Consider the following 57671-nt stretch of genomic DNA (forward strand, 5'->3'; position numbering starts at 1 on the left):
ATGCCGGGCTGGGGTCGGCGCTGCACCTGCTGGCCACCCTGACCGAGCAGGGGGCCGGCGTCCCGCGCGATCCGGTCGCGGCCACGCGCCTGTATGGGCAGGCGGCGGAACGCGGCGTCCGTGCCGCCCAGGCCCGGTATGGGCTGGCGCTGCTGGAAGGGCGCGGCGGCCCGCGCGACGCCGTGCGCGGCGAGACCTGGCTGCGGAAGGCCGCACTGGCCGGCGACCGCGAGGCCGCGGCCCTGCTGGGCGATGTCCATGCGCGCGGCGGCGACCTGCCGCCGAATTACCTCGAGGCCGCGCTGTGGTACCGCCGCGCGGCGCAGGCCGGGCATGGGGGGGCGTGCCGGGCGATGGGGCTGCTGTGCCTGACCGGGGCGGGCCTGCCCCGCGACGTGACCGAAGCCGCGCGCTGGTTCCGGCAGGCGGCGGCGCTGGGCGATGCGCGGGCCGGGGCCGACCTGGGCAACCTGCTGCTGGCCGGCACGGTGTCGGACGACGACCGCCGCGAACTGGGGCGGTATTTCGCCCGGGCGGCCGAGGGCGGCGACCCGCTGGCGGCCTATAATTTCGGCGTCTGCCTGGCCGAAGGGCTGGGCATGGAACGCGACGAGCGCGCGGCGGTGGCGTGGATGCTGAAGGCGGCCGACGGCGTGGTCAACGCGCAGTACTGGTACGGGCGCATGCTGCTGGACGGGCGGGGCTGCGCGCCCGACCCGGTCGCCGGGCGGGCCTGGATCGCCCGCGCCGCCACCGCCGGCATGGCCGACGCGCAGGTGGCGCTGGCGCAATTGCGGCTGACCGGGCGAGGGGGCGCGCGCGACCACGCCGGGGCGGCGGCGCTCTATCGCCAGGCGGCGGCGCAGGGGCAGGTGGACGCCATGTTCTCGCTCGGCGCGCTGCATGGCGGCGGGCACGACATCCCGCCGGACCGGCTCCAGGCCCAACACTGGTTCCGCATGGCGGCGGAACGCGGCAACGCGCTGGGGCAGTTGATGCTGGGGCGCTATCTGCTGCGGGGGCTGGCCGGCACGACCGATGCGCCGCAGGCGCGGCTGTGGCTGGAACGGGCGCGCGCCCAGGGCGTGCCCGACGCGGCGGCGGAACTGGCGCGGATGGGGCCTGCGCCGGGCGTGGGCGATGCGGCCGCCGCCGGGCCGGGCTGACGCATGGCGGGTGGCGTGACGGCGGCCGACCGCGCGGCATGGCAGGCGTGGGCCGACGCGCGGGCGCAGGCGGCCTTCCGCCATGCCCGGAAACGAGAGGCGGACGACCCGGACGACGCGCTGCGCTGTTACGAACGCGCGCACCGCCTGGCCCCCGACAGCCCCAACGTCATGTTCCCGCTGGCGATGGCGCGGCTGCGCGGGGGCGACGCGGCGGGCGCGGTCCGGCTGCTGCATGTGCTGACGCGCCGGTTCGATTTCCGCGAGGGCTGGCTGGCGCTGTCCGGCGCGCTGCTGGCGGCGGGCGAGGGGGCGCAGGCCGCCGCGACGGCGCAGCGCGCCCTGTCCCGCCACGCCCCGCCCGACGACATGGACGCCCTGTTCGGCCGGCTGGCCGCCCTGGCGGGGCGTCCGGGCTGGTGCGGCCTGTCGGCGGCCGGCGGCCTGCGCGTGCGCGGACCGGCGGACGCGCGGCCCGAGGTCGCGTGCGACGGCCGGGCGGTGGCCGGGCGATGGCGCGACGGCGGGTTGCTGCTGCCCGCCGGTTGGCGCGATGCGGCGCGGATCGACGTGACAATGGCGGGCGCGCCCCTGCTGGGCAGTCCGCTGGACCCCGCCGCCCTGCTGCGGGTGGAAGGCGTGGTGGACTGCGACGCGGGCGGGCTGGCGGGCTGGGCCTGGCACCCGGCGGATCCCGACCACGCGCCCCGCCTGCGTGTCCTGTCGCGGGACGGGCGGGTCGTGCTGCGGGTCACGGCCTCGGCGCGCGCCACCGATGTCGACAGCACCGTCCCGCTGGCGCGGCCGCGTCGCTTCGCCGTGGCGGGGGCGCGCCTGCCGACGGGGCCGGTGCGGGTCGTCGGGCCGGACGGGCGCGACCTGACCGGCAGCCCGGCCGATCCGGCCGTCCTCGCCCTGCCGCCCGTCCTGCCCGCGCCCGATACCGGCCCGCTGGTGTCGGGCCGGCGCGCGCCGGTCGCCATCGTGGTGCCGGTCCATGGTGCGCGCGCGGCCACCCTGGCCTGCCTGGCCTCGGTCCGCGACAGCGTGGGGCCGGAGGTGCCAGTCTGGGTGGTCGATGACGCGACGCCGGATGGCGCGCTGGCGGCGGCGCTGGACGGGCTGGCGGCGGCGGGGAGCATCCGCCTGATCCGCCACGCGCGCACCCTGGGCTTTCCGGTTTCGGCCAACGACGGGATGCGCGCGGCGGCGGGGCACGACGTCGTGCTGCTGAACAGCGACACGCTGGTGGCCGGCGGATGGCTGGCCGAGCTGGCCGGGGTCGCCTATGGCGCGCCCGATATCGGCACGGTCACGCCGCTGTCGAACGACGCCACCATCTTTTCCTGGCCCGGCCCGGACCGGCCGGCCCCGGTGCCCGACCTGGCGCGGGTGCGCCACCTGATGGCGGCGGCGCGGGCAGCCAATGGCGGGCAGGCGGTGCCGGTGCCCACCGGCCACGGGTTCTGCCTGTTCCTCCGGCACGACTGCCTGGCGCAGGCCGGGCCGTTCCGCGCCGACCTGTTCGCCCAGGGCTATGGCGAGGAGAACGAGTTCTGCCGGCGCGCGGCGGCGCTGGGCTGGCGGCATGTCGCGGCGGCCGGGGCCTTTGTCGGCCATGTCGGCTCGGCGTCGTTCGGGGCGGCGCGGCCGGCGCTGCTGCGGCGGAACCTGGCGATCGTGAACCGGCTGCACCCCGGCTACGACGCGCTGGTGGCGGCCCATGTCGCCGCCGACCCGCTGTTCGCGGCGCGGCGGCGGCTGGACCTGCTGTGCTGGCGGCGGGCCGGGGCGCGGTGGGCGCGCGCCGTGCTGCTGGTCACCCACGCGCAGGGCGGCGGGGTCGAACAGGTGGTGCAGGCCCGCGCCCGCGCCTGGCGGCGGTCGGGGGTGCGCGCCATCGTGCTGCGCCCCGACGGCGCGGGCTGCCGGCTGGAAGACGGCGGGGCACGAGATGACGCCGGGGATGACGCCGGGCCTGCCCCGCGCTTCCGCCTGCCGGCCGAATACGACATGCTGCTGGCGGTGCTGCGCGCCTCGGGGGTGGAGGCGGTGGAATGGCACCACCGCCTCGGCCACCGCGTCGCGGTCGATGCGCTGGCCGCCGACCTGGCGGTGCCGTACGACGTGCATGTCCATGACTACATCTGGTTCTGCCCGCGCATCGCCCTGGTGGGGCCGGGCGGGCGCTATTGCGGCGAACCCGGCCCCGAAGGCTGCGCGGCCTGCGTCGCGCGGATGGGCAGCCTGCTGGACGACGGGGCCGCCATCCCCGCCCTGCTGGCGCGGTCGCGGGCGGCGCTGTCGGGCGCGCGGGCGGTGGTGGCGCCGTCGGACGATGCGGCACGGCGGATGCAACGGCATTTCCCCGGCCTGACGGTCCATGTGACGCCGCTGGAGGACGACCGGCCGGACCTGTCGCTGGCCGCCTTCGCCCGGCTGGAGGGCGCGCCGGAGCCGCGTCCCGCGCCCGGCGGCCGGGTGCGCGTCGCCGTCATCGGCGCCATCGGGGTGGAAAAGGGCTACGACATCCTGCTGGCCGCCGCCCGCGACGCCGCCGCGCGCCGGCTGGATCTGGAATTCGTCGTCGTCGGGCACACGCCCGACGACGACGCGCTGATGCAGACGGGCCGGGTGTTCGTCACCGGCGCGTATCGCGCGGCCGAGTCGGTCTCCCTGCTGCGCGCCCAGCATGCCGACATCGCGCTGCTGCCTTCGGTCTGGCCCGAGACCTGGTGCTTCACCCTGGGACTGGCCTGGCGGGCCGGGCTGCGGGTGGTGGCCTACGATTTCGGGGCGGTGGCCGAACGCATCCGGCGGACCGGGCGCGGACGCGTCGTGCCGCCCGGCCTGTCGATTCACCAATTGAACATGATTTTGCTGTCTGCTGGGCGTCCGGGGGCGACCACGGCGCGCGCCGTCGCGACAAAAAGGAGATCTGGGCCTTGATTCCAATGCAGGACCGTCTTTTTTCGCCCATGGGGACCCGCGTCTGATGCCGGACACCGGCCGGGTGACCGACCTGAAGGTCGCGGGACACCTGATGACCCTCGATGCGGGTCTGTACTGTATCTTCCACACCGGGCAGGACATGCCCGCCGGGGGCCTGCCGGGGGTGCGGATTTCCCCGCCGCCCGGCCCGGCCGGCGGGGCGGCCAGCATCGTCACCTTCGACGCCGACGGGTGGCTGGGTGGCGAGCGCAACGCGGCGCTGGTCCGTGTCCCCGCCGGCCCGGCGCAGGTGCTGATTACCATCTACCAGGATCCGGCGGCCGTGCAGGGCGCGCCCAAATTGCAGGTGGTGCGCCTGGCCGAGGACGCGCGCCCGGCCGCCCCCGCCCCGAAACCCGCCGCCGGGGTCGCGCCCGGCCCGGCGCCCCAGCCGGCGCCCCAGCCGCCCGCCGGGCCGGGGGCGGCGGAAATGACCGCCCACATCCAGCGCCGGGGCGACGTCGCGGCGGCGCTGGGCGAGTGGATGGGCAAGCCGGGCAGCCAGGCGTGGATCGAGGGATTCGCGCTCTCGCCCGCCGGGCAGGTCGCCGCCGAGGACATCGAATACCAGGCCGTGCTGGGCCGGGGCTGGCTGTCCCCCTGGTCGTCCGGCGGGCAGTTCTGCGGCAGCCGGGGCATGGCGCTGCCGGTGCTGGGCCTGCGCGTGCGGCTGAAGGGGCCGGCGGCGCGGCACTTCGCCTGCACCGTCACCGCCACCTTCACCGACGGGTCGGCGGTCGGGCCGGTCGGCGCCGGCGGGGTGGCCGAGGCCGAGAGCCTGGCCCCGCTGGAAGCGTTCCGCATCGACATCGCGCCAGTCGAGCAGGCGGACACCCCCGACGCGCTGGAGGCCGAACTGCTGGCGGCGGTGTCCGATACCGCGCCCGCCGCCAAAACGCCCCCCAAAGCCAGGGCGGAGAAAGCCGGCAGGAAGGCCGGCAAGAAGGCCACGCCGCCGCCGGTCGATCCCGTCCGCCCCGGCCGCGGCCGCAAGGCCCCCGGATCGCGGCTGGACCTTCTGAAGGCGCGCCGGCGCCTGGCGTCCCGCCGCCCCTGACCCGCCGTCCCCGCCTTCCGTCCCTGGCCCGCGATGCAGGGAGATCCCTTGAAGTATCTCGTTATTCACCAGAACTTCCCAGGGCAGTTCCTGCATCTGCTGCACCATCTGCGGGCCGAGGACGGCAACGAGGTCGTGTTCATCAGCGAACCGAACGACAACCATCTGCCGGGCGTCCGGCGGGCGGTCTATCGCCTGCCGCGCGGCGCGACCGAGGGTATCCATCCGGCGGCGCGGGAGTTCGAACTGGCGATGCTGCGGGCCGGGGCGGTCGCCCGCGCCGCCGTCACCCTGCGCGACCTGGGCTACCGGCCTGACATCATCATCGGCCACCATGGCTGGGGCGAACTGCTGGAACTGGGCGACGTGTTCCCCGGCGTGCCCGTGCTGGGCTATTACGAGTTCTTCTATCATCTCGACGGGCTGGATGTCGGGTTCGATCCGGAATTTCCGTCGCCCGCCTGCTTCCGCCCGGTCATCCGCGCCAAGAACGCGGTGAACCTGCAGGCGCTGGCCGGCGGCGGCTGGGGCCAGACGCCCACCCTGTTCCAGTGGAACACCTACCCCGCCTGGGCGCGCGAGCGGATCACGCTGGTGCGCGAGGGCGTGGACCTGGCGGCCTGCGCGCCCGACCCCACGGCCTTCCGCCGCCGGCTGCGGATCGGCGATGCCGTCATCGCGCCGGGCGACAGGCTGGTGACCTACATCGCCCGCGACCTGGAGCCCTATCGCGGCTTTCACGTCTTCATGCGCGCCCTGCCGCGCATCCTGCGGGCCAGGCCCGACGCGCGGGTGGTGCTGGTGGGCGGCGACGGCGTCAGCTACGGCGCGCGCCTGCCCTCGGGCACGTGGCGCGACAGGCTGCTGGCCGAACTGGCCGGGCGGATCGACCCCGACCGCGTTCATTTCGTGGGCAAAGTGAAGTACGATACGTTCCGCGCCCTGTTGCGCCGGTCCGACGCGCATGTCTACCTGACCTATCCCTTCGTCGCCTCCTGGTCGCTGCGCGAGGCCATGGCCACGGGCTGCGCCATCGTCGGCAGCGACACCGCGCCGGTGCGCGAATTCCTGTCCGACGGGCGGACGGGGCGCCTGGTGCCGTTCCTCGACCCCGCGCGCATCGCCGACGGGGTGCTGGAGCTGCTGGACGACCGGGGGTTGGCCACGCGCCTGCGCCGCGCCGTCCGGCGCGAGGCCGAGCGGACATTGGATATGGAGGACTGCATGACACGGTACCGAACCCTGATCGACAGCCTGGTGCGGCAGGACGCCGCGCCCGGCCCTGCACGCCCGTCGGCCTGAGCGTGCGGGCAGGGCTGGCGCCGTTCGCGGTCTATGTCGCGGCGGCGGTCTGCGAAATCGGGGGGTGCTACGCCTGGTGGTGCTGGCGGCGCGAGGGCGGCGGGGCGTGGCTGCTGCTGCCCGGCATGGCCAGCCTGGCGCTGTTCGGCTGGCTGCTGACCCTGGTGGACAGCCAGACGGCGGGCCGCACCTTCGCGGCCTATGGCGGCATCTATATCGTCGGCGCCATCGCCTGGCTGCGCGTGGTCGAAGGGCGGCCGGTCACCCCGCGCGACCTGGCCGGCGTGGCGCTGTGCCTGGCCGGCGCCGCCGTCATCCTGTCGGCGGGGCGCGGCCGGTAGCGGGGGAAGGCAAGGGCAAGGCCCTTGCCTTCCTCCGCAGACGTCACTTCTGCGCGGCGGCCAGCGATTCGCGGATGACTTCGCCCGCTTCCTCGCGCCCGGCCCAGCCGGCCACCTTCACCCACTTGCCCTTTTCCAGGTCCTTGTAGCGGGTGAAGAAATGCTCGATCTGCTGGATCAGGATCTCGGGCAGGTCCGTAATCTTCTCGACCTTGGAATAGTACGGATTCACCTTGTCGTGCGGCACGCAGACGATCTTCTCGTCCTGGCCGCTCTCGTCCTCCATCCGCAGCATGCCGATCGGCCGGGCGCGGATCACGGCGCCGGGCACCACGGGGGCGGGGATCAGCACCAGCGCGTCGGCCGGGTCGCCGTCGGCGGCCAGCGTGCCGGGGATGAAGCCGTAGGCGGCCGGATAGGCCATCGGCGTGAACAGCACGCGATCGACGACGACCGCGCCGCTGTCCTTGTCGATTTCGTACTTCACCGACGACCCCTGCGGGATCTCGATGACGACGTTGATATCGAACGGCACGTCGTTGCCGGGCGAGAGCTTCGAGACATCCATGGTGGGGCTCCACACTTCACGGAAGATGAAAGATGCTGCGAACCTATCGACGCGCGCCCGCCTTGCCAAGCACCCGCCGCCCGCCCGCGCCGGGCGCAGAAATGCCGGCGGGCCCGCGCGCGGGACCTTGCCAAATCGTCGCACATGCGCGAAGTCAGGGGCGGCCTGCGCGCCCGTAGCTCAATTGGTCAGAGCGGGCCGCTCATAACGGCTTGGTTGCGGGTTCAAGTCCTGCCGGGCGCAGGCCACAGCACCGGCCCGCGCGCGCCCTTGGGGGAACGCGGGCAGGCGACATTCTTCTTTCTTACCTCTGATCCGGGAGCCTTCGTCATGGCCGCCACGCAATATGTCTATGTGATGAAGGACCTGACCAAGGCGTATCCGGGCGGGCGCGAGGTCTTCAAGGGCATCACCCTGTCCTTCCTGCCGGGGGTCAAGATCGGCGTGCTGGGCGTCAACGGCGCCGGCAAGTCCACCCTGCTGAAGATCATGGCGGGGATCGAGAAGGAATATGGCGGCGAGGCCTGGGCCGCCGAGGGCGCGCGCATCGGCTACCTGGAGCAGGAGCCCAAGCTGGACGAGTCGCTGACGGTGGGCGAGAACGTGGCGCTGGGCTTCGGCGACCTGAAGACCGCCGTCGATCGCTTCAACGAGATCTCGATGAAGTTCGCCGAGCCGATGTCGGACGACGAGATGAACGCCCTGCTGGCCGAGCAGGCCGAACTGCAGGAAAAGATCGAGGCCGGCGACGGCTGGGAGCTGGACCGCAAGATCGACATCGCGCTGGACGCCCTGCGCTGCCCGCCCGCCGAAAGCCCCGTGACCCGCCTGTCGGGCGGCGAGCGCCGGCGCGTGGCGCTGTGCCGCCTGCTGCTGGAAAAGCCCGACCTGCTGCTGCTGGACGAACCGACCAACCATCTGGACGCCGAAAGCGTGGCCTGGCTGGAGCGGACCCTGCGCGACTACGAGGGCACGGTGATGGTCATCACCCATGACCGCTACTTCCTCGACAACGTCACCAACTGGATCCTGGAGCTGGAGCGCGGCCGGGGCTTTCCGTTCCAGGGCAATTATTCCTCGTGGCTGGTGCAGAAGCGCAAGCGCCTGGCCCAGGAGGAAAAGGAGGAAAGTGCGCGCCAGCGCGCCCTGGCCGCCGAACAGGAATGGATCGGCTCCAGCCCCAAGGCCCGGCAGGCCAAGAGCAAGTCGCGCATCGCCCGCTACGAGGAGATGCTGGCCCAGAACGCCGAGCGCGCCACCGGCGTCGCCGACATCGTCATTCCGCCCGGCCCCCGCCTGGGCGGCACGGTCATCGAGGCCGAGGACCTGCGGAAGGCTTTCGGCAACCGGCTGCTGATCGACGACCTCAGCTTCCGGCTGCCGCCGGGCGGCATCGTGGGCGTCATCGGGCCGAACGGCGCCGGCAAATCCACCCTGTTCCGCATGATCGTGGGGCAGGAGCAGCCCGATTCCGGCACGCTGAAGGTCGGCGAGACCGTGAAGCTGGGCTATGTGGACCAGTCCCGCGACAGCCTGGACGACGACAAATCGGTCTGGGAGGAAATCTCGGGCGGGACCGACGTGATCTATCTGGGCAAGCGCGCGGTGCCGTCGCGCGCCTATGTCGGCGCCTTCAACTTCAAGGGCGCGGACCAGCAGAAGAAGGTCGGCATCCTGTCGGGCGGCGAGCGCAACCGCGTGCACCTGGCCAAGATGCTGCGCCAGGAAAGCAACGTCATCCTGCTCGACGAACCGACGAACGACCTGGATGTCGATACGCTGCGCGCGCTGGAAGACGCGCTGGCCGAATTCGCGGGCTGCGCCGTCATCATCAGCCATGACCGCTGGTTCCTGGACCGCCTGGCCACGCACATCCTGGCCTTCGAGGGCGACAGCCATGTCGAATGGTTCGAGGGGAACTTCCAGGCCTACGAAGAGGACAAGCGACGCCGACTCGGCCCCGATGCGACCGAACCCGGACGGATCAAGTACCGACCCCTCGCGCGCTGAGGCCGCACCTGCCCCGCCCGCCGGGCGCGCCCGCGACCGGCACCCCAATCGCGGGCCGTGGGGCTGGCCCGTCTGGATGGCGGGGCGGGAAGGCCGCGCCATGATCGCGGGCGGGCACATCCGCACCGCGCGGCTGGAGCTGGAACCGGTGTCGTGGCGGGACATGGACGACATGGCCCGCCTGAAGGCCGACGCCGGCGCGTTCGGCATGATGCTGGGCGGCGTGCGCTCGCGCCAGCAGAGCGAGATCGAAATGGCCGAGGACCTGGCCTGCTGGGCGCGCTGCGGGGTGGGCATCTTCGTCATGCGCGAAGAAGGCCGTTTCATCGGCATGACGGGGCTGCACCAGCGGCCCGACGGCCGGGGCATGGGCCTGCGCTTCGCGCTCTGGCCGTGGGCGGCGGGGCGCGGACTGGCGCGCGAGGCCGCATCGACGGTGCTGAATTTCGCCCACGACGCCGGGCTGCGGCGCGTGGTGGCGGTCACGCGCGACACCAACATCGCCTCGCGCACCATCCTGGGCGGCATCGGCATGACGCCGTGCGACAGCTTCATGCGCGACGGGCACCGGATGCTGGTCTACGAAAGCGTCCGCATGGCCCGGCATGAGGCGCCGCCGCCGCGCCGGCCCGGCGGCGGCTGAACCGGCCGGGGCGGCCTGCCGGCGCGCCCCCCCCCCCCCCCGAATCGGACCTGCACGGAAGGCGAAAACATTACTGGAGGGTATTGACTTAATCCTGGGGGGTGTTACCGAATATAGGATTTTTTGATAACATTCATGCGTCTGGTTAAAATGAAGATTAAAAGAAGAAAGCCTTATTTTTTCCAGGCGACAGAAAATTCGTTTTACATAAAAACGTCAAATATCCGCTGTGCATGCCGCGCGGCGGGCAATCCGACCCGGTCCGGGCATTTCTCTTTTCCTACTATTGCCATGGAGCCCGGAGATGGGCATTAAACGCTATCTTGTCATGAAACCTGCCTCATCAACTGGCTGTTTCTGCGAAATCCCTGGAGCTGTTGGATAATTCCAAAAACGTGGCTGGATCCATCCAGAAACATCTCCTTATCTGCTCAAAATGATAGATTCCTGACGGGTGTGTATAGATGAAAAAGAAGTTAAATAAAAAAACGCGCACTCTGATGAAATTGAAGAAAATAAGTAAATCCACAAACAATATTAATGGGGCAAACGATAAAAATGAAAAATATTTTGTCCCGTTGACGAAATACCAGCCGGCCATGGCGCGGGCATTTCGTCTCGCCCTGGTCACATCTCCGTTTGCGACCCTCTCGCCCGCGGCCTTCGCCCAGACTCTGCCAAGCGATTACCTGTTTGCCATTACGGACGGAAGCGCGCCCAATACTGTCAGCTACACCACGGCAGGTAACTACCAAACCTATACGACCAGCTTCACGGCACAGGAAACGGGCACCAACTATGTCCTTTTCGCTTTCCGGAATGATCCGGATTACTGGACCTTCGGCGATGTCAGCCTGACCGCGCAAGGCAGTTCAACCAATCTGCTGAACAACCCCTATTTTCTCAGCGGTGGCGCCATCAGTGATCTGAATAATCTTCAGGCGCCTGCCGAATGGGGTGTTGTCTATCAAAATGGAACCGTGCCCAACGCTGCCGGCGAGTGGAACGCGCCGACAAGCTCGGCCGGGCCGTCCACGCCGTCCATTGAAAACAGCACGGCGGGATCATGGTATGATGGCGCGGTAGGCAGTTTCGACGGCATCTACCAAGGCATCAATCTGGTCGCCGGCGACAGCTATACGCTGTCCTTCACGGCTAGCTCGGGCGAAGCGGCCGACTCGAGCTCCGTCCAGCTCGGTGTCTATACCGGGTCATGTGTGTCCTTGACATCCGGTACAAGCTGCGTCCCGGACAATTCCGGATTTGCGGTCTCCGCAACACCCGCGGAGGCGGCCAATGCCGGATCTCCCGGAGTGGCGATGACGACCCGGCAGAACGCTGCCGGACTGGCGTCAACTCCGGCATCCATTCTGCCTGTGTTTGATGGCGGAACGCTGGTACTCGATGGTACGCCCCTCACTCCGTATACATTCTCCATCACCGGCAACAATGGCTCGATCGACCTCGCAGGGCAAAGCGCGACGATTTCCAACCCGATATCAGACGCGCTCGTTGGAACTCCGGGCGGCCTGACCATCACCAATAGTGGAAGTGGCGGCGCCCTGACCCTGAGCGGCGCCAACAGCTACACCGGCGGCACGACCATCGCTTCCGGCGCGGGGCTGAACCTGTCGGGTTCGGTCGCCGGTGCGGTCGCGAACGCCGGCACGCTGACGCTGGACGGCGGTGCGGTCGGCGGCACGGTGACAAACAACGGCGCGCTGAGCGTCACCGCCAACGGTGGCTCGGTCGGCTCGCTGACCGGGTCGGGTGCCGGCACGCTCAACGGCAACCTGACGCTGACGAACGCCGCCGACACCTACGCGGGTGCGCTGAGCGGCACCGGTGGGCTGACACTGTCGGGCGGCAGCGAGACGCTGACCGGCACGAACACTTACACCGGCGGCACGACCATCAACGCCGGCACGCTGACGGGGACGACGGCCAGTTTCGGTTCCGGGGCGATCACCAATAACGGGACGCTGGATATCAGCCAGAACACGGACGGCATATTGTTGAATGCCGTGTCCGGCAGTGGCGCGCTGGTGAAGGACGGCTCGGGCACGGTGACGCTGGCGGGCCCCATGAGCTACACGGGCGGCACCGTGGTCAATTCGGGAACGCTGGCGATGTCCGGCTTCCCTAACGTCCTGTCGCCCGGCAGTATGACGGTCAACGGCACGCTCGATGTCTCCGGCGTGTTGGGCGGCATGCCAGTCACATCGCTGTCGGGCAGCGGGGTGGTGGCGCTGGGTAGCCGGAACCTGACGTTGAGCCATGCATCGGGCACCTTCTCGGGCACAATAACCGATGGGGGCATCGCAGGGGGCACGGGCGGCAGCCTGACGCTGTCGGATGGCACCGAGACGCTGACCGGCACAAATACCTATACAGGCGCGACTGCGATCAACGGCGGAACCCTGGCGCTGTCGGGCTCGGGCAGTATCGCGGCCTCGACCGGCCTGTTGGTTTCTCCGGTCGGTACTTTCGATATTTCCGGCACGACGAACGGCGCATCGGTGTCTGGTCTTACATCTTTCGGCACGACTGCGCTGGGCGGCAAGACGCTGACACTGACGGGGATGGGGACGGGGACGGCAGGCCCTCCCTTTTCCGGCCCTGCTATGACACTGGCGGGTGGCGTGACGGCTACCCCGCAAAATATGCTGATAGGCGCCATCACCGATGGCGGGATCGCCGGCGGGACAGGGGGTGGACTGACGCTTGCGTCCGGCAGCGCCACCGGCACCGTGGCGACCATCCTCTCCACCACCGGGACCTATACCGGATTGACCACCATCGGCAGCGGCACGGCTCTGATCGCGGGTCAGGGCTTGGGCGGGTCCCCCATCAGCTTCGCCAGTTCGTCGGGCGTGGTGGATCACGGTATCTTCGATATTTCGATAAATGGCGGGGTAACGTTCTCCGCCGATGAAAGCACGGCAACATTCGGGGCTGAGACGACCAGCGTCACCTCGTTGTCGGGTGATGGTATCGTGTCGCTGGGCAGCCAGAACCTGACCCTGACCGGTGCGTCCGGAACCTTCTCGGGCACCATTACCGACGACAGCCTCGCCAGCCAGGCTGTGGCGTCGTCCTCGGCCTGTCAAAGCGCCTTCGGTTCCTCGACATGCGTCATGACCGGTGGTGGCAGCCTGACCCTTGCGGGCGGCACCGAAACGCTGAGCGGCACGAACACCTACACCGGCGGCACGACCATCGCTTCCGGCGCGGGGCTGAACCTGTCGGGCTCGGTGGTCGGCGCGGTCGCGAACGCGGGCACGCTGACGCTGGACGGCGGCATCGTCGGCGGCACGGTGACGGACAGCGGCGCGCTGACCGTCACGGGCAATGGCGGCTCGGCCGGGTCGCTGGCGGGCAACGGCACGGCCAGCCTTGCCGGCACGCTGATGCTGACCAATGCGGCCGATAGCTTCAGCGGCGACGCCAGCGGCACGGGCGGCCTGACCATCGCGGGCGGCAACGAGACACTGACCGGCGCCAACAGCTACACCGGCGGCACGACCATCGCTTCCGGCGCGGGGCTGAACCTGTCGGGTTCGGTGGCCGGTGCGGTCGCGAACGCGGGCACGCTGACGCTGGACGGCGGCATCGTCGGCGGCACGGTGACGGACAGCGGCGCGCTGAGCGTCACCGCCAACGGCGGCTCGGCCGGCTCGCTGGCCGGGTCGGGTGCCGGCACGCTCAACGGCAACCTGACGCTGACGAACGCGTCTGACACCTACGCGGGTGCGCTGAGCGGTATCGGCGGGCTGACACTGCTGGGTGGCACCGAGACGCTGACCGGCACAAATACCTATACAGGCCCGACTGCGATCAACGGCGGGACCCTGGCGCTGTCGGGCTCGGGCAGTATCGCGGCCTCGACCGGCCTGTTGGTTTCTCCGGTCGGCACCTTCGATATTTCCGGCACGACGAACGGCGCATCGGTGTCTGGTCTTACATCTTTCGGCACGACTGCGCTGGGCGGCAAGACGCTGACACTGACGGGGACGGCAGGCTCTTCCGACCCTGTTGTGACACTGGCGGGTGGCGTGATGGCTACCCTGCAAAATATGCTGACGGGCGCCATCACCGATGGCGGGATCGCCGGCGGGACAGGGGGCGGACTGACGCTTGCGTCCGGCAGCGCCACCGGCACCGTGGCGACCCTCCTCTCCGCCACCGAGACCTATACCGGATTGACCACCATCGGCAGCGGCACGGCTCTGATCGCGGCCCCGACCCTGGGCGGAACTCCGACCAGCTTCGCCAGTTCGTCGGGCGTGGTGGATCACGGTATCTTCGATATTTCGATAAATGGCGGGGTAACGTTCTCCGCCGATCGAAGCACGGCAACATTCGGGGCTGAGACGACCAGCGTCACCTCGTTGTCGGGTGACGGCATCGTGTCGCTGGGTAACCAGAACCTGACCCTGACCGGTGCGTCCGGAACCTTCTCGGGCACCATTACCGACGACAGCCTCGCCAGCCGGGCTGTGGCGTCGTCCTCGGCCTGTCAAAACGTTTTCGGTCCCCCGACACCGACATGCGCCATGACCGGTGGTGGCAGCCTGACCCTTGCGGGCGGCACCGAAACGCTGAGCGGCACGAACACCTACACCGGCGGCACGACCATCGCTTCCGGCGCGGGCCTGACCCTGTCCGGCTCGGTGGTCGGCGCGGTCGCGAACGCGGGCACGCTGACGCTGGACGGCGGCACCGTCGGCGGCACGGTGACGGACAACGGCGCGCTGACCGTCACCGCCAACGGCGGCTCGGTCGGCTCGCTGGCCGGGTCGGGTGCCGGCACGCTCAACGGCAACCTGACGCTGACGAACGCGTCCGACACCTACGCGGGTGCGCTGAGCGGCATCGGCGGGCTGACCCTTGCGGGCGGCAACGAGACGCTGAGCGGCGCCAACAGCTACAGCGGCGGCACCACCATCCGGTCGGGAACGCTGACCGGGACGACGGCGAGCTTCGGTTCCGGCGCGATCGTGGACAACGGCACGCTGGAACTGTCGCAGGACCGCGACGGCACGCTGGCCAACACGGTCAGCGGGACGGGCAGCCTGACCAAGTCGGGCACGGGCAACGTGACGCTGGCGGCGGCGAACAGCTATACCGGCGGCACGAGGCTTGCCGACGGCACGCTGACGCTGACCAACGAATCGGCCATCGGCACCGGGACGTTGAACATGGCCGAGGGCACCAGGATCGTCCTGGCGGGCAGCGACCTGACCCTGCACAACGCGATCATCCTGAATGGCGACCCGACGATCGACGTCGCCAGCGGCACCGCGACCCTGGCCGGCCAGATCAGCGATGGCACGGCGGCGGGCGATATCGTGAAGACGGGCACGGGCACGCTGGTCCTGAACGGCGACAGCACCTACAGCCGTGGCACGGAAATCGCCGGCGGCACGTTGCAGGTCGATGGCAACCTGGTCAGTCCCGTGGTGGCCGACAGCGGCGCCACCCTGTCGGGCACGGGCTCGGTCGGCGCCACGACCATCAACAGCGGGGCGACGCTTTCGCCGGCGGGTAACGGGTCGGTCGGCACGCTGAGGGTCAATGGCGACCTGACGCTGGCGACGGGCTCGAACTACGTCGTCAGCGTGAACAGTGCCGGCGCTCACGATGCGGTGCAGGTGTCCGGCCATGTCACGCTGGGCCAAGGCACCGTTACCGTCCTTGCGGCCGATGGGGCGTGGAACATCACCCAACCCAACACGATCATCAGCGCGGCCGGCGGGGCCAGCGGCACGTTCGGTTCCGTGGTCTCGAACTTCGCCTTCCTCAACTCGGCCGTCACCGCGGGAACGGGCGGCATCGTCGTGACGCTGCAACGTAACGGGCTGGACTTTTCCGGCGTCGGCACGACACGCAACCAGGTCGCCACCGGCGAGGCGCTGGACGGCGTGACCTCGGGCGCGTTGTATAACGCCCTGGTGCAGACCGACGCGGCCACGGCGCGTCATGCGCTGACGGCGCTGTCGGGCGAGATCCACGCCTCGGCGCGCACGGCGCTGATCCAGGACAGCTATTACGTGCGCGATGCGGCGGTCGAGCGGCTGCGCGGGGCCGAATGCGCGCCGGGTGCTGCCAGCGGCATGAAGACGGCCTCGGGCAACGGCGCGGGCGCGGCCTGCGGGGCGGAGCAGGTGTCGCTGTGGATGCAGGATTACGGCTCGTTCGGCCATAACGCCGGCAGCGCCAACGCCTCGGGCATGGGGCATTCGACCGGCGGCTTCGTGCTGGGGGCGGACGCGCCGGTACTGGGCTGGCACGTCGGCGGCCTGGTCGGCTACGGCCATACCTCCTTCGACAGCGGCGCGGTGTCGTCCTACGGGCACAGCAGCAATGTCAGCCTGGGCGGCTACGCCGGCACGCACTGGGGCCGCCTGGCCCTGCGGATGGGGGCGAGCTATACGTGGAACATGCTGTCCATGACGCGCAATGTCGGGTTCATGGGCTTCTCGGACCGGCTGAACACCGACTATAACGGCGGCACCGCGCAGGCCTTCGGCGACCTGGGATATCGCTTCGACCTGGGTCCGGCGATGGTCGAGCCCTTCGCCAACGTCGCCTATGTCAACCTGCACACCAACGGCTACACCGAACATGGCGGGGCGGCCGCGCTGGCCGGCCGGGCGACCGATACCGGGGTCACCTATTCGACCTTCGGGGCGCGGTTCGCCAGCACCTTCCGGGTGGGCGCCGTGGCGCTGACGCCGAATGCGACGCTGGGCTATCGCCATGCCTTCGGCCTGACGGTGCCGACGCTGCACCAGGCGTTCGTGACCGGTGGCGCGGCCTTCGACGTGGCGGGCGTGCCCCTGTCCACCGACGCGGCGCTGCTGAAGGCCGGGCTGCAGGCGAAGCTGACCGACCGGCTGGATGTCGGCGTCTCCTATATCGGGCAGTATGGCGACCATTCCACCGACAGCGGCCTGACCGGCAACGTCAAGGTGAAGTTCTGATCCTCCACGCCGTGGCCCGAGCGGGTCACGGCCTCACTGTCTGAAAGTCGGTCATGAAAATTTCCACCCCCGTTTCGCTGGTGGCTGTCGCCGGCGTCGCGGCCGCAACGCTTGCCCTTGGCGTGAAATATTCCGGCAATCCCGTTTCCCCGGCTCCGGCCCGGGCATCCACCCATGTCGCCGCGCCGGCAGCACCCCCGGCCGCCACGGCGGCGCCTGCCGCCTCGCTGGCGCAGCTGTCCCAGTCTTCCGGGCAATGGGCCTATCGGTGCCTGTATGCCAAGGCGCCGACCAGCGGCCCGGTTCTGTGCACCGTCGAGCAGCGTCTGGTCGTGCAGAACGCGCAGAAGCAGGCCGTGCAGGCCGGTGGCGTGGTGTTCAGCCGGAGCCGGACCGCAGGGGCCGGCCTGTCAGCGGCCTATGAGCTGACGGTGCAGGCGCCCTTGCTGGTCTCGCTGGTCAGGCCGCCCACCATCGCCATTGATGACGGCGCGCCGGTGCCGCTGACATGGCAGGTCTGCGCCGCCAGCGGCTGCATCGCCCGTCTGGCGACCCTTCCCGACGCATTTCTGTCGAACGCCCAGCACGGCAAGGTCGGGCATATCCAGATCGGCACGGTTCAGGGGGCAACGGTGACGATCAACTTCGACCTCACCGGGCTCGATACCGCCGTGGGCACTCTTGATACGTGGGCACGCCGGCAAAGCCCGTCGTAGCCCGACATCGCGACCGGCCCGCCCGTCGTCGGGCGGGCCGGTCCGGCGTTCACTGCGCCCCGTGGGCCGCCACCTGATGGTCCATCGCATGCAGCAGCGCGTCGATGCTGCCGTTGTGGCGCGCGACGAAAGACGCGTAATCCTGCCGCTGCGTCAGGCGCAGGCTGGTGCCTTCGCCCACCACGTCCACCACCTTGGGCTGGCCGCTGGTGGTGCTGACAATCCACTGGGTATTGGCCGACGGCTGCTCGGGGCGGTTGATGATCGTGTCCACCGCCTGGTCTCCGCCGGCCGGCGACGTGCCGGACACGGTGAAGGTCACGCCGCGGTAATCGCCGATCTTGTCGGTGATGGAGTTGACCAGCACCTGATGGAACAGCGCCAGGTAGCGCGCCTGCTGCTCGGGCGTCGCGGCGCGCCAGTAGCGGCCCAGGCAGTAGCGGCCGATCTCGTCCATATCCACATGCGCCTGCAGCAGCGGCAGGATCGCGGCCTTCTTGTCGGCCAGCGTGCGGTCGGAATTGACGATCGCGATAAGCTGCCGGCCGAAATCGGTGACGAAGGACCGGGCGCCGGCGGCCGCCGCGTCGGCGGCGCGGGCCGGGCGGACGGCGGGCAGGGCGAGGGCGCCGGCGACGAGACCCAGCACATGACGACGGGCAAGAACTGTCTTCATCTCTGCGTCCCTTTTCAGTTGTACCAGTCGGGAACGGTGGCCCGATGGTCGTTGCCGATGGCTTCGGCCTGCGCCTTGCGCTGCTGCTGGTAGGCGCTGCGGATGGTGGCGTAGGGGTCCAGCGCATCTTTCTGAAGCTGGTCCAGCGCGTCCAGATGGTCCGCGCGGCCATTAATCACGCCCATGATGTTATAGGCCCAGTTGAAGGTCAGCAGGCCATAGCCGCTGGGCACGTAGTTCCACGGCGACAGGCCGACGTCGATGCCGTAGCCCGCCCCGTCGCGGAACGACGACGGCCCCATCATCGGCAGGAACAGGTACGGGCCGGAGGGCACGCCCCATGTCGCCATCGTCAGGCCGGCGTCGTTGTCGTGGTGGGGGTAGCCCGCGTATTTCGCGACGTCGATCAGCCCGCCGACGCCCGCCACCATGTTGACGCACCAGCGCACGAAGGCGTCGCCGGCGCGCCGCGACTTGCCGGCCCCGACATCGTTGAAGAACACCACCGGCTCGTTCATCGTCTGGACCATGTTGCCCAGCGACTGGCGCACCCGGTAGGGCACCGCCCAGACATAGGCCTTGGCCACCGGACGCAGGGAATATTTATCCAGCGTCATGCTGATGTCGTACATCTTCCGGTTCAGGGATTCGTACGGATCGTTGGCCTCGCGGTATTCGGCCAGGGCCTCGGGGTCCTTGGGCGGCGGGGCGGCGCATCCGGCCACGGCCGTAACGCCCAGCCCGGCGGTGACCAGGGCGATCCGGCGCAGGCGGGCAACGAAAGCGGACGGCGGGGACGGCGGAATGTTCGATCCTGTCACAGCGCGCATACTCGTTTCCGTTTCCCTTGTCTGCCGTTCCTGTTGCCTGACGCGGCAGGAGCCCGATGGATGGAGCGGAAACCGAAGGTGTGTCCGCTGGGTCTTCTCTAGCATGGGATGTCGGTTGTGCAATCCGCCCCGGTGCCCCCCAGCCCGCCGTTTCATGTCCCGTGCCTGCCCGGATGCAGGCCGGAGGCACGGATTTCGGCCCTTGCCTGCCAACAGGGTCTGGTTCACTGTGACTGAAAATCCACAATAGAAGCTGGGACATGATGTTCAGGACACTCGCAATACGCCGCCTCTCCACATTGCTGCTGGCCGGTTCGGCCCTGGTCGCCGCCGCCCCGGCGGGCGCCGCGCCGGCCGCCCCCGTCGGCCTGACCCGCGCGTCGTTCGGCACCATGCCCGACGGCCAGCCGGTGGAAATCCTGACCCTGCGTAATGCCCATGGCGTCACTGTCCGCTTCATCACCTATGGCGGAATCATTACCGCAATCGAAACGCCGGACCGCACCGGGCATGTCGATGACATCGTCCTGGGCTTCCCCGACCTGCAGGGCTATGTCGTGGACAGCGCGCAGGGCGGCCTGTTCTTCGGCGCGATGATCGGGCGCTACGCCAACCGGATCGCCCGCGGCGCCTTCACCCTGGACGGGCAGACCTATCACGTTCCCGTGACCGCGCCCCCGAACGCGCTGCACGGCGGCACCAAGGGCTTCGACAAGCAGCTATGGCATGTGGACGGCACGGCCTCCGACGCCCATTCCGCCAGCGCCACCCTGTCGATGACCAGCCCGGACGGCGACCAGGGCTTCCCCGGCACGCTGAAGGTCGCCGTGACCTACACGCTGGACGATCGCGACCAGCTCAGCCTGCATTACACGGCCACGACCGACCGGCCGACGGTGCTCAACCTGACCAACCACAGCTACTTCAACCTGGGCGGCGAGGGGTCGGGCTCGGTCGAAAACCAGATCCTGCAGATCAACGCCGACCGCTACACCCCCACCGACCCGACCTCGATCCCCACCGGGGAGCTGGCGCCGGTCGCGGGCACGCCGCTCGACTTCCGCAAGCCCACGCGCGTGGGCGCGCATCTGCGCGATTCGTATCCGCAGCTGATGTTCGCGCGCGGCTATGACCAGAACTGGGTGGTCAACGGCCCCTCGGGCGGGGCGCCCCGCCTGGCCGCCCACATCCTCGACCCGAAGACGGGCCGCACGATGGAGGTCCTGACCTCGCAGCCCGGCCTGCAGGTCTATACCTCCAACTCGCTGACCGGGGCCTATGCCGGGGTGTCGCACCGCGCCTATCGCCAGACCGACGCCATCGCCTTCGAGGCCGAGCATTACCCTGATTCGCCCAACCACCCGTCCTTCCCCACCACCACCCTCAATCCGGGGCAGACCTTCGATTACACGACGGTCTTCCACTTCGGCGTGCAGGCCGGGACGCCGCGCTGACGCATGGCGGACCAGGGCCTTCGCGTCACGGCACTGCATGTCTATCCGGTCAAGTCCCTGGGCATGGTCCCCGTGGCCCAGGGCTGGCTGGGGCCGTGCGGGCTGGATGACGACCGGCGCTGGCTGGTCGTCGACCCCGACGGCGGGTTCCTGACCCAGCGGCAGATCGCCCGCATGGCCCTGGTCGCGGTGGGGCGGCAGCCGGGCGGGCTGACGCTGGCGCTGCCGGGCCAGGGCACGCTGGCGGTGGACGTCCCGCCCGCCGACGCCGCGCGCCGGCCCGTGCGCGTCTGGCGCGACACGGTGCCGGCCGTCGATGCCGGCCCGGCTGCGGCCGGCTGGCTCTCGGCCGCGCTGGGCCGCCCCTGCCGGCTGGTCTATCTGCACGACACCGATGCCCGGCCGGCCGATCCGGCCTATGCCCCGCCCGGCGCCACCGTGGGGTTCGCCGACGGATTCGCCGCCCTGCTCGCCACCCTGGAATCGCTGGCGGCGCTGAACGACGCGTTGCCCGCCCCGGTGCCGATGGACCGCTTCCGCCCCAATATCGTGGTCTCCGGCGCCCCCGCCTGGGCCGAGGACGAATGGCGGCTGGTCGCGGTCGGGCAGGCGGTGCTGCGTATCGTCAAGCCGTGCTCGCGCTGCGTCGTGACCACCATCGACCAGCAGACTGCCCGGATCCCCGACCCGGGCGAACCGTTGCAGACCCTGTCCCGCACCCGCCGGACCAGGGGCGGCGTGATGTTCGGCCAGAACACCGCCATCATCCGCCCCGGCCGCATCGCGGTGGGCGACCCCGTCACGGTGCTGGAACGCGGCCCGTCGAACCTGCTGCCGGTATAAAAGGACGGCCCGGCGATGCGAATGGAAGCTCCTCGCCCAACTTAAGCGTGTCCGTATCAGGGCCTTGCCATCTTGCGCGGTCGGCCGCCCTTCAGGCCATTGGCCCGGGCGGCGGCCTGCTTGGCAGCCGAGCGGGATTGGCCGCCTTTGCCCCCCATCTGAGCCGCCATCCAGGACCGACTACCGAAATGTCCTTGCAACAGCCCCGGAACTGACAGATCGGCGTCGAGCTGGGGCCAGTGCAAGCCAAGGCCGGATGGGGATATTTCAATCTCGGACAGCGCATCGGGCGTGGCATTGTCCAGCCCCTGGGCCAGATGGGTCGGGAACGTCACATGCACGCCCGTATTCAGCGCGACCACGACCCGATGGGCACGTCGGTCGTAACGGGCCTTGATAGCATAACCGGCTTGGCGCGCCTCTTCGCCCTGCTTTTCAGCCTGGGCAAACTGTTCCTCAGTAATGGCCATGGATGGTCCTCCAGTGCTGACACAGTGTCGTCAGAAGCGAGGTCAGTTCCTCGTCGATCCTCGCGACTTCGGCCCGTCTAAACCCGAAGGTTTCCCGCAACTCCGGCGGGCCATCCGGACAGTGCAGGATAAAAATCGCCTCCCCACCGTTGCCGCGTACATGGACATGGGCCGGTCTATGGTCGTTGGGGTAGATGACGACACTCAGGCCATCGAAACGGTGCAGGGTCGGCATCTGCTGTCACATACCATAAATCCAAGCGTTTGGGTGAACCGAAAATCAGCGGCTGGAAGTTCTCTGCGGGCCGTCCTGCCCAAGCTGTCCGATAACATGGCGTCCACGGACAGGCCTGGCTTCATGCGCGGAATGCATTTCCGGTCCGCAGAATTATTGTACGAAATTCCGATTGTTACACCGCCGTCGAGCCTGCTGCGGTGGGTGAGCCATTCCGGTTCCCATACCCCCAACTCGAAAGGTCTTCCGATGACGGTCTCTACCCTTGCCGAGCGCCAGCCCGCTTTCTTGCCGAACCACCATTTTGGGGGGCCGGGGAATATCGGTAATCCGGCGCATCGCACGCTTTGGCTCTGCGGCATCGAATACGGCGAATCTCCCGATCAGCGTGGTTCGGAAAACGAAATCGCGGATTATTCCGTCGCCATGCAGTGGCGCAATTGGACCTACAACCGCAATGCCTTCAAGCTGATTGCCGCCATTGAAGGGCAGGATGTCGCAACCGCCCAGGCCTATGCCGGGGAGAAGAAAATCTTCGAGAGCAACACGAGCGACTATTTCCAGACCAACCTCTTTCCCGAGGAATGCCGCAACCTGGAGACTTGGTCGCAGGATGCCCAGCTACGGACAGGCTTCAAGGACAAGCAGGATTATCTCGCCCGCATCCGCTCCACCTGTTTCCGTCAGATGCATGAACAGGTGCTCCATCATCAGCCCCGCCTGTTCATTGGCGTCGGCCTGACGCACGCAGAGGATTTTTGCCAGGTCGTCCTGGGAAGGGACGTCACGCTGGAGCGGCACGCCTTTAGCGTCAACGGCCACCCCAAGACGATCCTGCTGCATCCCGGCCCCATTCCGTTTGCCGTCGTGCCGCACCTGTCCGCCCGAAGTGGCCTTAACAGTAACGAAGCCCTGGCGACGGCAGGTCGGCTTATTCGGGACATGATCCAGAAGTCCTGACCCTGGCCTGACGGCGCCTGGCAGAGGAAGGCCGGGCGCTGTGCCCGGACCCGGCAAGGGCCCAGGCCCTTGCCTTCGCACCCCCGGCGTGGTGCCGCCGTGCTTAGAACCGCCCCGTCAGCGTCACGAAGAACTGGCGCGGCGCGACCGGATAGGCCGTGAACTGCTTCGAGGCGTTCGTCGCCAGGATGGTCGACCAGTTCCGCGTGTTGGTCAGGTTCGTGACGTTGAACTGGATGCTCCCCTCGCGCAGCACCGGCAGATGATGGAAGGTATAGCCGCCGTTGAAGCCGAACAGCACCATCGGCGACACCGACAGGTCGTTCAGATAGGTGGCATAGCGGCGGCCGATATAATCGCCGGTGATCTGCGCGAACAGATTGTGGTCGGTATAGGCGAAGATGAACTTGTTCATCCAGTCCGGCACCGCCACGACATTCTTCCCCGCCGTCGCGACCACCGCGGTGCCCGACAGGTAATTGTTGTCGTAGGTCGATTTATTGTATGACACCGCGTCATACAGCGACAGATGATGCGTGAAATGCAGCGTGAATTCCGCATCGGCGCCATTCGTCGTCACGCCGCCCACGTTTTCCAGCAGCGACGCCGCACCCGTCAGGCTGGTGATCTGCGGCGACGAACTGACCGTCAGCAGGCGGTTGGAAAAATCGACGTGGTAATAGGACAATTGCCCGTCGATGCCCACCAGCGGCCCGGCCGCCAGCGGGTGGTTGAACCGCCACCCGGCCTCGTAGGTCCATGAGGTCTCGGGCTTGCCGGTCTGGCGGAAATTCTCGAACCCCGCCTGGCTGGGGATGCCCCACGGCGTCGCGTAGCCATAGCCCAGAGCCTGGTAGCCGCGCATGTTCTTCTGGATATTGGCGAAGAACTGGTCATGCGCCGACAGGCGCCACGTCGCGCCGAAGCCGGGCAGGAACGCATCCACGGCGTCGATCTGCCCGCCCGCCGCGGTGGTCGAGCCGGCCGGCGACAGCGACGCCGGCAGTCCGGGCACCGTCAGGCGGCCGTTGGTGTATTGCAGGCTGGATTTGAACCCCGCCTGCAGGGTCAGGTCCCGGGTCACATGCCACCGGTCCTGGATATGGGTCTGGAACGTGTTCGTATGGAAATCGTTGCCGAACTGGTTAATCAGCGGGTCCGTCGGCCGGTCGTAGGGCGACAGCGGCGAGGTGGCCGAAAACGGATACCACCGCCGCTCGAAGGTGTTGACGTTCCGCTCGTACCATCCGCCGACCTCGAACTCGTGCTGCCCCAGCCGGTAATTCAGGTTCGAGATCACCCCCTCGCGGCTGATCGAATATTCCGTGGTCCGGTTGGTGAAACCCGACCCGCCGAACAGGCTGCGGATGTCGCTGTCCGGATAATAGGCCGTCAGGATCTTGGAAATTCCGGATGCGCCGATCGGCGTGGTCACCACGCCCGCCGACGCGTCGCGGTGGCCGTAGGCCGTCGTCGTCCAGGTCAGCGCGTCGGAAAACCGATGTTCGTCGCGGACATAGCCGATGAAATCCTGGCGCAGCGCCGTGCTGGCATAGTCGCGGAAATTCAGGCCCGCCGCCTTCGGGGGCGCCCCCGTCTTGTCCAGATAGGCCATCGCCTGCCCCAGCTCGGGGTAGAAGGACGGGCGCGTATAGACGTTCGACGGCAGCACCACCGCGTCTTCGTTGCCCTCGGCCTTGTCCATCCAGCTGAAATAGAAGGTGATCCGATCTTTCCTGCCATCATGCAGGAATTTCACGTTCACCTGCTGGCCGCCCTGGTGCTCGTGATAATCCCACGCGCGCGCGTCCTGCCGCAGGAAGCTGATATAGGCCCGGTTGTTTCCGCCGAACGTGCCGGTATCGAACCGCCCGAAGGTGCGGAACGCCGCGTAGCTTCCGAAACTCTGCGACACGCGGCCGCCGCGCGTCGTGCTGGGGTCGCTCGACACGGTCTGGATCGTCCCGCCCAGATTGCTGGTCGACGCCGTCCCCAGGTCGCCCGCCCCGGCCGACAGCGACACACGCGCGACGTTCTCGCTCGAAATCATCCGCTGCGGCGACAGGCCGTTGTAATTGTTATAGGTCTGGTCGCCCAGCGGTATGCCATCCATCGTGAAGCCAAGCTGGCTCTGGGCAAAGCCGTGGATATACAGCGCGGCGTTCTGCTCGGTCGAACCCCAGGGGTCGGCGGTGGTGTAGATGACGCCCGGCAGCACCTCCAGCGCCTGGATGGGCGACGTCCCGGGCAGGATCTTCTGGATCAGCGCAGAGCCGACGCTCAGTTCCGAGCGCGTCCGCCGCTCGGTCACCACCACGTCCTCGCCCGCGTGCGGGGCGGGCGGGAGGGCCGCCTTCTTCGCCACGGGGGCATCGGCCTGCGCGGCGGCGGGGGGCGCCGCGCAGGCCATGCCGGAAAATCCGGAAAGGGCAGAGCAGAAAAGAAGAAAATGATAATGATGTCGCATGATGGTAATGGCCCGATGAAAAAATCCATTGCCATCTAGCAACTTTGAGATCGCGAATTTGTGACAGTTTGGAGAAGATTCAAACGTTTTCCGTATGGGACATATTATGAAAGATTATTGACACTTTTCGACAGCAGGCACCGCCCGTCGATGCCGATGAAGCGGAACTGGAACACGTCGCGCGACAGCGCCACCGTCATGAATCCATGTTCGCCCGGGAAGACGATGCCCCCGTCCTGCGCCGGCGCCACCGGGTCGATCCGCGAACCGGCGCCGTTGTTGATGTAATGGATGCCGTCTCGTTCGATATATTGCAGGTTGTGGATGTGCCCGTTGATGTAGACATGCACGCCATGCCGCTTCATCACGGGCACCAGTGCTGCAATCAGTTCCGGCTCGTCGAAGCGTCGCTCGGCCGTATAGACCGGATGATGCCCGATCACGATCTTCCACCGCGCATCCGACGCGCCCAGCGCCGCGTCCAGCCACGCGACCTGCGCCGCCGTGTCCTGCCCGGTGATATCGACCTTGGTGCCCCGGTAGCGGCTGATGAACGGCGAGGTATCCAGGAAGAAGGTTTCCGCGGTGCTGCCGTCGGGCAGGATGTCGCGCATGCTGTAATAGCGGGCGGGCAGGTACCACCGGCTGTCCACCTGCCGGCCGTAGAGCAGTTGCGGCTCCACCTTGCCGCGATAGTCGTGGTTGCCCAGGATCACCCGCCACGGCGTCTTCAGGCTTTCGGCGCTGTAGATTGATTCGAACGACGTGATCCATTGCCGGTCGGTCACCGACTGCACCCCGTCGTCATAGAAATTATCGCCGACCGAAACGGTGTACAGGCTGCGATGCTGGGCCGCCACCCGCCCCATGCACGCGGCCAGCCGGCCCTGTTCGTAATGCCCCTGCCGCCCCCAGTCGCCGATCATGACGCAATTATGCGTGGGCGTGCGCGCCTGCGCCGGCACCGAGGCCAGCAGGGCGCTGGCCGTGGCGCCGGCCAGGAAATCGCGGCGGGGCAGGATCATGGTCATGGGGCGTCCTTTACGGGTGGTTTGGACATGCGCGCCCGATCGCCGCCGGCGCGCATGTCCAGACAGGCTCTTACTCGATCGGCTGCGCCGTCAGCCGACCGGCCCGCCGGAGTGTCGTTGATTATACGCAATGGACGTCGCTTGTGGCACGCAGGCATGCCCCGCGTCATCCAGGGCGGCCGACATTTCATGAAAACATCATGAACGCCGCCGGTGACGCCGGCATTGCGCCACCTGCAGGCCTCGGTTTCCCAACCGGGGCGAGACAAGCGCCAGCCCGGCGGGAAACAATGGACCGTCATCAGAAGCCGGAGCGGACCAGGGCGATGAATCAGATCGGCATCCCGGATCGGGAGGGACGTGCGGCCGGGCAGCCGGACCTGCGCCGGGTCGATTGCGATCCGGATTTCTGGTACCCGGTGGCCTGGTCGCACGAGCTGAAGCCCGGAAAGACGATCGGCGCGCGGTATGCCGGCCAGCCGATCGCGCTGGTCCGCCCCACCGAAGGCGACGTCTTCGCGCTGGAGGACCGCTGCGCCCACCGCCAGGTGCCGCTGAGCAAGGGCCAGGTGAAGGGCCAGGCCGTTCTGTGCTGCTATCACGGCTGGGCCTATGGCCGGTCGGGCCGCTGCATCGACGTGCCTTATCTGGGCAAGGGCAAGCTGCCCAACGGCGTGCGGACCTACCCCTGCCGCGAGGTGGGCGGGCTGATCTTCGTCTTCCCCGGCGATCCCGCCCTGGCCGGGTCGGCGCCGCTGCCCACCCTGGCCCAGGTGGCCAACCCCGGCTACAAGACCCGGCAGTTCGGCCCCCGCGTGGCCTGCCATTACAGCTTCATGCACGAGAACCTGATGGACATGAACCATCAGTTCCTGCATCGCCGCCAGATGGGCCGGATCCGCGCCCGCCTGCTGGGCCACGACCGGGGCGAAACCTTTGTCGAGGCGCGCTACAGCTTCGCCCGCACCGGCACCCACCAGCCGCTGGCCGAGGCGCTGATCTTCGGCCGCCACCGCGACCTGAAGGGACGCGAGCAGCCGGTCGAGGAAGTCGTCACGATCCGCACGGACTATCCGTACCAGACGCTGCGGATCGTCGATAAGGACGGCGACCTGATAATGGACCTGTGGGTGGCCTATGTCCCGCAGAGCGCCGACCAGCGCACGACCCGCGCCTTCGGCCTGCTGTCAGTCCAGCGCCCGAAGACCCCGTTCCTGATCGACCTGATCTGGCCGGCGCTGGGCGTGTTCACCAACCGCATCTTCGAGGAGGACCGCGAGGTGGTGGAACTGGAACAGCAGGCCTGGGACGACCAGGGCGCCGACTGGAACCACGAGGTGTTTCCGGTGGTCAATCACCTGCGCGCGCTGCTGGCGCGATGCGGCCGGCCGGGCGGGGCAGGGCGCCCCGAAGCCCGGGCGCCGGAAATCTCTCCCGCCGTCTGATCCTGTCCTTTCCAGGGGGCAACCTACACCAGCGGGCCCAGCGCCCGCGCCAGCAGCAGGCAGGCAAGGGCCAGCATGATGGCCGCCACCAGCCCGTCGAGGATGCGCCAGGCGACGGGGCGCGCGAACACCGGCCGCAGGATGCGCGCCCCGAAGCCCAGGGCCGTGAACCACACGGCGCTCGCCGTCCCCGCGCCCGCCACGAACGCCGGCCGCGCGCCGCCGGGCAGCGCGCCCCCCACGGCGCCCATCAGCATCATGGTATCCAGATAGACGTGCGGATTGAGGAAGGTAAACGCCGCCGCCCGCATCAGGATGGCGCCCAGGGGGGCGGTCCCGCCCGCCGTTTCCGCAACCAGCGTTCCCGGCGTGACCGCCCGGCGCAACGCACCCACCCCGTACCAGAGCAGGAAGCCGGCGCCCCCCAGCGTCAGCACCAGCGCCAGCCACGGGATCGCCTTCAGCACCGTGCCGCTGCCGGCAACGCCCGCCGCCACCAGAACGAGGTCGGCCGCCGCACAGAACAGCACCACCGGGGCGACATGTTCACGGCGCAGCCCCTGCCGCAGGACAAACATGTTCTGCGCCCCGATGGCGGCAATCAGGGCCGCCGACAGGCCGAATCCGCTGCTGAAACCTGAAAAGTAAGACATGGCGGCTTCCATGCCGGGCGGGCCGCGTGTAATCCAGCTTAAGATTCTATACTCGATTAAGCATAGCTAATTCCCATGCTCGATTACGCCTCCCTCGCCGCCGTGGCGTCCGTCGTGCGCGAAGGCAGCTTCGAACGCGCGGCCGGCGCGCTCGGGGTCACGCCCTCGGCGATATCGCAGCGTGTGCGGGCGCTGGAAGATCGGCTGGGCACCATCCTGATCGTGCGCGGCCAGCCCTGCACGGCCACGCCGATCGGCGCCCGGCTGTGCGCCCATTTCGAACGCGTGCATCTTCTGGAAGGCGAGATGATCGCGGCCCTGCCGGTCCTCGCCACCGGGCAGGCGACGGACACCGGCCCGCCCACGGTCCGCATCGCCGTCAATGCCGACAGTCTCGGCGCCTGGCTCCTGCCTGCCATCGCGGCCTTCGCCCGACGGGGCGACGTGCTGGTCGATCTGGTGATCGACGACGAGGGCCATACCGCCGAACGCCTGCGCTCGGGCGAGGTGCTGGCCGCCGTCACCACCGACGCGGCCCCGGTGCAGGGCTGCCGCACCATTGCGCTGGGCGCCCTGCGCTACGTCGCGGTGGCCTCGCCCGCCTTCATGCGCCAATGGTTCGCCGGCGGCGTCGACGCCGCCACCCTGGCCCGCGCGCCCATCCTGCGCTTCGACCGCAGGGACATGCTGCAAGCCCGATGGGCGCGCACCATCACCGGCGCCGAACTGACGGCCCCGACCCACTGGCTGCCGTCCTCGCACGGCTTTCTCGATGCCTCGATCGCCGGCCTCGGCTGGTCGGTCAATCCGCTGCTGATGGCCGAACCTTATTTGTCCACCGGCCAACTGGTCGAACTCGCCCCGCGCCATTACCTGCACGTGCCCCTCTACTGGCAACAGGTCCGCATCGGCACCCGCCTGCTGGGCAAACTGACCCGCGAAGTCGAGGCGGCGGCACAGCGCAGTCTGGTCAGTGTATAGCGCGGGAAGGCAAGGGCGTTACCCCGGTCATGAATAAACAGATTTGTTTCCAAAGGGCGCAGCCCTTTGGAAACCCACGACTTTAGGAAACGAATGGGGCTGGGACACTGCGCCCGGGCGAAACCATCACCCGCGCGCGATCAGAGCCGTGAACTGCGTGATATCGATATTCCCGCCGGACAGAATCACGCCGACCTTCTTGCCTGCCACCTCGACCGCGCCCTGCAACGCGGCCGCGGCCGCGAGACATCCTGTCGGCTCGATGACCTGCTTCATGCGCTCGGCGATCAGCCGCATGGTCTCCACCAGTTGTGAATCAGTGACCGTGACGATCTGCGAGACGTGTTTCTGCATGAGCGGAAAAGTGAGCGACCCGAGCGCCGTCGTCTGCGCCCCGTCGGCGATGGTACGCGGGACCGGAATCGTCACGATCTCGCCAAGCTTCAGCGATTGCTGCGCGTCGCTGCCCGTTTCCGGTTCCACGCCGACAATCTTGCAGCCCGGCGACAGTTCCGCCGCCACCAGCGCCGATCCCGAGATCAACCCGCCACCGCCAACCGGCGCCAGCAGGAGGTCAAGCGGTCCCGTCTCCTCGAACAGTTCCAACGCCGCCGTGCCCTGACCGATGATGACGTCCAGATGGTTGAAAGGCGGAATCAGCGTCAGCCCTCGGTCCGCCGCCAGCCCGGCACCAATGATGTTGCGGTCCTGCGTGTAACGATCATAGAGCACCACCTCGGCCCCATAACCCCGCGTGGCTGCAATTTTCATGGCCGGCGCGTCCTCGGGCATGACGATGACGGCCGGAATGCCTGCCAGAGACGCCGCCAGCGCGATCGCCTGGGCGTGATTGCCGGACGAAAACGCTACCACTCCCCGCGCCCGCGCCTCGGGATCCAGAGCCGCGATCGCATTCACCGCCCCTCGGAACTTGAACGCTCCAACCCGTTGCAGATGCTCCGCCTTGAAAAACAGGCCCGCGCCCGTGCGTGTGTTTAGGGCGCGAGAGGTCAGGACCGGGGTGCGATGCGCGATACCGGCCATACGCGCGGCGGCCGTTCGAACAGAGGAAAGATTCGGCAAGGGCATAGCGGTCCTGCGATCGACAGCGGGAGAAGAGAGTATTCATTGGCAGGAGGTGCCGGACGTTCCGTCGGATTCAGACAGCCCCTCACAACCGCCGGTCGCGCTTGATCCTGTCCCAGGCGGCGTTGATCTGGGCGATGCGGCCGGCGGCGGCGTCCACTTCGCGGGGGGTGGCGCCGCGGGCGGCCATGGCGTCGGGGTGGTGTTCGCGCACCAGGCGTCGCCAGATTGCGCGGACTTCGACATCCGTGGCGGTGCGGGCGATGCCCAGTACGGCGTAGGCGTCGATTTCGCTGACGCCGGGGCGGGCGCCGCCGTGCTCGGCGCGGTCCCAGCCGCCGGCGCTCAGCCCGAAGGCGCGATGCACCCGCCGCAGGAACTGGATTTCCGCCGGGTGCAGTTCGCCTTCCGGCCCGGCGTCGGCGCGGGCGATGGCGAACAGGGCGCCCAGGGCGTCTTCCAGCATTTCGGGGCGGTCGGGGAAGGCGCGGCCCAGTTCGAGGGCGAAGGCCTCGTAATCGTCCACGCGCTGGCGGGCATGGTCGAACAGGCGCCCGACCTCCTTCGCATTGTCGGCCGGCACCTGGAAGCGGCGCTTGAAGGCGTCGATTTCCGACCGGTTCACCGGCCCGTCGCACTTGGCCAGCTTGGCCGAGAGAATCACGATGACCAGCCCGTAAAGCTGTTCGCGCTTGCCCATCACGGCGGCCAGCTTGGCGGCCACGAAGGCCGCCGCCCCGTTGGGGTCGGCATTGCCGCGCGGGGCCCAGCGATCGGTCCAGCCGCCTACCGGCGTTTGCAGGATCGATCCGTTATCGGCCGCATGCCCCAGCACGGCGCCCAGGAGGCCGCCGACCGGTCCGCCGACCGCAAACCCCGCCACACTGCCGAACAGCTTTCCCCAGATCGCCATGGCCTCTGCTTTAGCACGCACGGCCCTTCAACCCAAATCACCTTCCAAGGTTGCCCCCGGTTCCGCCCGGGCCGCCAGCAGGGCCGCCACCCGCAGGGCCGAGGCCAGGGGGCGGGTCGGGTCGCGGGCTGCGTCGATTCGGGCGATCAGCGCCGGCAGGCCCAGGCCGCGCGCCTGGGCCATGGCCTCCAGCGCCGTCCAGAATTCGGGCTCCAGCGCCACGCTGGTGCGGTGGCCGGACAGGACCAGGCTGCGCTTGGCCAGCGCCCGGCCGCCGGGCAGGCGGAAGGCCGGCTCGCCGGTCATGCCGGCAGCCGCCCGACGGCCCAGCGCGCGGCCTCGGCCACCACGGGGTCGGCATCGTCGCACAGCGCCTGCGCCGTGGGCCGCAGCGCCGCCAGGCCCGAATTGCCGATGGCGACCAGCACGTTCCGCACAAATCGGTCGCGGCCGATCCGCTTGACCGGCGACCCGGCGAACAGGGCGCGGAACGCGGCATCGTCCAGACGCGCCAGTTCGGCCAGGCGGGGGGCGGTCAGTTCGTCGCGCGCCAGCAGCTTCATCTGGCGCGACCGGGTGGCGAAGCGGTTCCACGGGCACACCGCCAGGCAGTCGTCGCAGCCATAGATCCGGTTGCCCATCGGGGCGCGGAATTCCTCGGGGATCGGGCCGGGATTCTCGATCGTCAGATAGGACAGGCAGCGGCGCGCATCCATCCGCCACGGTTCGGGAAACGCCCCGGTGGGGCAGGCGTCCAGGCAGCGCCGGCAGGTGCCGCACCCCCCGCCCGAGGGGGCGGAGCGCGGCAGGGCCAGCGTGGTGTAGACCTCGCCGAGGAACAGCCAGCTTCCGTGCCGGCGCGACACCAGGTTGGTATGCTTGCCCTGCCAGCCCAGCCCGGCGCGCGCGGCCAGCGGTTTTTCCATCACCGGGGCGGTATCGACGAACACCTTCACCTCGGCTGCGCCCGGCACGGCGTGGCGGGCGGCGGCGCGGGCGCCCTCGGCCACCACGAACTGGGCCAGGTGCTTCAGCATCCCCTTCACCACGTCGTGGTAGTCGCGGTTGCGGGCATAGACCGAGATGTTGCCCCGGTCGGGCCGCCCCACCGTCGCCAGCGGGTCGTCGCCGGGCGCGTAGGACAGGCCCAGCGCGATGACGCTGCGCGCCGCCGGCCACAGGGCGCGCGGGTCGCCGCGCTGGGCGGCGCGGTCGGCCAGCCAGCCCATCGACCCGTGATGCCCGGCCGCCAGGAAATCGGCCAGGCGGGTCCGGGCCTCGTCCCCCAGCGCGGCGTCGCAGAACCCCACCGCGTCGAACCCCAGCGCCAGCGCCCGGTCGCGAATCGCATCGCGCAGGGCCAGGGCCGCGTCGGGCGAGAGGTCCGCCATGGGTCAGGGAACCGGAGGGATGTCGGGGGGCGGCATTTCGTCGGGCGTCCAGTCGTCCATTGCCCACTGGGCGCGCAGCCAGGTGGCGTGCGCGTCCAGCGTGCCCTCGACGATGGCGGCGCGGATGCCGCGCATCAGGCGCTGGTAATAGGCGATGTTGTGCCAGGTCAGCAGCATCGGCCCCAGCATCTCGTTCGCGCGGAACAGGTGATGCAGGTAGGCGCGGCTGTGGCGGGAGCACGCCAGGCAGTCGCAATGCGGCGAGATCGGGCGCATGTCGTCGGCGTGGCGCGCGTTCCGCAGGTTCAGCGTCCCGCGTTCGGTATAGGCGCGCGCGGTGCGCCCCGCGCGGGTGGGCATCACGCAGTCGAACATGTCGACGCCGCGTTCCACCGCCCCCAGCAGGTCGTCGGGCGTGCCGACGCCCATCAGGTAGCGCGGGTGGTCCTGCGGGATCAGCGGCACCGTCGAGTCCAGCGTCGCGAACATCAGCGCCTGCCCCTCGCCGACCGCCAGGCCGCCGATGGCATAGCCCTCGAAGCCGATGTCGGTCAGGGCGCGGACGCTCTCGGCCCGCAGTTCGGGCTCGGTCCCGCCCTGGATGATGCCGTACTGGGCATAGCCGGGGCGCGGCACGAAGGCCTCGCGGCAGCGGGCGGCCCAGCGCATCGACAGGCGCATCGACTGCGCGATGGTCTCGGTGGGCGCGGGCAGGGCCGGGCACTCGTCGAAACACATGGTGATGGTGGCGTCCAGCGCGTTCTGGATGTCGGTCGAGCGTTCCGGCGTCAGCCGGTGCTTCGACCCGTCGATGTGCGAATTGAACGTCACCCCGTCCTGGTCCAGCTTACGCAGCGCGCCCAGCGACATGACCTGGAACCCGCCGGAATCGGTCAGGATGGGGCCGGGCCAGTCCATGAACCGGTGCAGCCCGCCCTGGGCGCGCACGCGCTCGGCCCCCGGACGCAGCATCAGATGGTAGGTGTTGCCCAGCACGATCCCCGCGCCGGTGGAGCGCACGGCGTCCATCGTCATGGCCTTGACCGTGCCCACGGTGCCGACGGGCATGAAGGTGGGCGTGGGCACGACGCCATGGGCGGTGTGCAGGTGCCCGGCGCGGGCGCGCCCGGCGCGGGCCTGCGCCACCCAGCGGAAGGCGGTGCTCATGCCGACGCGCCGGGCGAGGGGGCGCGGTGCAGCAGGCAGGCGTCGCCGTAGGAATAGAACCGATAGCCGTCGGCGACGGCATGGGCGTAGGCGTCACGCATTCTCTGGTATCCGGCGAACGCGCAGACCAGCATGAACAGGGTCGAGCGCGGCAGGTGGAAATTGGTCATCAGCATGTCCACGGCCCGGAAGCGGTAGCCGGGGCGGATGAAGATGGCGGTGTCGCCGTCGAAGGGCCGGATGGTGCCGTCGGGGTCGGCGGCGCTTTCCAGCAGGCGCAGGGTGGTGGTGCCCACGGCGACGATCCGCCCGCCGGCGGCGCGGGTGGCGTTGATGGCCGCCGCCGTTTCGGCGGTGATGACGCCCCGTTCGGCATGCATGCGGTGGGCGGCGATGCTGTCGCCCCGCACCGGCAGGAACGTCCCCGCGCCCACATGCAGCGTCAGCGTCCGCCGTGCCACCCCCGCCGCGTCCAGCGCCGCCAGCAGGCCGGGCGTGAAATGCAGCCCCGCCGTGGGCGCCGCCACCGCGCCGCGATGCTCGGAAAAGATGGTGCGGTAATCGTCGCGGTCGGCCTCGGTCGGGCCGTGGGGCCGGGCGATATAGGGCGGCAGGGCCAGGGCGCCGGCCGTCTGCAGGAACGCATCGAAGGCCAGGCCCTCGGCGCTGAAACGCAAAATCACGCCGCCTTCGGCATCGCGCGACACGATGTCGGCCGTCGTCTCCACCCCCGCGAAGGTCAGCACGTCGCCCGCCCGCAGCCGGCGCGCGTTGCGGGCCAGGGCATGCCATGTGCCGTCGGGCAGGATGCGGTCCAGCGTGATGCCGATCCGCGCCTCGCCGCGCCGCGCGTCCAGTTGCGCCGGGATCACGGCGGTGTCGTTGGCCACCAGCAGGTCGCCCGGCCGCAGCAGCGACGGCAGGTCGCGCACGATGCGGTCGTGGAACGGCCCCGCCGCCGGAATATCCAGCAGGCGCGCGGAATCGCGCGGGCGGGCCGGGTGGTCGGCCACCAGCGCGGGCGGAAGGTCGAAATCGAAATCGGAGGCAAGATCGGTCATCGGACGCCCCGTTTACGGAATCCCACGGCCGGTTGCCAGCGTCGCGTGACGGTTGGACAACGCGCGCCCCGGACGCCAGAATGGGGCGAACGCATCCGGGGGCCGCCCCCGGACCATGAAACGGGAACGAGACCGATGTCCTATGCCGCACTCGACGCCGCGCGCGTCGCCAAGGCCTGCAAGGTTGCGCTGAGCGTGCTGGAGGCCAACCCCGAAACGTCCGAGGCGCATGTCCGCAAGACCCTGATGGTCCAGCGCATCGCCGCCCTGGCCGAGGCCGCGGCCCAGTCGGCGGCCGGCGGCGGCGTCATCACCCTGACGTCGGAGGAATTCTGGCTGGTCAGCAAGAACTGGTAAAACCCCTTCCGCGACCGACAGGACACCGACATGACATTCACGCTGACCAGCCGCGCCTTCACCGAGGGCGGCCGCCTGCCCGACGCGCAGGTGTTCGACGGCATGGGCTACCGGGGCGGCAACATCTCGCCCCCGCTGGCCTGGAGCGGCGCCCCCGAGGGGACCCGCAGCTTCGTCGTCACCCTGTACGACCCCGACGCGCCGACCGGCTCGGGGTGGTGGCACTGGGTGGTGGTCAACATCCCCGCCACCGTGACGTCCCTGCCCGCCGGCGCGGGGTCGGGCGACGCCGACCTGCCCGAGGGCGCGTCGATGACCCGCACCGATTTCGGCGGCAACGCCTACGGCGGCGCGGCTCCCCCGCCGGGACCGGCCCATCGCTACATCTTCACCGTGCACGCGCTGGACACCGAAACCCTGACCCTGCCGTCCGACGCGTCGGGGGCGATGGTGGGCTTCTTCGTGCACAGCCACGCCCTGGGCTCGGCCAGCCTGACGGCGACCTTCGGCAAGGCGGGCTAGGTCTTCGGTCCAGGCGTCGCGTGACGGACGCTTTGCCTTGGAATGTCCGATGCCTGCGGGAGCGAGGCCTGCAATTCGCCGGCAACGTTCCGCTGATAGGCCACGCGCACGCCGCCAGGGTCGCTCGCAATCACGCGCAGGTAGCTTTTTGCGGCCGTGTCGGGCGCGCGCACGCCCTTTTCCCAGCCCTTGATGGTTTCCTCTTCCAGGCCGTATCGCACCGCGAACTGCTCCCGCGTCAGCTTCAGCTTCTTACGGATGGCGGCCACATTCACGTCCGCCTTCTGATCGACATGGACAGCTTTCACGCCCGCTTCCCGCAGATCGGCAAGCAGCGCGGCCGGGCTCTCCACCTTTGGAACCTGGAGGGAGGCCGAACATGTGCTGACACCTGCCTTCTCCGAATCCGCGATCAGTTCGTCGATCAGCTTCTTCGCCGCCGACACCTTCATCCCGCGCTTCGCCAGCGCCATCGTCGCCGCGATGGCATTCAGGCCCGGCCAGTCGTTCCGGCTGAGGGAGAGGACGAACCTACCGCGTGAACCGGATTGTACGCGTTCGATGTCCCGGATTGGCCCCAGTCGTTCGAAGCGAGCCCTTAATGACGATTTCATCGACATCCACCCCTTCCATCACCGCCAGAGCCACGGCCCTCAGATTGGCAGATCCGACCGCGTTGGCCGCACTTCCGTGAATATTCAAGTCGGACAGCGTCATGGATCTGTCGGCGTCGTCAACCGAGACGACCGCCTGATACCAATTTTCCGAAAGACTGACGGATGAGATGTCCCCGCAAGGGCGTTGCCCTTGACCCACCAAAGGGCAGTCGCCCTTTGGAAACCCATTCGTTATCAAATGATTGGGGTCCAGGGCCTCAGGCCCTGGTGGGTTCGGGCGAAGCCCGGGAAAACGCGCCTCACGCCCCGGTATTGCGCCGCCAGGGCAACAGGAAGGGCGCGCGGCCGTGGTGGCCGAAATGGGCGATGCGGGCTTCGTGCAGGTGCATTTCGCCGAACATCTGCAGGCGCATCATCAGCACCGTCGCCGCGGCCCCCAGGAAGGGGGCGACGCAATAGATCCAGAACCCCTGCCACTGGCCGGAGAACAGCGCCGGCCCCAGGCTGCGCGCCAGGTTGGTGCTGTCGCCCGACAGCCAGGCTTCGAACGGGTTCAGGGTGAAGAACAGCGGCCCGGCCAGCAGCGGCGTCGCCCAGCGCAGGCGGGCATGCCCGCCGGTGAACAGCAGGGCGGTAATCAGCAGCGCGGTGGCGCAGGCCTCGCCGGTGAAGGCCCAGGACAGCGGCACGCGGTCGTAGGGCACGGTGGCGGCGAAATGCGTGGCGCGGGCCCACCCGCCCCAGCGCGGCCACAGCAGGCCGGCCAGCGCCACCAGGCCGGTGCCGATGACGGCCCCCGCCAGTTGGGCGGCCATGTAGCCGATCATGTCCCGCCAGGCCAGCCGGCCGGCCAGCGTGAAGGCCAGGGTCACGGACGGGCTGACATGCCCGCCGCTGACCCGCCCGAAGGGCGACAGCGCCGCGATGGAGCCGCCCATGCCGAAGAACAGCCCCTGCAACGCGACCTGCAGGGCGGGATAGTCCGCCAGGGCCCGCCCCACCGGGCTGGCCGCCGCCCCCAGCAGCACGTTGGTGACCACCCCGAACACCATCAGCACGATGGTGCCCGCGCATTCGCAGGCATACAGGCGCGGATGGACCAGCCGGCCGGGATGGGGCGCGCCCGCCAGCGGCCGGTCCTGCGGATGGGGATAGAGCGCCGGATTGTCCACCGGCGCCGCGACGGGCGCCGAAGGGGGCGGGGGCATGCCGGCCATGGGCGGGCGCTACCCCTGGTAGGACCCGATTTCGACCAGGTTGCCGTCCGGGTCCTGGCAATAGACCGAGGTGATCGGCCCCAGCGCGCCGAGGCGGGCCACCGGCCCCTCGGTCACGGTGACGCCGCAGCCTTCCAGATGCTCGATCACGTCGCCGCTGGACAGCGCGGTGATGAAGCACAGGTCGTTGGTGCCCGGCAGCGCGTCGTCGGCGGTGGCCCAGCCCTCCGCCCCATGGGGGCGGAGGTTGATCTTCTGGCCGCCGAATTTCAGCGCCGTGCGGTTGTTGCGGCCGTATTCCTCCCGCTCCATGCCCAGGACCCGCTGATACCAGGATGCCGAAACCTCCAGGTTGCGGACAGTGATGACGACATGGTCCAGCCGATCGACGGTAAAGCGCATGGAACAGGGATCTCCCTAAGCTGTCGGGCCGCCGGGCGCGATCGCCCGGCCTCAGCCCGTCAGGCCATCGTAGAAATCATTACCCTTGTCGTCGATGACGATGAAGGCGGGGAAATTCTCGACCTCGATCTTCCAGACCGCCTCCATGCCCAGTTCCGGATATTCCAGAACCTCGACCTTGCGGATGCAGTCCTTGGCCAGCCGCGCCGCCGGGCCGCCGACCGAGCCCAGGTAGAAGCCGCCGTATGTATGGCAGGCCTCGCGCACCGCCTTCGAGCGGTTGCCCTTGGCCAGCATGACGAACGACCCGCCGGCCTTCTGCAGCATGGCGACATAGCTGTCCATGCGCCCCGCCGTGGTCGGGCCGAACGAGCCGGTGGGCAGCCCGTCGGGCGTCTTGGCCGGGCCGGCGTAATAGACCGGGTGATTCTTCAGGTAGTCGGGCAGGCCCTCGCCGCGCTCCAGCCGTTCGCGGAACTTGGCGTGGGCGATGTCGCGGGCCACCACCATCGTGCCGGTCAGCGACAGGCGCGTGCGGACGGGAAAGCGCGACAGCAGGGCGCGGATCTCGCTCATCGGCTGGTTCAGGTCCACCTGGACCACCTCGCCGTCCAGATGCGCGTCCGTCGTTTCCGGCAGGAAGCGGGCGGGGTCGGTTTCCAGTTGCTCCAGGAAGAACCCGTCGGCGGTGATGCGCGCCTTGACCTGCCGGTCGGCCGAGCACGACACGCCGATGCCCACCGGCAGCGATGCGCCATGGCGCGGCAGGCGCACCACGCGCACGTCATGGCAGAAATACTTGCCGCCGAACTGCGCGCCGATGCCCAGGCGCTGCGTCAGCTTCAAAATCTCCTGTTCCAGTTCCAGGTCGCGGAAGGCGTGGCCCAGGGGGCTGCCCTGGGTGGGCAGGGTGTCCAGCCAGCGCGTCGAGGCCAGCTTCACCGTCTCCAGCGTCTGTTCGGCCGACATGCCGCCGATCACCACCGCCAGGTGGTAGGGCGGGCAGGCCGAGGTGCCCAGCGTGCGGACCTTGACGTCCAGCCATTTCAGCAGGTCGTCCTTGCTGGACAGCAGGGCGCGGGTTTCCTGGAACAGGAAGGTCTTGTTGGCCGACCCGCCGCCCTTGGCGACGAACATCAGGTCCATCTGTTCGGCGTGATAGTCGCCGGGGGCGGCCGAGATATGGAACTGCACCGGCAGGTTGGTGCCGGTGTTCACTTCCTCGAACATCGACAGCGGCGCCATCTGCGAATAGCGCAGGCTGGTGCGGGTGTAGGTGTCGTACACCCCGCGCGAGAACGCTTCCTCCTCGTTCCCGTCGATCCAGACGCGCTGGCCCTTCTTGCCGTAGACGATGGCCGTGCCGGTGTCCTGGCACATCGGCAGCACGCCGCCGGCGGCGATGCAGGCGTTCTTCAGCAGGTCCAGCGCCACGAAGCGGTCGTTGTCCGAGGCCTCGGGGTCCTTGAGGATGCGCGCAAGCTGCGCCAGATGGCCCGGCCGCAGCAGATGCGCGATGTCGTGGAAGGCGCGGGCCGCCAGTTCGCTCAGGGCCTCGGGGCGGATGTGCAGCACGGTCCGCCCGTCGCAGACCGTGGTGTGCACGCCCGCGATCTCCAGCTTCTTCCACGGCGTGTCGTCGTCGTGCAGCGGAAAGAGCGGGCCGTAGGCGAACGGCTTGAGCGCCGGTTTCGGTGGGGTGGTTGAAACATTCAACGGACGATCTCCCTTGTGCCAGTCTCCCCCGGATTGGTTCCGGGTGGTAGCGGTTCACGGGACGCCCGGCCGCATCCGGGCGCTCCGGATGACGTGTGGTTCAGCCCTGGTTCGGCCCCTTCTTCCGAAAGGCCGCAAGGCTGACCACCTGCGACGAGGCCGGCGTCTCGGCCGGCTCGTCCCCTGCCGGGGCGGGGGCGGTGGCCCCGGCGTCCGGCGGGGTGGTCTCGTCGGCCTCCTCCTCCTCATCCGGCTCCGGCGCGGTGAAGCGCAGGGCCAGCCGGACATGGGGGTCGGCGAAGGCCGTGATGGCGGCGACGGGGATGACCAGGATCGACCCCACGCCGCCGAAGGACAGGCCGACCGACACGGTCTGCGCCGCGCGGTCCACCTTCAGGTCCCAGAACTGGTGCTGCAGCACGATCGTGATCTCGTGCGGGTACTGGGCGCGCAGGCGGGCGGGCATGTCCACGCCCGGCCAGTTGGTCAGGAACGTGATGTAGAAATGATGCCCGTCCGGCAGGCCCTCGGCGCCGACATGGTCCAGCGCGCGCAGCATCACCTCGCGGTACGCGTCCTCGATCCAGGCGTCGTAGGGTATGAGGCTGTCGGGAATCACGGCGTCGAAGCCGTTTTCCTCATCGTGATCGTCGGACATGCGGACTACTCCGTACCGTCCGGCCCCCCCCGTGATCGGGCGGCCGGCGCCTGATGGCCTTGCTGCTTCGCGCCACGCCGTGCCACAGGTTCAAGCCATGCGTCAAACGCCGCGCCCTTGCAAGGGACGGACCCGCGGATCGGCTTCACGAAGCGGACATGATGCCACGGCGGGGCGGCAAAGTGGGAGGGCTTCTGTTGCCCGGTGCCCTCCCGAACCGCGCTTGTCACTTATGCAGCGACAGCGAGCACCTCAGAGTTATCGTTGGCACTTGTGATTTAGCCCGATGACGGTGGTACAATACCGGGCAAAAGGCAGGTCTTTACCATGCGTGTCGAGCCTGTTTCGTCCCCATGGCTCCCTGCCCCGAAGGGTCGTAGCGGAGAGCGTTCTGGTGGAGACGCCGGGTACCGCCCCCGGGTCCACAACATTTATTCCACGTGCCGTTTATCGCCATAGCCAAGGGGCGAACCCCTCCGGCACCATGGGATATAGGGTTGGCGGCCGCCGTTGGCAAGCGGTGTGGCGCACGCCACGGTCGCGAAGCGGGGGGTTTCGTGATATGCGCCCCCTTCGGACCACACGGACAGGGCGGGAAGCAGATGTTTTCAACGGACCAGCAATCGGAAATCGACGCCGCCCGCGCCGGCTGGGCCCAGACCCGCCGCACCGTCGTCCCCGCCGCCGAGGACGCGCTGTACACCCCCCTGCCGGTGCTGGAGACCGGATTCGTCCGACTGATCGACTATATGGGCGGCGACGCGGCCATCGTGCAGGGCGCGCGGGTGTCGTACGGCAAGGGCACGCGCAGCACCTCGGACGACCGGGGGCTGATCCGCTACCTGATGCGGAACCGGCACACCAGCCCGTTCGAACTGGCGGTGGCCAAGTTCCACGTCCGCGCGCCCATCTTCGTCACCCGGCAGTGGTTCCGCCACCGCACCGCCAGCATCAACGAATATTCCGCGCGCTATTCGGTGCTGGAGAAGGAATTCTACTTCCCCCGGCCCGAGGACATCGCCCGCCAGTCGTCCAGCAACAAGCAGGGGCGCGGCGACAGCCTGCCCGCCGACGCCGCAGAACAGGTGCTGGCCCTGCTGCGCGAGGACGCCACGCGCTGCTACGACCATTACCTGGAAATGCTGAACCAGGACGAGGCCGGCAACATCGTCGACCCCACGCGCCCGGTGGTGGCGCGCGAGCTGGCGCGCATGACCCTGCCGGTCAATGTGATGACGCAGTTCTACTGGCAGATCAATCTGTGGAACCTGCTGCATTTCCTGCGCCTGCGCGCCGACGCCCATGCCCAGTACGAAATCCGCGCCTATGCCGACGCCATCCTGACCCTGGTCGAACGCTGGGTACCGCAGACCTTCGAGGCCTTCCGCGACTACATGCAGGAAGCCGCCCTGCTGTCCGGCCCCGCGCTGCGCGCGCTGCGCGCCATCCTGGCCGGTGACGGCACGGTGGACCTGCAGGCGGCCGGCCTGTCGAAGCGCGAGGCGGCGGAACTGATCGCCCTGCTGCCCGAAATCGGGCCGCGCGCCCGCTGAAGGCGGGGCGCTGCCTCATAGGCGCGAAGGTCGCATTTCGCAAGAAATCTCAGGGCTCTGCCCTGAAACCCGCCAAAGGCCACAGGCCTTTGGAAACCAATCCGTTATCCCTGATCGGGGTCCAGGGCCTCAGGCCCTGGTGGGTTCGGGCAGCGCCCGGCCTTCCTTTTCCCCTATCGCCCGGCGGGGGCGCCGGCACAAAGCGGCTTCGGCCGTCACCCGTTAAATATAATCTTCATTATGCGGTCTCCTGGAGATTTCATAGACTCGCGCGGGTGATCTACGCCGCTGTGCGGGCGCAAAATATTGGGTTCATGGCATCGGCAGGAAGACGAAAATAATCGAAGGGATACCCTGTGCGGTCGGTTGGCATTAAACTCTCTCTGGGTATCATTTTATTACTTATTTCCATTTCCTGCGTTGTTTCCGGAAAATTTTCGATAGACGGCCTCACCCATGTCAACGGCCGGGTGGAAAAGATCGCCCACCAGTCGCTTGCAAGCCTGAAGATACTGGCCGCGATCGACAGTCAGATCCGCACGTTCCGCGCGGTCGAGATCCAGCAGCTTACGACGTCGTCGCCCGAGGAATTTGCGACGCTTTCGGCCAGCAGCACCGCCATTTCCGAAAAGATCGCGCATGCCATCGACGCCTATGTGCCGTTCATCAATTCGGACAACGACCAGGCCCTGTTCCACAATTTGCAGGAGGAATGGTCCGAATATGAGGAATATCACGACACGACGTTCAAGAACTGGGTTGTTTCGCAGGACAAGAGCCATGCCCTGCTGAACGAAGGCCAGCAACTGATCGAATTGCAGGAGAAAGTGTCCGGCACCCTCACGTCGTTCATGGACGGCAGCATCACGGACGCGGCGTCCTATGCGCTGGACTCCGGGGTGACATACCGGATGACGCTCCGGCGGGTCTATGCCGCGTATGTCGCCCTGTTCGTCGTCGTGGTCGTCGCCGTCCTTGTCGTGGTGTACAACATTCTGCGGCCCCTTCAGAAAATCAATGCGTCCATCACCAGGTTGGCCGGCGGCCAGACGGACCTGACGTTTCCGCTGGCGCACAGGGGGGATGAGATCGGCGCGATCTCCCGCTCGCTGGACGTCTTCCGCGCCGCCGCCATCGCGAAGCGGAAGCTGGAGCAGGACGCCGAAATCCAGCGCCGGCAGGCCGAGGCCGAACGTGTCGCCATTCAGGAGAAAGCCGAAGCCGAAGCGCGGGAGTGGCTACGCAAGGCCACGGGCGCCCTGGCCGCCGGCCTGAAGCGGATGGCCGGGGGCGACCTGTCCTTCCAGATCGAGACCGAATTTTCCAAGGCGTTCGAGCCCCTGCGCCACGATTTCAACCAGTCCCTGGCGCAGCTTGCCGCGACATTTTCCCGGATGTCCGGCGCCATTCACGTCATCAGCGACGGCACCCACGGGCTGGCGGCCGGGGCCGACACCCTGGCGCGCCGCAGCGAAACGCAGGCGGCGGCCCTGGAACAGACGGCCGCCGCCGTGGCGGGCATCGCCCGAAGCGTGGAGGATACGGCAAAACGATCCGAAGACGCCCAGCAGATCGGCGCGCGGGCGCGCCAGTCCGCCGCGACGTCCACCGCGATCACGCACGAGGCGGAAGCGGCCATGGGCCGCATCGAACAGGGTTCGGCGCAGATTGCCGCGATCGTCGACGTGATCGACGGCATCGCCTTCCAGACCAACCTCCTGGCGCTGAACGCCAGCGTCGAGGCGGCGCGGGCCGGTACGGCCGGCAGGGGGTTCGCCGTCGTCGCCACCGAAGTGCGATCGCTGGCGCAGAAATGCGCCGAAGCCGCCCTGGATGTCCGCACGGTGATCCGCCGGACCGCCGCCGACGTGCAGGAGGGCGCGGGCCGCGTCAAGGATTGCAGCGGGGCGCTGCGGACCATCGCCGCGTTCATCGGCCAAATGGGCCAGCACCTGGACGCCATCGCCATCGCGGCCAGGGAACAATCCTCCAGCCTGGGGGAAATCAACGCCGCCGTGGGGTCGCTGGACCAGACGACCCAGCAGAACACCGGCGTCGCCGACCAGTTCCACGCCACCTCCCGCAGCCTGGCCGACGAAAGTGGCAGGCTCAACGGGCTGGTCAGCCAGTTCAGCCTGCCGGAAACCGAGGCCGCCGGGCAGCACGCCGCATTCCCCGACCACGCGGCCTCGGACCGGGTGCTGCTGGCCGCTTACGAAGAATAACCGTTCTGCTACGGGACATTTTCGGCGCAGTGAGTGCGCCGCGCGGGCAGGTCGGGCGCCACCCGGCCCGTCCTGCGCCACTCGAACGACGAGCCGATGCCCCAGACCTTCGAGGCCTTCCGCGACTACATGCACGAAGCTGCCCTGCTGTCCGGCTCCGCGCTACGCGCCCTGCACGCGGTTCCGGCCGGCGACGGCACGGTGGACCTGCAAGCGGCCGGCCTGTCGAAGCGCGAGGCGGCGGAACTGGTCGCCCTGCTGCCCGAACTCGGCAAGGGCCTCGGCCCTTGCCTTCGCTTCAATCGGCCCCGCTGGCCTTCTTGGGGGCGACAAGCACCAAGAATCCGAGACTTACCGCGTGATGGAAGCGTCGTTCCTCAAAGAAGAGGCGATTATACCGCTTGCAACACGGCTGGTTGCGCCTTCTTTTCGGACTTGTTTGCTTGAATGCGGTCATCCCGTAAGCGGACATTGTCATGTAACCCACGACAGGCTGCTTCGGGGACGAAACCGTTGTTCGCGTGTCAGATAGCGAAGTGCGGCTTCCGGTTCGAGGCAGGCACAAGGCTTGGTCGCCTGTAAGCTAGGGCCTAGCCTGTCTCATGCTACACAGCCCTTTGAAAATTAGTGCCCCCTGTATGGCCCGACTTGCCGCCATTGTAGCACTTCGCCACTGGGCAAACTGGCGTCATGCTGAACGATCTTGCTCTGCATGTACAGCAAAGCACGCTGTTCAGCATGTCTAGGACGAAGCCTGCTTACGAGCGGCTGTTAGTAACCATGAATGAAAGGAAATATAGATTTGGTAATGTCATACTACTCCTGCTTTTTTATGACATAAACTGGAATGGAAACCCAAAAATAACACTACACCAACTCGATACACCATCTGTCCGAAGGGAATAATGGAAACTTATGCTTGGGGAACGGTGGCTTTCATCTCATTTTTGAGAAGAGGGCTGAAATTTTGTCACCAGGAATTGAAGCAATAAAACTGATATTGCAAACATGATAGCATGATATAGAGTCTCCCTCCACATCCCCTTTAGTGCATCAGTTGCCCCTGCATGATAACTATTCGATATAAAATATATTGCTTGGCACCAAAAAAAAGAGACTAGAGACTGAACATTTGTCGAAATCTCATCGAGAGAGAAGGTTCTAACTGTTAAATTTTTCGGTGCAAATAAAGAAATTATGCCTGTTATAAAAATAACAACTATTAGCACGACAGAAGATTTCATATAAATCCCATTTATAGTTCCCATTATATTTTCTGCTGTACCATAGTAGAAAAAATCGTTTCTTTGCATTATGGCAACAAGTAGGCCAATTAGTCCCCACAATGCTAATTTATATATTGCTTTGAACCATTTAACATCGAGATTTAATAGCCAAGGCGTCATGCTGTTACTCTTCGTTTATTGGATCTGAAAGAATACAATGACACATCTCGCGTAAGGTTGAATAGTATCGAACTGAACCACCGCGAATTTATCGGAGACGTTCTTCCCACCGATCTAAAAAAGTTCCGACTTCGGAAAGTGAGTCTGTTTTTTCGCGTTCATGCCATCAAAGTCGACTGTCAGGTTTCCCCCTGATCTGCCTGTCCGCTCAGTGATGCAGGAGCAGACAGGCGGCAGTCGCCTTCATCTCGGACATACTGTTGTCCAGATCACTTTACGCATAGCGGACATGAAGCATGGGTCGGTAGCGGACAGACGACTTGCGGAATGACCGCGCTATAGCTGCTGTTCTTCCTCTACGACCCGCATTTCCGCCCGATCGCAGCACTGATCGCGCGGTGGCACGAAGAAGGATGGATCACGGTGCGAAGGTCCGGCTGCGATCGAACTGTGGATCAGGGATGGATTTTTTCGTCGGACGCAACTGGCTTTACCCTGCTAGCGAAACGCACGACGCCAGCCCCAATTCAATCTGGTCCGGATGCCCTCGGCTGCGGGAGGCGCTAATGTTGGATAGTGCCAATCGACTGCAAGAAAGTCAGCAGGTATTTGGCGGCGGCGTTGCCTAGATCGACTCAGGCGACCCAGTCCCGCTCCTGCCGTTTGGGCTAGAAAGCGTCGCAGGCTTGAAGGGAAGACGGCGCAGCCCTAGGTTTTAACCCAGCTATCCTGTAGAAAGTGCCCGATGTCGATTTCATATATCCCCACCGTAAGCGGTGACCCCATTAATGCCGTAGCCGGCGAAGTCATCCGCAAGATCCGCGCTGGGGATGTCTATGCCGCCGATGACGACATCGTACTCTATGCCGGATGGCCCAAAGTTAAGGATTACGATGGGCGGCCGCATAGCGCTGATCTCACCATTCTAGGCAAGGATCATGGCCTAAAACTTTTGAAGATATCGCTCGCGGCTAATGCACGCGACTTGCGCCGCGATGCGCAGACCATCGCCCAAGTCGCCGCTTCCACCGAATCGCTCATGGGCAAGAGTCTCGCCCTCAAGAAACGCCGGCAGCTGATCTTCGAAGTCGTCCCTGTCCTCTACGCGCCTAATCTCGGCGAGCCGTACGACAACGAGGAAATCGAAATCGCACGCACCGAGGCTGAGTTCGTTCGCATCCTTAAGGAAGAAAGCGGCCCCCTTTCCGACGCCCAGCGCAACGAAGTTCGCGCCATCGTCGAAGGAGCTAAGGCGCTCGGCCAACTCTCCGAAGCCGAGGACGACGATACACTATCGGACATCGCGCGCGCCTACCGGGAACTGGAAGCGGTCATCTACAACTTCGATGCCGCCCAGCGCTCTGTCGCGCTCACGTCCATCCGTGGTCCGCAGCGCATCCGCGGGCTGGCCGGCACCGGCAAGACAGTCATCCTCGCCATGAAGGCGGCCCTCGCACACATTGAGAATCCCAATGCCAAGATTCTCATTACGTACTACACGCGCAGCCTGCGTGACGTCATGGAGCGGATGATCACACGCTTCCATCGCCACTTCGCCGAAGTCGATCCTAACTGGGACAATCTGCACGTCCGCCATGGCTGGGGCCGCTCTAACCTTACCGGTGTCTATCGCGAGGCCTGCATCCGTGAAGGTCTCGTGCCGCGTTCGTTCAGCGACGTGCGCAGCGCCGCCGATCCTTTCGGAACCGTCTGCCGCGAACTGGTCGACGCTAAGGTGCTCTCACCCTACTACGACATCATCCTCGTCGACGAAGGGCAGGACTTTCCCGACGGTTTCTACCAGATGTGCTTCTTTCTGGCTAAGGGCAAGCGCGACCAGAAGCAGATCATCTGGGCCTATGACGAGCTACAGAACGTATTTGACGTCAATGTGCGCGAGCCCGAGCAGCTCTTCGGGCAGGACCACGACGGTGAACCACGCATATCGCTTGCACGCAGCCTGCCGGTCGGCACAGATACCAACGATTTCGTTCTGCAACGTGCCTACCGCAACCAGCGCGAAATCTTAGTCCTGGCCCACTCCCTCGGTTTCGGCGTCTACGGCAAGACGGTCCAGATGCTCGAGAACGAGAAGCACTGGGAAGATGTCGGCTACGACGTGATCGACGGGACCTTCACCGCGGGCAGTCTCTGCATTGTCGAGCGGCCGATGGCCAACAGCCCGACCACGCTCGACAGCCCGCCGGGCGTGAACCTCGTTGAGATCATCGGGGCCGATAACCTTGCGGCGGAAGTCGAACACGCTGTGATCGAGATCCGTAAGTTCGTGAACGATGGTCTTAAGGCCGACGAGATTCTCGTCGTCTGCCTTGATGATCGGGCCTCTAAATCTTACTTCTCCAAGCTATCAGGGTTGCTGGCGCAGTCCGACATCGCTTGCAACAACATCTTAAACAATCCCTACAGCGAGCCCGCCTTCCGCATCGATGGGAAGGTGACTCTCAGCACCGTTTACCGGGCCAAGGGTAACGAGGCCGCTGTCGTCATCGTGTTAGGCGCCGATGCCGCCGTGCTCGAAACGCGCCTGGGCCGCAACAAGCTTTTCGTGGCTTTTACCCGTACCAAGGGCTGGTTGCGCATCTTCGGATGTAACAACAAAAATTTCGCAAGGCTGAGGGGGGAAGTCGTGATGGCACTCTCCAAGAGTCCACGCATCGAGTTCGTCATGCCCGACATGACCAACCTCAACACAATCCAGCGGGGCCTTGAAGAGAAGCATGCGCGCCTCCTGGAAGCGAAACGCCGGGTCGATCGCATCAGAAGCGAGTTCAACCTCTCGCAGGATGACATGGCAAACCTGCTCGAGGAGGAGTGATGAATCTTGCCGATTTCAATACGAGCATTCGGGCGGCGATCGACTTCTACACCGCCCAAGGATTGTGGCAGTCGAGTGTCTATACGTGCGCGTTGCCCCGTTCGGCGTCGTTCAACCAGCTTGCGCTGACAACGAGGGATTACGCACCGGTCTACGAAAAGGGCCTTGCCCTTTCGCACTATAATTTCCTTCTGAGTGATTTGTCCTTCTTCCAATTCTCGCACACAAGCGAGACCGAGTACGCTCTTGCCTATTACCCGAATCCCCGCCTTAGCGGGTCGCCGGCTGCCCTCGATGAGTACCGCAGCTACGAAAAAGAGCGCGACGAGGGGCATTGGAGCGATGAAGAGTTTGCAGAACTCGCTTCGGCGATTCCGGTACGCACCTTCATTCCGCGAATCCGCTTCGAATACAGCGAAAAACAATACAAGAACGTGCGCCATCCCGGCGCTCATTTTCACATCGGTATGTCCGGTGAAGACCGCTGGGCATCGGCTCGCAAGCTCTCGCCCCTTACCTTCGCCCTGCTGATGGCCAAACATTATCACCCTGTGAATTGGTGGGCTGGATCGCGTTTTTCGCACCCAGTCGAAGATCAGAACCTCCTCTTCGAAACTTGCCTCGATCGCAAGCTAATCGCGGCACTCCAAGTCGACGGAGTTTCACAGTTCCTATCCGAAGACGAGCGGATGGGGTTTCATTTCGCCGCACTGCATGGCGCTGTGACTACCTGATTTCAGCGCATACTACGGCGTGTCGTCAGTTAAGCAGAATGACGACTGAGGCGAACTGAACGGCTGCGAGGAAAGTGGATTTCAGTTTGTCGTAGCGCGTTGCAATGGCGCGGAACCGTTTGAGTTTGTTAATGAAGCGTTCGACAAGATTTCGTTCCCTGTAAAGGGCGAAGTTTGTTTCGCGTTGTGTCGTTCGGTTGCGTTTTGGCGGGATAACCGGGGCAATCTCGCGCTTTGTCAGTTTGTCGATCAACCTGTCTGCGTTATACGACCTGTCGGCCAGGAAGGCATCCGGGTCAATGTTTTCCAGCATCGGTTCAGCCCGGTTGATATCCGCATCCTGTCCCGGTGTAATATCGAGTTCTACCGGGTTGCCCAGAGCATCGCAGATGGTATGGATCTTTGTGGTCAACCAGACCCGGGATCGTCCGATGGCCTGATCAGCGCCCCCTTTTTCAGGGCTCCCGCACTATGCTGGTGCGCCCGGACAATGGTGCTGTCGATCATCATGTACTCATTGTGGTGATCTGCTGCCAGATAATGAAAGATCCTTTCGATCACACCGCTTTCACACCAACGCCGGTCCGACCCCGATTGAATGGCGACTTTTGGAATTTCACGGCAAAGCGTTGAATGACTGAGATTGGCGCGTAGCTGTTATGAACGTCGACGGTACGAATGGCCGCTTTTCTAATATCCCCGCCTAACAGCCGACATTCTGTTTCCCCCCGCCAATCAGCCGTTTTTTCGAACGGCATAATCTCCTCCCAAGGCCTCGGACTTTATGAATGTGATGGGATGCGCGGGCCTCGGTCCTTGCCGGGGTCGGGCGACACCCGGCCTGTCCTGCGATGGTCCGCCGCGCGGTACGTCTTGCGCCGCTCGAACGACGAGCCGATGCCCAGCACCTCGCGGTATTTGACCACCGTGCGGCGCGACAGGGCGAAGCCGATCTGGTGCAGTGCCTGGACGATCCGTGCGTCGGACAGCACCGCGTCGGGCGATTCCTCGTGGATCAGGCGGCGGATGTGGGCGCGGGCGGCCCCGGCTGCGCGCAGTTCGCTGTCCGTGCCCTCGACGCCCGCCGAAAAGAAGAATTTGAGGGGAAACAGCCCGAACGGCGTGGCGATATGCTTGTTGGCGACGATGCGGCTGATGGTGCTGTCGTGCAGGCGCACGTCGTCGGCGATGCGCCGCATGGTCAGCGGGCGCAGCGCCTCGGGCCCGCGCGTCATGAAATCGGCCTGGCGAAACAGGATATGTTCGCCCACCACCATCAGGCTGTGCTGACGCCGCGCCAGCGCATGCACCAGCCAGCGCGCGCCCGACAGCCAGCCGGCGACACGCTTGCGTTCGTCCTCGTGGCGCAGGGACCCCAGCCGGTCCGTCAGGGCGGTGTTCAGCCCGACCGTTTCGGACAGGTCCTGCGCCGCCGCCACGCGCCACGTGCCGTTGGGGCCTTCCTGCACCATCAGGTCGGGGATGCGCGTCTGGACGGGTTCGGCCACGTCCTCGGCCCACGGGCGCGGGTTCAGCGCGCGCAGTTCGGCGATCATCTCGGCCAGGTCGTCGGCGTCCACGCCGCAGGCCGCGCGCAGCCGGCTCCGCTCGCCCCGCGCCAGCAGGTCCAGGTTCGCCAGCAGCGCCGCCATGGCGGGGTCGAACCTGTTGCGCGCCTGCAACTGCACCGCGAAGCATTCCGCCAGCGACATCGCCGCCACCCCCACCGGGTCGAAGCGCATCAGCCGCTGGCGCACCGCCTCGATGCGTTCGGGCGTGACGTTCAGGCGGCGGGCCAGTTCCGCCCTGTCGGCGGCGAGCCGCCCCGCTGCGTCCAGCTCGTCGATCAGCGTTGCGCCGATCCGCCGGTCGGCGCCGTCGGGCATCGCCCGCATCATCTGCCGCAGCAGCCGTTCGCGGATGGTCATGGGGCCGGCCGGCACGCGCAGGGTGGCATCGTCCAGCCCCCCGGCTTCGGCGCGGGCCGGGCCTTCGCGCGCGTAGGCCGGCGGGTCGAAGCGTTCCAGAAGGGGGTTACCATCGACCTGGGCGGCGATGAAACGTTCCAGGTCGGTCTGCGACATCCGCAGCACGCGCAGCGTCTCGCGCATGCGCGCGGTCATGGCCAGCCCATGGGCCAGCCCCTGGCGCTGGCCGAGTTTCTGCCCTAGCGCGACGGGCACGGGCGGACGGCGTTCACGGACGCCGCGCGGGCGCCAGCCGGTCCAGCCCGGCGGACACCGCCCAGATGGCCAGGAACAGGGCGGCGATGCCCAGCCCCACCGCCGGGAAATGATCGCCCAGCACCCGCGCCGCCCGCACCGCCAGCCCGGCCGGGGCGGCCCCGTCGTCACCCAGCATCTGCACGGCCTCGACCAGCCCCACCGCGACGGCGGCCATGACCGAGGCCAGCGTGACGACCAGATTATAGACCATGCGCCGCCGGCCCGACCGCGCGCTCCAGCCGAAGGCGCGGATCATCAGCATGGCGTCGATGCTGTCCACCAGCGCCATCCCCGCCGTGAACAGCAGCGGAAAGACCATGACGCCCGCAAGCCCCAGCCCGTGCGCCGCATGCGCCGCCGTCAGCCCCAGCAGGCCGATTTCGGTCGCGGTGTCGAAGCCCAGCCCGAACAGGAAGCCCAGCGGGTACATCTGCCACCCCCGGCTGACCAGGCGGAAGGCCGGGTGGAACAGCCGCACCAGCAGCCCGCCGGGCACGGAGGGTTCCGCGCCCGCCCCCGCCCCCGCGCGCAGGGCCCGCCACTGGGTCAGCGCCACATCCATGTTCGCCAGCGCCATGACCAGCAGGAAGGAGATCGAGACCACCGACCCCACCGTGCCGCCGATCAGGTGCCAGCGGTCCAGCCACCCGTGCGCCGGCACCACCGCCAGCAGCAGCGTCGCCAGGATGACGACGCTGGAATGCCCCAGCGAGAACGACAGCCCCACCCACAGCGGCCGCCGCCCCTGCGTCATCAGCTTGCGCGTCACCACGTCGATGGCCGCGATATGGTCGGCGTCCATCGCGTGGCGCAGGCCGAAGGTCCACGCCAGCAGGGCCGAGGCCATCAACACGGGCTGCGCGCCCAGCGCGTATTCGGCCCAGCCCCAGGCGGCGATGTTGACCGCCGCCAGCCCCGCCAGCAGCGCGCGCATCGCCCCCGGCGCCGTGGCGGGCGACCCGGCGTCCATGTCGGCAGACCTCATCTCAGCAGATCCTCGGCAGTTGTTCGCCCGAGGGCATGGTCACCACGCGCTGTCCGCCGAACCGGTTGGCCAGATGCACCGCCCCGCGCCCCGATGCGGGGGCCTCCAGTCGGCCGATGACCGCCGCCTCCCGCCCCAGGGGGTGGGCGCGCATCGCCGCCAGGGCGGCATCGGCGGCGGCGGCCGGCACCACGGCGGCCAGCTTGCCCTCGTTGGCCAGATAGAGCGGGTCCAGCCCCAGGATCTCGCACACGCCGGCGACCTCGGGGCGCACCGGCAGGGCGGCCTCGTCGATCCGCACGGTGACGCCGCTGGCCTCGGCCAGTTCGCTCAGCACCCCGGCCAGCCCGCCCCGCGTGGCGTCGCGCATGCAGCGCACGTCGGGCGCCGCATCCAGCAGGGCGTCGGTCAGCCCGTTCAGCGGCGCGCAGTCGCTGCCCAGGGCGACATCCAGCGCCAGGTCGCCCCGCGCGCACAGGATGGCGGCCCCATGGTCGCCCAGCGTGCCGTTCACGATCACCACGTCGCCGGGGCGGCCGGCGGCGATGCTGATGGCGCACCCCGGACGGATGACCCCGATGCCGGTGGTGGTGACGAACAGCCCGTCGCACGCGCCGCGCGGCACCACCTTGGTGTCGCCGGTCACGATCCGCACCCCCGCCGCGCGGGCGCACGCCGCCATCGAGGCCGAGACGCGCCGCACCAGGGCCAGGTCCAGCCCTTCGGCCAGGATGAAGGCCGCCGACAGCGCCACCGGCCGCGCGCCGCCCACCGCCAGGTCGTTCACCGTGCCGCAGACGGCCAGCGTGCCGATGTCGCCGCCGGGAAATTCCAGCGGATCGACCACGAAGGAATCGGTGGTGAAGGCCAGCCGGTCGCCCAGCGCGGCCAGGTCGGCCAGGGCGAAGCGCGCCTGGTCTTCCTGGGGGGCCGCGGGGTCGTCCGAGAAGGCGCGCAGGAACACGCCGTCGATCAGCGCGCGCATCGCCGTGCCGCCGCCGCCATGGGCCAGGGTGATGCGCCCGTCGGACCCGATGCCGGGGATGGTGTGGTCGTTCATGCCGCGCCTTTCAGGCCCTGATACTGGTAATAGGCCGCGCACGCGCCCTCGGACGAGACCATCAGCGCGCCCGAGGGGCAATCGGGCGTGCAACTGGCGCCGAACGCCGGGCATTGCGGCGGGCGGATGCGCCCCGTCAGCACATCGCCGCAGCGGCAGGCCCCCGGATCGGCCACGTGATGCGGCGTGACCGCGAACCGCTGCTCGGCATCGAACGCGCGCCATGCGGGCCGCAGGCCCAGCCCCGACCCCGCGATGCTACCCAGCCCCCGCCATTCGCACGTCGGCCGCGTTTCATAGACCCGGTCGATCGCCGCCATCGCGGCCGGATTGCCGCCTTCGGGCACCACGCGGGCATACTGGTTTTCGATGCGGGCCTCGCCGGCCGCGACCTGGCGCAGCACCATCAGCAGCGCCTGCAGGATATCCAGCGGCTCGAACCCCGCCACCACCAGCGGGCGATGGAAGTCGGTGGCGATGAAATCGTAGGGCCGGGTGCCGATCACCATCGAGACATGGCCGGGGCCGATGAATCCGTCCACCGCGAAATCGTCCTGCGACAGCAGCGCGCGCAGCGTCGGGATGATGGTGATATGCTGGCACATGATCGAGAAATTCCCGACCCCCTCCGCCGCTGCGCGCAGCACCGTCAGCGCGGTCGAGGGCGCCGTGGTCTCGAACCCCAGGGCGAAGAACACCACCTGCCGGTCGGGATTGGCCCGCGCCAGCGCCAGCGCGTCGAGCGGCGAATAGACCATCCGCACATCGGCCCCGGCGGCGCGCGCCTGCAACAGCGTGCCCTTCGCGCCGGGCACGCGCATCGCGTCGCCGAAGGTGGTGAAGATCACCTCGGGCCGCCGCGCGATCGCGATGGCGTCGTCGATGCGCCCCATCGGCAGCACGCACACCGGGCAGCCCGGACCATGCGCGAATTCGACATTCCCGGGCAGGCGGGCATCCAGCGCGTAGCGGAAGATGGTGTGCGTATGGCCGCCGCACACTTCCATGACCGTCACGGGCCGCGCGCGCGTGCGGCCGATACGCTCGGCGACGCGGGCGATTTCGGAAAACAGGCGATCGGCCAGGGCAGGATCGCGGAATTCGTCGACAAATCTCATCGGCTGTTCCTTGGGGCAATCTGCCTCAGGGCTCCGCCCTGAAACCCGCCAAAGGGCAGCGCCCTTTGGAAACCCAGTCGTTTATTCATGATCGGGGTCCAGGGCCGCAGAGGCCGGCATGAACTGTGGCCTGTTGAGCGAGAGTGCCGCGCAGCGGCACGCCCGGCGTGTGGTTCCGAGCATCGGAGCGGAGCGGCCTTCATGGCCGTGAGCACCGAAGCACAGGAAACGCGCGTCGGATCGCCAACAGGGCGCAGTTCATGCCAGCCTCTCAGGCCCTGGTGGGTTCGGGCGATGCCCGATCTGGGTCACTGGCGCGCATGATCGCAAGTTCGCCGTCCAGTTCGCCGATTTCGGCCAGCAGGCGCAGGGTTTCGCGGGCTTCGTCTTCCTCGATCCGGCTCATGGCGAAGCCGACATGCACCAGCACCCATGCGCCCACCAGCGACGACAGCGGGCGCCCCGTCTCGGCCACGCACAGCACATCGACCGCGCGCCGGACGCCCGAGATCTCGACCTCGGCCATTGTCGCGTCCTCGTCGAGGATGGCCATCACCTGGCCGGGAATGCCCAGACACATTGCGTCGGTTCCTTACTGTATCGTCCGTTGTCCGGCATTCGGCACGATGCCGTACCGATCCAGCTTCGCCCGCAGCCCGACGCGCGACAAGCCCAGTTCGCGCGCGGTCAGGCTCTTGTTCCAGCCGCAGCGCACGATGGTTTCCATCAGGATCTGCGCTTCCAGCACGTCCATGCGCTGTTGCAGGGGGCCGGTGTGCGGAATGCTGTCCATCGGCCCCACGCCGTGCCGCGCGCCGTCGCCGTCGCCGGTCGCGCGCAGGCCCGGCGACAGCAGTTCCACCCCCAGCGCGTCCTGTTCGGCCAGCACCAGCATCCGCAGCACCTCGTTCTGCAATTCGCGGACGTTGCCGGGCCAGTCGTGGCGGATCAGCGCGGCCATGGTGTCGGGCGTGAAGCCCCGGACGTGCCGCCCGTGGCGCAGGCAGGCGGCGTCCAGCAGGTGGTTGGCCAGCACGCGCACGTCGTCGGGCCGGTCGCGCAGCGGCGGGATGGTCAGGACCATGGCCGACAGGCGGAAATACAGGTCCTCGCGAAACCGGCCGGCCCGCACCTCCTCGCGCAGGTCGCGATGGGTGGCGGCCAGGACGCGCACATCCACCCGCGTCGTCTCGTTGGTGCCCAGCGCGCGGAATTCGCCTTCCTGCAGGAAGCGCAGCAGCTTGACCTGGAAGGCCGCCGAGATGTCGCCGATCTCGTCCAGGAACAGGGTTCCGCCGTCGGCTTCCTCCACCAGCCCGCGCCGGTTGGCGTGCGCGCCGGTAAAAGCCCCTTTCCTGTGGCCGAACAATTCGGATTCCAGCAGTTCGTCGGGGATCGCGCCGCAATTGACGGCGACGAACGCCCCGGTGTCGCGCTGGCTGGCGTAATGCAGCGCGCGGGCCATCAGCTCCTTGCCGGTGCCGGTTTCGCCCTGGATCAGCACCGGGATGTCGAAGGCCGCCGCCTTGGCCGCCTGGCGGCAGGTCTCGTTCAGCGGGCTGGTCGGCGTGCGGATGATGGATTCGAAATGATAGCTGCCGCGCACCCGTTCGCGCTGGCGCACCAGCCGCCCTTCGGCTGCCGGGGGCGCCAGGCGCAGTTCCAGCGACAGGCGTTCGTGGTCGCGCTGCATCGCGAACAGATGCGTGGCGTTGCGCGCCGCCAGCAGCAACTGGTCGGGATGCCAGGGCTTGGTGATGTACTGGTAGATGCCGGCGGCGTTGATCGCGTCGATCATGTCGTCGGGTTCGGTGTAGCCGGTGACGATCATCCGCACGATGTCGGGCCAGCGGTCGCGGACCTCGGACAGGAACTGCACGCCGGTCAGGCCGGGCATCCGCTGGTCGCAGAAGATCGCCTGGATCCAGTTGGCTTCGAGAATGCCCCGGGCCTCCGCCGCGCCCGAGGCGACATGGACGTCGAATTCCTCGCGCAGGATGCGGGCCATGACCTCGACCGAACGCGGCTCGTCGTCGATGACCAGGACGGAGGGCGGGGTGCTCACGGCCCGGCTACTCCGCCGCGCGCAGCAGGGCGGCGCGGGCCTCGGCCTCGGCGGCCAGGCCGGACAGCAGGGCGTGGCGTTGCGCCGACAGCCAGTCCAGCCAGTCGGCCATCCCCTCGCCGGTGCGGGTCGAAACCCGCAGCACCCGCGCCGTGGGGGCGACGCGCGTCACATTGGCCTCCAGCGTGGCCATATCCACCTCCAGATGAGGCAGCAGGTCGGTCTTGGTCAGCAGGACCAGGTCGGCATTCTGGAAGATGTCCGGATATTTAAGGGGTTTGTCCTCGCCCTCGGTCACCGACAGCAGGGTCACGCGGCAATGCTCGCCCAGGTCGAACGCGGCGGGGCACACCAGATTGCCGACATTTTCGACGAACAGCACGCCGCCGGGCGCAAGATGCAGATGCTCCATCGCATGGCCGACCATATGCGCGTCCAGATGGCAGCCCTTGCCGGTATTGACCTGCACGGCGGGCACGCCGGTGGCGCGGATGCGTTCGGCGTCGTTGCTGGTCTGCTGGTCGCCCTCGAT

The 57671-nt window shown here is 67.7% G+C and carries 48 protein-coding genes, 1 tRNA gene, 1 other RNA gene and 1 pseudogene (1 of these 51 running past the window's edge); 22 read left to right on the top strand and 29 right to left on the bottom strand.

The genetic code is table 11. From position 1 onward, the window contains the following. The 5 genes from HLH21_RS11965 to HLH21_RS11985 form a co-directional block, all read left to right on the top strand. Nucleotides 1–1166, top strand: a 1166-nt coding sequence (locus HLH21_RS11965) for a tetratricopeptide repeat protein (protein ID WP_182943988.1), incomplete at its 5' end; no start/stop codon positions are given. 3 nt (nucleotides 1167–1169) lie between these two features. Continuing rightward, nucleotides 1170–4115 (top strand): glycosyltransferase, encoded by a 2946-nt coding sequence (locus HLH21_RS11970; protein ID WP_182943989.1) that lies wholly within the window; start codon nucleotides 1170–1172, stop codon nucleotides 4113–4115. A 46-nt stretch (nucleotides 4116–4161) separates the two neighbouring features. Beyond that, complete coding sequence (locus HLH21_RS11975; RefSeq protein WP_182943990.1) at nucleotides 4162–5214, top strand: dihydrolipoyllysine-residue succinyltransferase component of 2-oxoglutarate dehydrogenase complex; 1053 nt, start codon at nucleotides 4162–4164, stop codon at nucleotides 5212–5214. Nucleotides 5215–5262: 48 nt separating this feature from the next. Next, nucleotides 5263–6516 (top strand): glycosyltransferase family 4 protein, encoded by a 1254-nt coding sequence (locus HLH21_RS11980; protein ID WP_182943991.1) that lies wholly within the window; start codon nucleotides 5263–5265, stop codon nucleotides 6514–6516. Between the two features lie 2 nt (nucleotides 6517–6518). Then, entirely contained in the window at nucleotides 6519–6857 is a 339-nt protein-coding gene (locus HLH21_RS11985) for a YnfA family protein (protein WP_264812009.1), read from the top strand. Between the two features lie 43 nt (nucleotides 6858–6900). Here the strand turns inward: HLH21_RS11985 and ppa are convergent, their stop codons facing one another. Beyond that, nucleotides 6901–7425 carry an inorganic diphosphatase gene (ppa, locus tag HLH21_RS11990; protein WP_182943992.1) on the bottom strand — a complete coding sequence of 175 codons (525 nt, stop codon included), beginning with the start codon at nucleotides 7423–7425 and terminating at the stop codon, nucleotides 6901–6903. A 169-nt stretch (nucleotides 7426–7594) separates the two neighbouring features. Here ppa and HLH21_RS11995 point away from each other — a divergent pair. The 5 genes from HLH21_RS11995 to HLH21_RS12015 all read left to right on the top strand — a co-directional run bounded on the left by HLH21_RS11995 (nucleotide 7595) and on the right by HLH21_RS12015 (nucleotide 17780). After that, nucleotides 7595–7668, top strand: a tRNA-Ile gene (locus HLH21_RS11995). A gap of 87 nt (nucleotides 7669–7755) precedes the next feature. Continuing rightward, on the top strand, nucleotides 7756–9435 hold the full coding sequence (gene ettA / locus HLH21_RS12000) for an energy-dependent translational throttle protein EttA (protein WP_182943993.1): 1680 nt from the start codon (nucleotides 7756–7758) through the stop codon (nucleotides 9433–9435). Nucleotides 9436–9535: 100 nt separating this feature from the next. Continuing rightward, entirely contained in the window at nucleotides 9536–10078 is a 543-nt protein-coding gene (locus tag HLH21_RS12005; RefSeq protein ID WP_182943994.1) for a GNAT family N-acetyltransferase, read from the top strand. Between the two features lie 599 nt (nucleotides 10079–10677). Then, nucleotides 10678–17064 carry an autotransporter domain-containing protein gene (locus HLH21_RS12010; protein WP_182943995.1) on the top strand — a complete coding sequence of 2129 codons (6387 nt, stop codon included), beginning with the start codon at nucleotides 10678–10680 and terminating at the stop codon, nucleotides 17062–17064. A 53-nt stretch (nucleotides 17065–17117) separates the two neighbouring features. Continuing rightward, nucleotides 17118–17780, top strand: coding sequence for an invasion associated locus B family protein (locus HLH21_RS12015; RefSeq protein ID WP_182943996.1), 663 nt, complete (start codon nucleotides 17118–17120; stop codon nucleotides 17778–17780). Nucleotides 17781–17829: 49 nt separating this feature from the next. Here the strand turns inward: HLH21_RS12015 and HLH21_RS12020 are convergent, their stop codons facing one another. Both HLH21_RS12020 and HLH21_RS12025 read right to left on the bottom strand, forming a co-directional pair. Beyond that, nucleotides 17830–18456 carry an MlaC/ttg2D family ABC transporter substrate-binding protein gene (locus tag HLH21_RS12020; protein ID WP_182943997.1) on the bottom strand — a complete coding sequence of 209 codons (627 nt, stop codon included), beginning with the start codon at nucleotides 18454–18456 and terminating at the stop codon, nucleotides 17830–17832. 14 nt (nucleotides 18457–18470) lie between these two features. Beyond that, a complete protein-coding gene (locus HLH21_RS12025; protein ID WP_182943998.1) occupies nucleotides 18471–19286 on the bottom strand; it encodes an MlaA family lipoprotein in 816 nt (271 codons plus the stop codon). 263 nt (nucleotides 19287–19549) lie between these two features. Here HLH21_RS12025 and HLH21_RS12030 point away from each other — a divergent pair, with 263 nt between their 5' ends. Both HLH21_RS12030 and HLH21_RS12035 read left to right on the top strand, forming a co-directional pair. Then, a complete protein-coding gene (locus HLH21_RS12030; RefSeq protein WP_182944062.1) occupies nucleotides 19550–20740 on the top strand; it encodes an aldose epimerase family protein in 1191 nt (396 codons plus the stop codon). Nucleotides 20741–20743: 3 nt separating this feature from the next. After that, entirely contained in the window at nucleotides 20744–21583 is an 840-nt protein-coding gene (locus HLH21_RS12035) for an MOSC domain-containing protein (RefSeq protein WP_182943999.1), read from the top strand. A 56-nt stretch (nucleotides 21584–21639) separates the two neighbouring features. Here the strand turns inward: HLH21_RS12035 and HLH21_RS12040 are convergent, their stop codons facing one another. Continuing rightward, nucleotides 21640–22053, bottom strand: a complete 414-nt coding sequence (locus HLH21_RS12040) for a DUF2442 domain-containing protein (RefSeq protein WP_182944000.1) — start codon at nucleotides 22051–22053, stop codon at nucleotides 21640–21642. Beyond that, nucleotides 22040–22288 carry a DUF4160 domain-containing protein gene (locus HLH21_RS12045; RefSeq protein WP_182944001.1) on the bottom strand — a complete coding sequence of 83 codons (249 nt, stop codon included), beginning with the start codon at nucleotides 22286–22288 and terminating at the stop codon, nucleotides 22040–22042. The genes HLH21_RS12040 and HLH21_RS12045 overlap by 14 nt, the downstream gene beginning before the upstream one ends. A 249-nt stretch (nucleotides 22289–22537) precedes the next feature. Here HLH21_RS12045 and HLH21_RS12050 point away from each other — a divergent pair, with 249 nt between their 5' ends. Next, nucleotides 22538–23248, top strand: coding sequence for a hypothetical protein (locus HLH21_RS12050; RefSeq protein ID WP_182944002.1), 711 nt, complete (start codon nucleotides 22538–22540; stop codon nucleotides 23246–23248). Between the two features lie 103 nt (nucleotides 23249–23351). Here HLH21_RS12050 and HLH21_RS12055 read toward each other — a convergent pair whose 3' ends face one another. After that, nucleotides 23352–25658 (bottom strand): TonB-dependent receptor, encoded by a 2307-nt coding sequence (locus tag HLH21_RS12055; protein ID WP_220789793.1) that lies wholly within the window; start codon nucleotides 25656–25658, stop codon nucleotides 23352–23354. Nucleotides 25659–25819: 161 nt separating this feature from the next. After that, complete coding sequence (locus HLH21_RS12060) at nucleotides 25820–26746, bottom strand: metallophosphoesterase (protein ID WP_246379661.1); 927 nt, start codon at nucleotides 26744–26746, stop codon at nucleotides 25820–25822. 326 nt (nucleotides 26747–27072) lie between these two features. Between HLH21_RS12060 and HLH21_RS12065 the strand changes: the two genes are divergently transcribed. Beyond that, a complete protein-coding gene (locus HLH21_RS12065; protein ID WP_182944004.1) occupies nucleotides 27073–28191 on the top strand; it encodes an aromatic ring-hydroxylating oxygenase subunit alpha in 1119 nt (372 codons plus the stop codon). 23 nt (nucleotides 28192–28214) lie between these two features. On the opposite strand, the gene HLH21_RS12070 is transcribed toward HLH21_RS12065, so the two are convergent. Beyond that, on the bottom strand, nucleotides 28215–28844 hold the full coding sequence (locus HLH21_RS12070) for a LysE/ArgO family amino acid transporter (RefSeq protein WP_182944005.1): 630 nt from the start codon (nucleotides 28842–28844) through the stop codon (nucleotides 28215–28217). Between the two features lie 75 nt (nucleotides 28845–28919). Between HLH21_RS12070 and HLH21_RS12075 the strand changes: the two genes are divergently transcribed. After that, entirely contained in the window at nucleotides 28920–29825 is a 906-nt protein-coding gene (locus HLH21_RS12075) for a LysR family transcriptional regulator ArgP (protein WP_182944006.1), read from the top strand. 126 nt (nucleotides 29826–29951) lie between these two features. On the opposite strand, the gene HLH21_RS12080 is transcribed toward HLH21_RS12075, so the two are convergent. From HLH21_RS12080 to queA, 6 genes are all read right to left on the bottom strand, one after another. Next, nucleotides 29952–30914, bottom strand: coding sequence for a threo-3-hydroxy-L-aspartate ammonia-lyase (locus HLH21_RS12080; protein ID WP_182944007.1), 963 nt, complete (start codon nucleotides 30912–30914; stop codon nucleotides 29952–29954). Nucleotides 30915–30996: 82 nt separating this feature from the next. Then, nucleotides 30997–31824: a TerB family tellurite resistance protein gene (locus HLH21_RS12085; RefSeq protein ID WP_182944008.1), complete on the bottom strand. Its 828-nt coding sequence runs from the start codon at nucleotides 31822–31824 to the stop codon at nucleotides 30997–30999. A 27-nt stretch (nucleotides 31825–31851) separates the two neighbouring features. Continuing rightward, on the bottom strand, nucleotides 31852–32130 hold the full coding sequence (locus tag HLH21_RS12090) for a ribbon-helix-helix domain-containing protein (protein ID WP_182944009.1): 279 nt from the start codon (nucleotides 32128–32130) through the stop codon (nucleotides 31852–31854). After that, complete coding sequence (gene queG / locus HLH21_RS12095) at nucleotides 32127–33215, bottom strand: tRNA epoxyqueuosine(34) reductase QueG (RefSeq protein ID WP_182944010.1); 1089 nt, start codon at nucleotides 33213–33215, stop codon at nucleotides 32127–32129. Before queG ends, HLH21_RS12090 begins: the two co-directional genes overlap by 4 nt. Nucleotides 33216–33218: 3 nt before the next feature. Then, nucleotides 33219–34382 (bottom strand): tRNA guanosine(34) transglycosylase Tgt, encoded by a 1164-nt coding sequence (tgt, locus tag HLH21_RS12100; RefSeq protein WP_182944011.1) that lies wholly within the window; start codon nucleotides 34380–34382, stop codon nucleotides 33219–33221. Beyond that, on the bottom strand, nucleotides 34379–35443 hold the full coding sequence (queA, locus tag HLH21_RS12105; RefSeq protein ID WP_182944012.1) for a tRNA preQ1(34) S-adenosylmethionine ribosyltransferase-isomerase QueA: 1065 nt from the start codon (nucleotides 35441–35443) through the stop codon (nucleotides 34379–34381). The genes tgt and queA overlap by 4 nt, the downstream gene beginning before the upstream one ends. 135 nt (nucleotides 35444–35578) lie before the next feature. Here queA and HLH21_RS12110 point away from each other — a divergent pair, with 135 nt between their 5' ends. Beyond that, nucleotides 35579–35800 (top strand): hypothetical protein, encoded by a 222-nt coding sequence (locus HLH21_RS12110; protein ID WP_182944013.1) that lies wholly within the window; start codon nucleotides 35579–35581, stop codon nucleotides 35798–35800. A gap of 30 nt (nucleotides 35801–35830) precedes the next feature. Beyond that, nucleotides 35831–36322 carry a kinase inhibitor gene (locus tag HLH21_RS12115; protein ID WP_182944014.1) on the top strand — a complete coding sequence of 164 codons (492 nt, stop codon included), beginning with the start codon at nucleotides 35831–35833 and terminating at the stop codon, nucleotides 36320–36322. Here HLH21_RS12115 and HLH21_RS12120 read toward each other — a convergent pair. The 6 genes from HLH21_RS12120 to ssrA form a co-directional block, all read right to left on the bottom strand. Further along, nucleotides 36319–36942 (bottom strand): helix-turn-helix domain-containing protein, encoded by a 624-nt coding sequence (locus tag HLH21_RS12120; protein WP_246379663.1) that lies wholly within the window; start codon nucleotides 36940–36942, stop codon nucleotides 36319–36321. The genes HLH21_RS12115 and HLH21_RS12120 overlap by 4 nt on opposite strands. Nucleotides 36943–37238: 296 nt before the next feature. Next, nucleotides 37239–38156 (bottom strand): MIP/aquaporin family protein, encoded by a 918-nt coding sequence (locus HLH21_RS12125; RefSeq protein WP_306414193.1) that lies wholly within the window; start codon nucleotides 38154–38156, stop codon nucleotides 37239–37241. A gap of 9 nt (nucleotides 38157–38165) precedes the next feature. Next, complete coding sequence (locus HLH21_RS12130) at nucleotides 38166–38558, bottom strand: VOC family protein (RefSeq protein ID WP_182944015.1); 393 nt, start codon at nucleotides 38556–38558, stop codon at nucleotides 38166–38168. 51 nt (nucleotides 38559–38609) lie between these two features. Continuing rightward, the gene (locus HLH21_RS12135; RefSeq protein WP_182944016.1) at nucleotides 38610–40274 is read right to left on the bottom strand and encodes a fumarate hydratase; all 1665 of its coding nucleotides are present in this window, start codon (nucleotides 40272–40274) and stop codon (nucleotides 38610–38612) included. A 100-nt stretch (nucleotides 40275–40374) separates the two neighbouring features. After that, nucleotides 40375–40932: an SspB family protein gene (locus HLH21_RS12140; RefSeq protein ID WP_182944017.1), complete on the bottom strand. Its 558-nt coding sequence runs from the start codon at nucleotides 40930–40932 to the stop codon at nucleotides 40375–40377. A gap of 181 nt (nucleotides 40933–41113) precedes the next feature. Further along, nucleotides 41114–41453: a transfer-messenger RNA gene (gene ssrA, locus HLH21_RS12145) on the bottom strand. An 81-nt stretch (nucleotides 41454–41534) separates the two neighbouring features. Here ssrA and thyX point away from each other — a divergent pair. From thyX to HLH21_RS17040, 3 genes are all read left to right on the top strand, one after another. Further along, a complete protein-coding gene (gene thyX / locus HLH21_RS12150; protein ID WP_182944018.1) occupies nucleotides 41535–42485 on the top strand; it encodes an FAD-dependent thymidylate synthase in 951 nt (316 codons plus the stop codon). A 356-nt stretch (nucleotides 42486–42841) separates the two neighbouring features. Then, complete coding sequence (locus tag HLH21_RS17240; RefSeq protein ID WP_182944019.1) at nucleotides 42842–44710, top strand: HAMP domain-containing methyl-accepting chemotaxis protein; 1869 nt, start codon at nucleotides 42842–42844, stop codon at nucleotides 44708–44710. Between the two features lie 96 nt (nucleotides 44711–44806). Continuing rightward, nucleotides 44807–45157: a hypothetical protein gene (locus tag HLH21_RS17040; protein WP_246379664.1), complete on the top strand. Its 351-nt coding sequence runs from the start codon at nucleotides 44807–44809 to the stop codon at nucleotides 45155–45157. 494 nt (nucleotides 45158–45651) lie between these two features. Here HLH21_RS17040 and HLH21_RS12165 read toward each other — a convergent pair whose 3' ends face one another. Next, entirely contained in the window at nucleotides 45652–46116 is a 465-nt protein-coding gene (locus tag HLH21_RS12165) for a hypothetical protein (protein ID WP_182944020.1), read from the bottom strand. A 745-nt stretch (nucleotides 46117–46861) separates the two neighbouring features. On the opposite strand from HLH21_RS12165, the gene HLH21_RS12170 reads away from it, so the two are divergent. Further along, nucleotides 46862–48952 carry a DEAD/DEAH box helicase gene (locus tag HLH21_RS12170; RefSeq protein WP_182944021.1) on the top strand — a complete coding sequence of 697 codons (2091 nt, stop codon included), beginning with the start codon at nucleotides 46862–46864 and terminating at the stop codon, nucleotides 48950–48952. Continuing rightward, on the top strand, nucleotides 48952–49686 hold the full coding sequence (locus tag HLH21_RS12175) for a DUF2290 domain-containing protein (RefSeq protein WP_182944022.1): 735 nt from the start codon (nucleotides 48952–48954) through the stop codon (nucleotides 49684–49686). The genes HLH21_RS12170 and HLH21_RS12175 overlap by 1 nt, the downstream gene beginning before the upstream one ends. Nucleotides 49687–49711: 25 nt before the next feature. On the opposite strand, the pseudogene HLH21_RS12180 reads toward HLH21_RS12175, so the two are convergent. From HLH21_RS12180 to hypB, 8 genes and pseudogenes are all read right to left on the bottom strand, one after another. Next, nucleotides 49712–50268, bottom strand: a pseudogene (locus HLH21_RS12180) (IS5 family transposase); the annotation flags it as partial. A gap of 200 nt (nucleotides 50269–50468) precedes the next feature. Continuing rightward, the gene (gene rpoN / locus HLH21_RS12185) at nucleotides 50469–51869 is read right to left on the bottom strand and encodes an RNA polymerase factor sigma-54 (protein ID WP_182944023.1); all 1401 of its coding nucleotides are present in this window, start codon (nucleotides 51867–51869) and stop codon (nucleotides 50469–50471) included. Between the two features lie 13 nt (nucleotides 51870–51882). Next, entirely contained in the window at nucleotides 51883–52896 is a 1014-nt protein-coding gene (locus HLH21_RS12190; RefSeq protein WP_220789794.1) for a HoxN/HupN/NixA family nickel/cobalt transporter, read from the bottom strand. Nucleotide 52897: 1 nt separating this feature from the next. After that, on the bottom strand, nucleotides 52898–53956 hold the full coding sequence (hypE, locus tag HLH21_RS12195; protein ID WP_182944024.1) for a hydrogenase expression/formation protein HypE: 1059 nt from the start codon (nucleotides 53954–53956) through the stop codon (nucleotides 52898–52900). Beyond that, nucleotides 53953–55074 (bottom strand): hydrogenase formation protein HypD, encoded by a 1122-nt coding sequence (gene hypD / locus HLH21_RS12200; protein WP_182944025.1) that lies wholly within the window; start codon nucleotides 55072–55074, stop codon nucleotides 53953–53955. The genes hypE and hypD overlap by 4 nt, the downstream gene beginning before the upstream one ends. Before the next feature lie 271 nt (nucleotides 55075–55345). Further along, nucleotides 55346–55654, bottom strand: coding sequence for a HypC/HybG/HupF family hydrogenase formation chaperone (locus tag HLH21_RS12205; protein WP_182944026.1), 309 nt, complete (start codon nucleotides 55652–55654; stop codon nucleotides 55346–55348). A gap of 12 nt (nucleotides 55655–55666) precedes the next feature. Next, nucleotides 55667–57139 (bottom strand): sigma-54-dependent transcriptional regulator, encoded by a 1473-nt coding sequence (locus HLH21_RS12210; protein ID WP_182944027.1) that lies wholly within the window; start codon nucleotides 57137–57139, stop codon nucleotides 55667–55669. A 7-nt stretch (nucleotides 57140–57146) separates the two neighbouring features. After that, nucleotides 57147–57671 carry the 3' portion of a hydrogenase nickel incorporation protein HypB gene (gene hypB, locus HLH21_RS12215; protein ID WP_182944028.1) on the bottom strand. 387 nt of this gene lie beyond the right edge of the window, so the window shows 525 of its 912 coding nt (coding positions 388–912); its start codon lies off the right edge, out of view; the stop codon is at nucleotides 57147–57149.

It is taken from the genome of Gluconacetobacter johannae, assembly GCF_014174305.1.
GTDB lineage: Bacteria > Pseudomonadota > Alphaproteobacteria > Acetobacterales > Acetobacteraceae > Gluconacetobacter > Gluconacetobacter johannae.

Excerpts from the sequence above, each read along its gene's own strand:
- HLH21_RS12005 (WP_182943994.1), top strand. The coding sequence starts at position 9,536 with ATGATCGCGGGCGGGCACATCCGCACCGCGCGGCTGGAGCTGGAACCG.
- HLH21_RS12045 (WP_182944001.1), bottom strand. The coding sequence starts at position 22,288 with ATGCCGACCCTGCACCGTTTCGATGGCCTGAGTGTCGTCATCTACCCC.
- HLH21_RS12130 (WP_182944015.1), bottom strand. The coding sequence starts at position 38,558 with ATGCGCTTTACCGTCGATCGGCTGGACCATGTCGTCATCACTGTCCGC.
- HLH21_RS11975 (WP_182943990.1), top strand. The coding sequence starts at position 4,162 with ATGCCGGACACCGGCCGGGTGACCGACCTGAAGGTCGCGGGACACCTG.
- HLH21_RS12090 (WP_182944009.1), bottom strand. The coding sequence starts at position 32,130 with ATGACCGGCGAGCCGGCCTTCCGCCTGCCCGGCGGCCGGGCGCTGGCC.
- HLH21_RS12175 (WP_182944022.1), top strand. The coding sequence starts at position 48,952 with ATGAATCTTGCCGATTTCAATACGAGCATTCGGGCGGCGATCGACTTC.
- HLH21_RS12065 (WP_182944004.1), top strand. The coding sequence starts at position 27,073 with ATGAATCAGATCGGCATCCCGGATCGGGAGGGACGTGCGGCCGGGCAG.
- HLH21_RS12140 (WP_182944017.1), bottom strand. The coding sequence starts at position 40,932 with ATGTCCGACGATCACGATGAGGAAAACGGCTTCGACGCCGTGATTCCC.
- HLH21_RS12080 (WP_182944007.1), bottom strand. The coding sequence starts at position 30,914 with ATGCCCTTGCCGAATCTTTCCTCTGTTCGAACGGCCGCCGCGCGTATG.
- HLH21_RS12010 (WP_182943995.1), top strand. The coding sequence starts at position 10,678 with ATGGCGCGGGCATTTCGTCTCGCCCTGGTCACATCTCCGTTTGCGACC.
- hypE (WP_182944024.1), bottom strand. The coding sequence starts at position 53,956 with ATGAACGACCACACCATCCCCGGCATCGGGTCCGACGGGCGCATCACC.
- HLH21_RS12055 (WP_220789793.1), bottom strand. The coding sequence starts at position 25,658 with ATGGCCTGCGCGGCGCCCCCCGCCGCCGCGCAGGCCGATGCCCCCGTG.
- HLH21_RS12035 (WP_182943999.1), top strand. The coding sequence starts at position 20,744 with ATGGCGGACCAGGGCCTTCGCGTCACGGCACTGCATGTCTATCCGGTC.
- tgt (WP_182944011.1), bottom strand. The coding sequence starts at position 34,382 with ATGAGCACCGCCTTCCGCTGGGTGGCGCAGGCCCGCGCCGGGCGCGCC.
- HLH21_RS11970 (WP_182943989.1), top strand. The coding sequence starts at position 1,170 with ATGGCGGGTGGCGTGACGGCGGCCGACCGCGCGGCATGGCAGGCGTGG.
- HLH21_RS12060 (WP_246379661.1), bottom strand. The coding sequence starts at position 26,746 with ATGACCATGATCCTGCCCCGCCGCGATTTCCTGGCCGGCGCCACGGCC.
- HLH21_RS12050 (WP_182944002.1), top strand. The coding sequence starts at position 22,538 with ATGACGGTCTCTACCCTTGCCGAGCGCCAGCCCGCTTTCTTGCCGAAC.
- HLH21_RS12020 (WP_182943997.1), bottom strand. The coding sequence starts at position 18,456 with ATGAAGACAGTTCTTGCCCGTCGTCATGTGCTGGGTCTCGTCGCCGGC.
- ppa (WP_182943992.1), bottom strand. The coding sequence starts at position 7,425 with ATGGATGTCTCGAAGCTCTCGCCCGGCAACGACGTGCCGTTCGATATC.
- HLH21_RS12025 (WP_182943998.1), bottom strand. The coding sequence starts at position 19,286 with ATGCGCGCTGTGACAGGATCGAACATTCCGCCGTCCCCGCCGTCCGCT.
- queG (WP_182944010.1), bottom strand. The coding sequence starts at position 33,215 with ATGGCGGACCTCTCGCCCGACGCGGCCCTGGCCCTGCGCGATGCGATT.
- HLH21_RS12015 (WP_182943996.1), top strand. The coding sequence starts at position 17,118 with ATGAAAATTTCCACCCCCGTTTCGCTGGTGGCTGTCGCCGGCGTCGCG.
- HLH21_RS12190 (WP_220789794.1), bottom strand. The coding sequence starts at position 52,896 with ATGAGGTCTGCCGACATGGACGCCGGGTCGCCCGCCACGGCGCCGGGG.
- hypD (WP_182944025.1), bottom strand. The coding sequence starts at position 55,074 with ATGAGATTTGTCGACGAATTCCGCGATCCTGCCCTGGCCGATCGCCTG.
- HLH21_RS12165 (WP_182944020.1), bottom strand. The coding sequence starts at position 46,116 with ATGACGCCTTGGCTATTAAATCTCGATGTTAAATGGTTCAAAGCAATA.
- HLH21_RS12030 (WP_182944062.1), top strand. The coding sequence starts at position 19,550 with ATGTTCAGGACACTCGCAATACGCCGCCTCTCCACATTGCTGCTGGCC.
- HLH21_RS12115 (WP_182944014.1), top strand. The coding sequence starts at position 35,831 with ATGACATTCACGCTGACCAGCCGCGCCTTCACCGAGGGCGGCCGCCTG.
- HLH21_RS12085 (WP_182944008.1), bottom strand. The coding sequence starts at position 31,824 with ATGGCGATCTGGGGAAAGCTGTTCGGCAGTGTGGCGGGGTTTGCGGTC.
- queA (WP_182944012.1), bottom strand. The coding sequence starts at position 35,443 with ATGACCGATCTTGCCTCCGATTTCGATTTCGACCTTCCGCCCGCGCTG.
- HLH21_RS12075 (WP_182944006.1), top strand. The coding sequence starts at position 28,920 with ATGCTCGATTACGCCTCCCTCGCCGCCGTGGCGTCCGTCGTGCGCGAA.
- ettA (WP_182943993.1), top strand. The coding sequence starts at position 7,756 with ATGGCCGCCACGCAATATGTCTATGTGATGAAGGACCTGACCAAGGCG.
- thyX (WP_182944018.1), top strand. The coding sequence starts at position 41,535 with ATGTTTTCAACGGACCAGCAATCGGAAATCGACGCCGCCCGCGCCGGC.
- HLH21_RS12205 (WP_182944026.1), bottom strand. The coding sequence starts at position 55,654 with ATGTGTCTGGGCATTCCCGGCCAGGTGATGGCCATCCTCGACGAGGAC.
- HLH21_RS12040 (WP_182944000.1), bottom strand. The coding sequence starts at position 22,053 with ATGGCCATTACTGAGGAACAGTTTGCCCAGGCTGAAAAGCAGGGCGAA.
- HLH21_RS12170 (WP_182944021.1), top strand. The coding sequence starts at position 46,862 with ATGTCGATTTCATATATCCCCACCGTAAGCGGTGACCCCATTAATGCC.
- HLH21_RS12125 (WP_306414193.1), bottom strand. The coding sequence starts at position 38,156 with ATGGCCGGCATGCCCCCGCCCCCTTCGGCGCCCGTCGCGGCGCCGGTG.
- HLH21_RS12110 (WP_182944013.1), top strand. The coding sequence starts at position 35,579 with ATGTCCTATGCCGCACTCGACGCCGCGCGCGTCGCCAAGGCCTGCAAG.
- HLH21_RS12120 (WP_246379663.1), bottom strand. The coding sequence starts at position 36,942 with ATGTCGATGAAATCGTCATTAAGGGCTCGCTTCGAACGACTGGGGCCA.
- HLH21_RS17040 (WP_246379664.1), top strand. The coding sequence starts at position 44,807 with ATGCCCCAGACCTTCGAGGCCTTCCGCGACTACATGCACGAAGCTGCC.
- HLH21_RS12070 (WP_182944005.1), bottom strand. The coding sequence starts at position 28,844 with ATGTCTTACTTTTCAGGTTTCAGCAGCGGATTCGGCCTGTCGGCGGCC.